General features: G+C 63.0%; 48 protein-coding genes, 3 tRNA genes and 1 riboswitch (1 of these 52 running past the window's edge). Of the genes, 35 read left to right on the plus strand and 16 right to left on the minus strand.

Annotation, left to right across the window (positions count from 1 at the left end; all coding sequences use genetic code 11):
• Window positions 1–76: transfer RNA gene (locus tag OKC41_RS03420), tRNA-Gly, on the plus strand.
• A 405-nt stretch (window positions 77–481) separates the two neighbouring features.
• Here the strand turns inward: OKC41_RS03420 and OKC41_RS03425 are convergent.
• From OKC41_RS03425 to OKC41_RS03435, 3 genes are all read right to left on the minus strand, one after another.
• Entirely contained in the window at window positions 482–691 is a 210-nt protein-coding gene (locus OKC41_RS03425) for a cold-shock protein (protein ID WP_005297820.1), read from the minus strand.
• 293 nt (window positions 692–984) lie between these two features.
• Window positions 985–1644 (minus strand): LysM-like peptidoglycan-binding domain-containing protein, encoded by a 660-nt coding sequence (locus tag OKC41_RS03430; protein WP_010675484.1) that lies wholly within the window; start codon window positions 1642–1644, stop codon window positions 985–987.
• Window positions 1645–1743: 99 nt separating this feature from the next.
• A complete protein-coding gene (locus tag OKC41_RS03435; RefSeq protein ID WP_270671754.1) occupies window positions 1744–3846 on the minus strand; it encodes a methyl-accepting chemotaxis protein in 2103 nt (700 codons plus the stop codon).
• 263 nt (window positions 3847–4109) lie between these two features.
• Between OKC41_RS03435 and gltX the strand changes: the two genes are divergently transcribed.
• The 5 genes from gltX (at window position 4110) to OKC41_RS03460 (ending at window position 6390) form a co-directional block, all read left to right on the plus strand.
• Window positions 4110–5525 carry a glutamate--tRNA ligase gene (gene gltX / locus OKC41_RS03440; RefSeq protein ID WP_201894396.1) on the plus strand — a complete coding sequence of 472 codons (1416 nt, stop codon included), beginning with the start codon at window positions 4110–4112 and terminating at the stop codon, window positions 5523–5525.
• A gap of 164 nt (window positions 5526–5689) precedes the next feature.
• Complete coding sequence (locus OKC41_RS03445; RefSeq protein WP_234922249.1) at window positions 5690–5821, plus strand: glutamyl-tRNA synthetase; 132 nt, start codon at window positions 5690–5692, stop codon at window positions 5819–5821.
• A 15-nt stretch (window positions 5822–5836) separates the two neighbouring features.
• Entirely contained in the window at window positions 5837–5968 is a 132-nt protein-coding gene (locus OKC41_RS03450; RefSeq protein WP_234922248.1) for a glutamyl-tRNA synthetase, read from the plus strand.
• Window positions 5969–6204: 236 nt separating this feature from the next.
• A tRNA-Ala gene (locus OKC41_RS03455) sits at window positions 6205–6280 on the plus strand.
• 34 nt (window positions 6281–6314) lie between these two features.
• Window positions 6315–6390 (plus strand) — tRNA-Ala (locus OKC41_RS03460).
• Between the two features lie 460 nt (window positions 6391–6850).
• Here OKC41_RS03460 and OKC41_RS03465 read toward each other — a convergent pair.
• The gene (locus OKC41_RS03465; protein ID WP_201894395.1) at window positions 6851–8992 is read right to left on the minus strand and encodes an ExeM/NucH family extracellular endonuclease; all 2142 of its coding nucleotides are present in this window, start codon (window positions 8990–8992) and stop codon (window positions 6851–6853) included.
• 293 nt (window positions 8993–9285) lie between these two features.
• Window positions 9286–9369: riboswitch (cyclic di-GMP riboswitch) on the plus strand.
• A gap of 145 nt (window positions 9370–9514) precedes the next feature.
• Between OKC41_RS03465 and OKC41_RS03470 the strand changes: the two genes are divergently transcribed.
• On the plus strand, window positions 9515–12520 hold the full coding sequence (locus OKC41_RS03470; RefSeq protein WP_270671767.1) for a glycosyl hydrolase family 18 protein: 3006 nt from the start codon (window positions 9515–9517) through the stop codon (window positions 12518–12520).
• A gap of 268 nt (window positions 12521–12788) precedes the next feature.
• On the opposite strand, the gene OKC41_RS03475 is transcribed toward OKC41_RS03470, so the two are convergent.
• The 7 genes from OKC41_RS03475 to OKC41_RS03505 all read right to left on the minus strand — a co-directional run bounded on the left by OKC41_RS03475 (window position 12789) and on the right by OKC41_RS03505 (window position 20544).
• Window positions 12789–14024, minus strand: coding sequence for a lipopolysaccharide assembly protein LapB (locus tag OKC41_RS03475; RefSeq protein ID WP_201894394.1), 1236 nt, complete (start codon window positions 14022–14024; stop codon window positions 12789–12791).
• A gap of 11 nt (window positions 14025–14035) precedes the next feature.
• Window positions 14036–14671, minus strand: coding sequence for an energy transducer TonB (locus tag OKC41_RS03480; RefSeq protein WP_039040356.1), 636 nt, complete (start codon window positions 14669–14671; stop codon window positions 14036–14038).
• A gap of 16 nt (window positions 14672–14687) precedes the next feature.
• Window positions 14688–15095 carry a biopolymer transporter ExbD gene (locus OKC41_RS03485; protein ID WP_005327075.1) on the minus strand — a complete coding sequence of 136 codons (408 nt, stop codon included), beginning with the start codon at window positions 15093–15095 and terminating at the stop codon, window positions 14688–14690.
• A gap of 67 nt (window positions 15096–15162) precedes the next feature.
• Window positions 15163–15690, minus strand: a complete 528-nt coding sequence (locus tag OKC41_RS03490; protein WP_041212455.1) for a MotA/TolQ/ExbB proton channel family protein — start codon at window positions 15688–15690, stop codon at window positions 15163–15165.
• Window positions 15691–15700: 10 nt separating this feature from the next.
• On the minus strand, window positions 15701–17074 hold the full coding sequence (locus tag OKC41_RS03495; protein ID WP_182935303.1) for a MotA/TolQ/ExbB proton channel family protein: 1374 nt from the start codon (window positions 17072–17074) through the stop codon (window positions 15701–15703).
• Window positions 17071–17835, minus strand: a complete 765-nt coding sequence (locus tag OKC41_RS03500; RefSeq protein WP_161470148.1) for a DUF3450 domain-containing protein — start codon at window positions 17833–17835, stop codon at window positions 17071–17073. Before OKC41_RS03500 ends, OKC41_RS03495 begins: the two co-directional genes overlap by 4 nt.
• A 102-nt stretch (window positions 17836–17937) precedes the next feature.
• On the minus strand, window positions 17938–20544 hold the full coding sequence (locus OKC41_RS03505) for a TonB-dependent receptor (RefSeq protein WP_270671755.1): 2607 nt from the start codon (window positions 20542–20544) through the stop codon (window positions 17938–17940).
• A gap of 740 nt (window positions 20545–21284) precedes the next feature.
• On the opposite strand from OKC41_RS03505, the gene OKC41_RS03510 reads away from it, so the two are divergent.
• From OKC41_RS03510 to OKC41_RS03530, 5 genes are all read left to right on the plus strand, one after another.
• Window positions 21285–22310, plus strand: coding sequence for an ABC transporter permease subunit (locus OKC41_RS03510; protein ID WP_010675471.1), 1026 nt, complete (start codon window positions 21285–21287; stop codon window positions 22308–22310).
• A gap of 2 nt (window positions 22311–22312) precedes the next feature.
• A complete protein-coding gene (locus tag OKC41_RS03515; RefSeq protein WP_041212459.1) occupies window positions 22313–23356 on the plus strand; it encodes an ABC transporter permease in 1044 nt (347 codons plus the stop codon).
• An 82-nt stretch (window positions 23357–23438) separates the two neighbouring features.
• A complete protein-coding gene (locus OKC41_RS03520; protein WP_104455359.1) occupies window positions 23439–25256 on the plus strand; it encodes an extracellular solute-binding protein in 1818 nt (605 codons plus the stop codon).
• A 25-nt stretch (window positions 25257–25281) separates the two neighbouring features.
• Window positions 25282–26319: an ABC transporter ATP-binding protein gene (locus OKC41_RS03525; RefSeq protein WP_104456064.1), complete on the plus strand. Its 1038-nt coding sequence runs from the start codon at window positions 25282–25284 to the stop codon at window positions 26317–26319.
• A 94-nt stretch (window positions 26320–26413) separates the two neighbouring features.
• Window positions 26414–27415, plus strand: coding sequence for an ABC transporter ATP-binding protein (locus tag OKC41_RS03530; protein ID WP_041212969.1), 1002 nt, complete (start codon window positions 26414–26416; stop codon window positions 27413–27415).
• 629 nt (window positions 27416–28044) lie between these two features.
• Here OKC41_RS03530 and OKC41_RS03535 read toward each other — a convergent pair.
• Window positions 28045–29496, minus strand: a complete 1452-nt coding sequence (locus OKC41_RS03535; protein WP_270671756.1) for an aminoacyl-histidine dipeptidase — start codon at window positions 29494–29496, stop codon at window positions 28045–28047.
• A 924-nt stretch (window positions 29497–30420) separates the two neighbouring features.
• Between OKC41_RS03535 and gpt the strand changes: the two genes are divergently transcribed.
• The 6 genes from gpt to OKC41_RS03565 all read left to right on the plus strand — a co-directional run bounded on the left by gpt (window position 30421) and on the right by OKC41_RS03565 (window position 36116).
• A complete protein-coding gene (gene gpt / locus OKC41_RS03540; RefSeq protein WP_039040347.1) occupies window positions 30421–30888 on the plus strand; it encodes a xanthine phosphoribosyltransferase in 468 nt (155 codons plus the stop codon).
• 174 nt (window positions 30889–31062) lie between these two features.
• Window positions 31063–32331: an esterase FrsA gene (gene frsA, locus OKC41_RS03545; RefSeq protein WP_010675462.1), complete on the plus strand. Its 1269-nt coding sequence runs from the start codon at window positions 31063–31065 to the stop codon at window positions 32329–32331.
• Between the two features lie 62 nt (window positions 32332–32393).
• Complete coding sequence (gene crl / locus OKC41_RS03550) at window positions 32394–32786, plus strand: sigma factor-binding protein Crl (protein ID WP_039040346.1); 393 nt, start codon at window positions 32394–32396, stop codon at window positions 32784–32786.
• A 145-nt stretch (window positions 32787–32931) separates the two neighbouring features.
• Window positions 32932–34035: a glutamate 5-kinase gene (proB, locus tag OKC41_RS03555; protein WP_010675460.1), complete on the plus strand. Its 1104-nt coding sequence runs from the start codon at window positions 32932–32934 to the stop codon at window positions 34033–34035.
• A 32-nt stretch (window positions 34036–34067) separates the two neighbouring features.
• On the plus strand, window positions 34068–35324 hold the full coding sequence (locus tag OKC41_RS03560; protein ID WP_327790097.1) for a glutamate-5-semialdehyde dehydrogenase: 1257 nt from the start codon (window positions 34068–34070) through the stop codon (window positions 35322–35324).
• Window positions 35325–35480: 156 nt separating this feature from the next.
• The gene (locus tag OKC41_RS03565; RefSeq protein WP_200164575.1) at window positions 35481–36116 is read left to right on the plus strand and encodes a murein L,D-transpeptidase catalytic domain family protein; all 636 of its coding nucleotides are present in this window, start codon (window positions 35481–35483) and stop codon (window positions 36114–36116) included.
• A 92-nt stretch (window positions 36117–36208) separates the two neighbouring features.
• On the opposite strand, the gene OKC41_RS03570 is transcribed toward OKC41_RS03565, so the two are convergent.
• Window positions 36209–36640, minus strand: a complete 432-nt coding sequence (locus OKC41_RS03570) for a universal stress protein (RefSeq protein ID WP_010675457.1) — start codon at window positions 36638–36640, stop codon at window positions 36209–36211.
• 194 nt (window positions 36641–36834) lie between these two features.
• Between OKC41_RS03570 and OKC41_RS03575 the strand changes: the two genes are divergently transcribed.
• Entirely contained in the window at window positions 36835–37578 is a 744-nt protein-coding gene (locus OKC41_RS03575; RefSeq protein ID WP_182935304.1) for a hypothetical protein, read from the plus strand.
• 105 nt (window positions 37579–37683) lie between these two features.
• Here the strand turns inward: OKC41_RS03575 and OKC41_RS03580 are convergent, their stop codons facing one another.
• The gene (locus OKC41_RS03580; protein WP_041212465.1) at window positions 37684–38187 is read right to left on the minus strand and encodes an RNA methyltransferase; all 504 of its coding nucleotides are present in this window, start codon (window positions 38185–38187) and stop codon (window positions 37684–37686) included.
• A gap of 284 nt (window positions 38188–38471) precedes the next feature.
• Here OKC41_RS03580 and OKC41_RS03585 point away from each other — a divergent pair, with 284 nt between their 5' ends.
• The 11 genes from OKC41_RS03585 (at window position 38472) to OKC41_RS03635 (ending at window position 51441) form a co-directional block, all read left to right on the plus strand.
• Entirely contained in the window at window positions 38472–41096 is a 2625-nt protein-coding gene (locus OKC41_RS03585; protein WP_201894391.1) for a nitrate reductase, read from the plus strand.
• Between the two features lie 28 nt (window positions 41097–41124).
• Complete coding sequence (gene cobA / locus OKC41_RS03590) at window positions 41125–41883, plus strand: uroporphyrinogen-III C-methyltransferase (protein WP_103259641.1); 759 nt, start codon at window positions 41125–41127, stop codon at window positions 41881–41883.
• A gap of 125 nt (window positions 41884–42008) precedes the next feature.
• Window positions 42009–42593, plus strand: coding sequence for an ANTAR domain-containing response regulator (locus OKC41_RS03595; protein WP_010675452.1), 585 nt, complete (start codon window positions 42009–42011; stop codon window positions 42591–42593).
• A gap of 345 nt (window positions 42594–42938) precedes the next feature.
• Window positions 42939–44294 carry a CmpA/NrtA family ABC transporter substrate-binding protein gene (locus tag OKC41_RS03600; RefSeq protein WP_234922246.1) on the plus strand — a complete coding sequence of 452 codons (1356 nt, stop codon included), beginning with the start codon at window positions 42939–42941 and terminating at the stop codon, window positions 44292–44294.
• 14 nt (window positions 44295–44308) lie between these two features.
• On the plus strand, window positions 44309–45268 hold the full coding sequence (locus OKC41_RS03605) for an ABC transporter permease (RefSeq protein WP_201894390.1): 960 nt from the start codon (window positions 44309–44311) through the stop codon (window positions 45266–45268).
• A 31-nt stretch (window positions 45269–45299) separates the two neighbouring features.
• The gene (locus OKC41_RS03610) at window positions 45300–46121 is read left to right on the plus strand and encodes an ABC transporter ATP-binding protein (RefSeq protein WP_010675449.1); all 822 of its coding nucleotides are present in this window, start codon (window positions 45300–45302) and stop codon (window positions 46119–46121) included.
• A gap of 26 nt (window positions 46122–46147) precedes the next feature.
• The gene (gene nirB / locus OKC41_RS03615) at window positions 46148–48730 is read left to right on the plus strand and encodes a nitrite reductase large subunit NirB (protein WP_201894389.1); all 2583 of its coding nucleotides are present in this window, start codon (window positions 46148–46150) and stop codon (window positions 48728–48730) included.
• Entirely contained in the window at window positions 48727–49086 is a 360-nt protein-coding gene (gene nirD / locus OKC41_RS03620; protein ID WP_010675447.1) for a nitrite reductase small subunit NirD, read from the plus strand. The genes nirB and nirD overlap by 4 nt, the downstream gene beginning before the upstream one ends.
• 144 nt (window positions 49087–49230) lie before the next feature.
• Complete coding sequence (locus OKC41_RS03625; RefSeq protein WP_201894388.1) at window positions 49231–50322, plus strand: PfkB family carbohydrate kinase; 1092 nt, start codon at window positions 49231–49233, stop codon at window positions 50320–50322.
• The gene (locus tag OKC41_RS03630; RefSeq protein ID WP_010675445.1) at window positions 50316–51224 is read left to right on the plus strand and encodes a pseudouridine-5'-phosphate glycosidase; all 909 of its coding nucleotides are present in this window, start codon (window positions 50316–50318) and stop codon (window positions 51222–51224) included. Before OKC41_RS03625 ends, OKC41_RS03630 begins: the two co-directional genes overlap by 7 nt.
• Before the next feature lie 121 nt (window positions 51225–51345).
• A complete protein-coding gene (locus OKC41_RS03635) occupies window positions 51346–51441 on the plus strand; it encodes a pseudouridine-5'-phosphate glycosidase (RefSeq protein ID WP_139739587.1) in 96 nt (31 codons plus the stop codon).
• A gap of 73 nt (window positions 51442–51514) precedes the next feature.
• Here OKC41_RS03635 and OKC41_RS03640 read toward each other — a convergent pair whose 3' ends face one another.
• The gene (locus OKC41_RS03640; protein WP_201894387.1) at window positions 51515–52240 is read right to left on the minus strand and encodes a carbonic anhydrase; all 726 of its coding nucleotides are present in this window, start codon (window positions 52238–52240) and stop codon (window positions 51515–51517) included.
• Window positions 52241–52884: 644 nt separating this feature from the next.
• Between OKC41_RS03640 and OKC41_RS03645 the strand changes: the two genes are divergently transcribed.
• Together OKC41_RS03645 and OKC41_RS03650 are read left to right on the plus strand one after the other, a co-directional pair.
• Window positions 52885–53640 (plus strand): DNA/RNA non-specific endonuclease, encoded by a 756-nt coding sequence (locus OKC41_RS03645; protein ID WP_201894386.1) that lies wholly within the window; start codon window positions 52885–52887, stop codon window positions 53638–53640.
• A gap of 208 nt (window positions 53641–53848) precedes the next feature.
• On the plus strand, window positions 53849–54196 hold the full coding sequence (locus OKC41_RS03650; protein WP_029314779.1) for a DUF2541 family protein: 348 nt from the start codon (window positions 53849–53851) through the stop codon (window positions 54194–54196).
• Between the two features lie 31 nt (window positions 54197–54227).
• Here the strand turns inward: OKC41_RS03650 and mog are convergent, their stop codons facing one another.
• Window positions 54228–54758 carry a molybdopterin adenylyltransferase gene (gene mog, locus OKC41_RS03655; RefSeq protein ID WP_201894385.1) on the minus strand — a complete coding sequence of 177 codons (531 nt, stop codon included), beginning with the start codon at window positions 54756–54758 and terminating at the stop codon, window positions 54228–54230.
• A gap of 407 nt (window positions 54759–55165) precedes the next feature.
• On the opposite strand from mog, the gene OKC41_RS03660 reads away from it, so the two are divergent.
• The 3 genes from OKC41_RS03660 to OKC41_RS03670 form a co-directional block, all read left to right on the plus strand.
• Window positions 55166–55504: a DUF3135 domain-containing protein gene (locus OKC41_RS03660; RefSeq protein WP_010675440.1), complete on the plus strand. Its 339-nt coding sequence runs from the start codon at window positions 55166–55168 to the stop codon at window positions 55502–55504.
• Between the two features lie 232 nt (window positions 55505–55736).
• A complete protein-coding gene (locus OKC41_RS03665; protein ID WP_113068892.1) occupies window positions 55737–56534 on the plus strand; it encodes a threonine/serine exporter ThrE family protein in 798 nt (265 codons plus the stop codon).
• Window positions 56531–56990 carry the 5' portion of a threonine/serine exporter family protein gene (locus OKC41_RS03670; RefSeq protein ID WP_010675437.1) on the plus strand. Its footprint extends 8 nt past the window's final position, so the window shows 460 of its 468 coding nt (coding positions 1–460); the start codon lies at window positions 56531–56533; its stop codon lies beyond the right edge, outside the window. The genes OKC41_RS03665 and OKC41_RS03670 overlap by 4 nt, the downstream gene beginning before the upstream one ends.

A 56990-nucleotide genomic window follows, 5' to 3' on the forward strand; every position in this document is an offset into this window, starting at 1 on the left:
GCGGGAATAGCTCAGTTGGTAGAGCACGACCTTGCCAAGGTCGGGGTCGCGAGTTCGAGTCTCGTTTCCCGCTCCAATCTCTCTTCGACGTCCTCATAATCCCTTTGAATTGCCCATCACATCGCGCCGCGATGATTTGTCGTATCCGGCGTTTGCCTGATTTCTCTCTTCCCCGCACATCCCAAGTCATAAGACCAAGATGTATTGCTTGCTAATAGCCTCCCGGAGATCGGGCACAACCCTTTGCGGTCGGCTAACAGGCTTGGCAGGGCCTGAATGACAGACAGTGGCTCGCTATAAGTTAAAACCGGGGCATTTACCCAAAACTCATCATTTTGATTTATAGCGGCTGTGGCGGCCATAAACGGCTTGCAGGTGGGGATGGCAAGCCCGGCAAGAGCTCTGCCGATCGGGGAGGGGAAATCGCGGGCAAAAAAATAGGAGGGGCGATGGCTCCTCCTACGGGTTCACTGGCGCTGGCTCAGATAACGGTGACGTTCTCGGCCTGAGGGCCTTTTTTGCCCTGGGTCACAGTGAACTGGACTTTTTGACCTTCAGCCAGGGTCTTGAAACCTGCGCTCTGGATGGAGGAGAAGTGAACGAAAACGTCCGGTCCCTGGGATTGCTCGATGAAGCCAAAACCCTTGGTTTCGTTGAACCATTTTACTTGGCCGGTGCGAATGTCAGACATGTGGTAAGTCCTATCTATAACAAAATGAAACTAAGCCTGGTTGGGCAGCATTTGCCTGGAAGTCAGGGGTTGAAGCATGACTGACCACGTCTCTTTGTCCCAGTAGCATGTAGCACAATCCCTGTCTAAAGCCTGACCGATTGTACTGGAGCCCGATCCCTTGTCAATTTGGCACTTTTCATTTTTTGAGCGAGCTAAAAGTATTGTGAAGTCAGCAGCTTGTTTCATGCTTCACATCAAAAAAAACGGGAGGCCATGGCCTCCCGTCTGCATAAGGGGGTGGTCGAGCCCCCTTATTCCTTGAGGGCGAACCCTTCCCCCTGGCGGTCGTAGCGGTAGCTGACCTGACCGAGAGAGCGGACCTCGACCCGCTGGATGCGGCGGCTGGTGTCCACCAGGATGAACACCGACTTGCCCGACTGCAGCCGGGTCAGCGGCCTGTCCGGCCCTTCGATGGCGATGAGCCGGCTGAGCTCGGCCCCCGGTAGCTCGAACTTGCGGAAGATGGAGTAGAGGGTTTCACCGGCCTGCACGTCGTGCTGCAACCAGGTGCCATCCACTTTCTCCTCGACGGGCTTGGCGGCCTGGGGCTCACCGGCGTTGCCGACGGTCAGGGCCTGGGCCGGCACGGCCAGGGGCACAGCCAGAGAGCCTGATGGCGCCGTGGTCGGGGCGGCGGGGGCGGGCTCCCAGGCCAGCACCAGCAGCCAGAGCGGGATCAGCACCAGCAACCCTATGGTGTGTTTGCGGGGCAGGGGGCTTGCCAGCTTGAACGAGGCCGCCTTCGGCTCCTTGTTGCGCTGACCCAGGCCACTCATGCCCTGGCCGAGACGCTGGCGCAGGGGCAGGGTAGCCGCGTTGATACGTTGGAGCAGGGTTCCTTGTGATTCGTCTTGGCGACGCTGCTGGGCTCGTCTGTTATGGCCACGTGGGCGACGGTCCGGGGTGGGCACGGCATTTACCTCTCACTACATTGCCTGCCATCAGGCAAATATGCCGCCTATGGTAAACGGACTCGTCCCCGAGGGGGAGAGTCCGGAGCATGAAAATTATCAGCTGAGACGAAACTGACCCAACAATTGCTGCAAACGTTCCGCCGCCTGACGCAAGGCCTGACTGGCGTTGGCCGTGCTGGTGGCGTCCCTGGCGATGTCGTTGGCCAGTGCGCTGGTTTTTGACAGATTGCCGGAGACAGTCTCGGAAACCGAGCTCTGCTCCTCGGCGGCGGAGGCGATTTGGTAGGTCATGTCGTTGATGGTGGCGATGGCCTGGAAGATGCTGCCGAGGGCCGCCTCCGCCTGATCCGCTTCCCCCACCGCCTGATGGGTCAGCTGCTGGCTCTGCTGGATGGCATTGACCGCGTTGGTGGAGCTGTGGCGGATCTTGTCGATCAGCTCCTGGGTATTCTGCACCGCCTGCTGGGTGTTGCCCGCCAGCTTGCGCACCTCGTCGGCCACCACCGCAAAACCGCGCCCCTGCTCGCCGGCCCGGGCCGCCTCGATGGCGGCGTTGAGCGCCAGCAGGTTGGTCTGATCGGCGATCCCCTGGATGACGGTGAGGATGCTGGTGATCTGCTCGCTGTCGTGCGCCAGCCCTTCCACCACCTCGGCGCCCTTGCCCGCCTCGGCGGCCACCTTGTGCATGGAGTGGATCACCCGCTGGAAGCGTACCTTGCCCTCGTCCGCCGCGCTCTGGGCCTGCTTGGCGGAGTCGGCGGTGTTGTTGGCGTGGGTGGCCACCTCCTGGCTGACATAGGACATCTCCTGTACCGCGGTCAGCATCTGCTCCATTTCCGCCTGGTGATGCTGCAGGTTGCTGTCGGTCTGGCCGGCGATGCGATCGGTATCCCCGGCGTGGCGATGGACCTCGCTCGCGGTCTTCTGCACATCCCCGAGCAGGGCCTGCAGCTTGTCGATGAAGCGATTGATGCCCCGGGCCAGGGCCCCTAGCTCGTCCCGGGAGCGGCTCTCCAGACGCTTGGTGAGATCTCCGTCGCCGTCGGCGATGTCATCCACCAGGCTGACCATCTGGCGGATGGGGCCCGTGATGCTGCGGGCAATGACCAGCATGGTGCCAAGGGCCAGCGCCAGTACGATGAGGGCACCGATGAGCTGCTGGGTCATGGCGGCGCGGTTCATGTCGGTGAGCTGGCGTGCCAGCTCGTCCGCTCCCGCCAGCACCACCTTGTAGGGCAGGGTGACGATGATGGCCCAGTTGCGGGCCATGCCGGGCACCGCGATGGGCACCGAGATGCGAAACGCATCGTCGAGCTCCTGGCGCTGCACGTCCGGTTTGAGGTACTGCTGCCAGCCGTTGCCGAGCACCTTGTCGGCGCGGCTGCCGAGCAGGCTGGCGTCGCCGCTGGTACCGGTGATGACGCCGGCGGCGCTGACGATCAGGGTCTCCCCCTTGCCGTCATAGATGTTGCTATTGAGAGACTGGGCCTGACGGCTGATGGAGTCCACCGCCAAATCCAGCGCGGCGATGCCCTTGAACCGGCCATCCACAAGGATGGGGGTGGTGATGGTGCTCACCAGCACCTGCTGGCCGTTGATGTCCACCTTGAAGGGGTCGATGAGGCAGGGGCGCCCCTCCCGTTTCGGGCAGGCGTAGTAGTCGTTGGCCGGGTTGCCGAACTCGTCCGGATCGCTCTTCTCGATGGAGAGCAGCAGATCGCTGCCGATCTGATCCTTGTCGCGATAGAAATAGGGAACGAAGCGCCCCTTGTCGTCACTGCCAAGGGCTGCCTGTCCCGCGAAGCTTTCGTCCTGGCCGTCGAAGCCGTTGGGCTCGAAGCCCGCGAAGGCGCCATAGAGCTGAGGCTCCAGGGCAAGCTGGGCCTTGAGCAGGTCGGTGGCTTGCTGGCGATCCAGCGGCAGCTTGCCCTCCTGCTGGCGGGCGAAGACGCTGGCCATCTGCTGGGTGTAGGAGAGCCCCTTTTGCAGCAGCTGGGTGATGGTGGCGGCCTCGGCACGGGCGTTGGCACTCACCTTCTGCCACGCCTCCTGTTGCAGGGCGGCGCGACTGGAGTCGATGGTGAGCTGCTGGGTCTGCCGGCCTGAATACTGGTTGAGCAGGATCAGGATGACCAGGGCCGTGGTCATGGCGACACCGGCCAGTACCAGGATACGATTCTGGATAGAACGAAACTGCATCGCGCGTTCCTTGTATCGTTGAGGGTTCGTTGACGGGGTGACTGAAGTATCGGCTGTGCGGGAGATCTCTCCAGCGACCTCGCCTAGCTAAGCGGGAAAAAAGGGAAAATTCTGAGACATCACTCTAAAACAGCGGTTTTTGCGGGAATAGACCCTATTTTCCCCTCTGCCTCGCCATGGTTTTCCCATCCGTCATTGTCGGTGCTAAAATGCGACGGTTTTTTTAACGAATTGGCCCAAGGCCCTCTACACAAGGCTTAAAGATGAAAGTCAAAACCCGTTTTGCTCCCAGCCCGACCGGCTTTTTGCATGTCGGCGGTGCCCGTACCGCACTCTATTCCTGGTTGTTTGCAAAGAACCAGGGCGGTGAGTTTGTGCTGCGTATCGAGGATACCGATCTGGAACGTTCCACTCAGGAGGCCATCGACGCCATCATTGAGGGCATGGAATGGCTGGAGCTGAACTGGGATGAGGGCCCCTACTACCAGACCAAGCGCTTCGATCGCTACAACGCACTGATCGACGAGATGCTGGCTGACGGCCGCGCCTACAAGTGCTACTGCTCCAAGGAGCGGCTGGAAGCGCTGCGCGAAGGCCAGATGGCCAACGGCGAGAAGCCCCGCTATGACGGCAAGTGCCGGGATGGCGCCCACGATCATCCGGCCGATGCACCGCACGTCATTCGCTTCCGCAACCCGACCGAAGGCTCCGTGGTGTTCGATGACCACGTCCGTGGCCGCATCGAGTTCGCCAACACCGAGCTGGACGATCTGATCATCCGCCGTACCGACGGCGCGCCGACCTACAACTTCTGCGTGGTGGTCGATGACTGGGACATGGAGATCACCCACGTGGTGCGTGGGGAAGACCACATCAACAACACCCCGCGCCAGATCAACATCTACAAGGCGCTGAACGCGCCGGTGCCGGAGTTTGCCCACGTCTCCATGATCCTGGGTGACGACGGCGCCAAGCTCTCCAAGCGCCACGGCGCCGTCTCCGTCATGCAGTACCGCGACGACGGTTACCTGCCGGAAGCGCTGCTGAACTATCTGGTGCGTCTGGGCTGGTCCCACGGGGATCAGGAGATCTTCACCCTCGACGAGATGATCAAGCTGTTCAGCCTGGATGCCATCTCCAAGTCCGCCTCTGCCTTCAACACCGACAAGCTCTTGTGGCTGAACAACCACTACATGCGCAGCCTGGATCCGACTTATGTTGCCAAGCATCTGGCATGGCACATGGGACACCAGAAGATCGACACCAGCAATGGCCCGGCGCTGGCCGACGTGGTCACCCTGCTGGCCGAGCGCTGCAACACCCTGGTGGAGGTGGCTGCCCAGAGCCGCTACCTGTTCGAAGAGTACGAGGCCATCGACGAAGCGGCAGCCAAGAAGCACCTGCGCGGTGTGGCTGCCGAGCCGCTGGCGCTGGCCAAGACCAAGCTGGCGGCCCTGGAGACCTGGACCACCGAGGCGCTGCACGAGCTGATTGAAGCGACCGCCGCCGAGCTGGGTCAGGGCATGGGCAAGGTCGGTATGCCGCTGCGTGTGGCCGTCACCGGTCTGGGCCAGTCTCCTGCCATCGATGCCGTGATGGCGCTGGTGGGCAAGGAGCGGGTCCTCGCCCGTATCGACCGCGCCCTGGCGTATATCGAAGCGCGCATGGCCGCCGAGTAAGCTTGCCGCCGCACATTGCCGTCACCGGTCTGGGGTAATCTCTTCCTCCTGCCATCGACGCCGTGATGGCGCTGGTGGGCAAGGAGCGGGTCCTCGCTCGTATCGACCGCGCCCTGGCGTATATCGAAGCGCGTATGGCCGCCGAGTAAGCTTGCCGCCGCACATTGCCGTCACCGGTCTGGGGTAATCTCTTCCCCGCCATCGACGCCGTGATGGCGCTGGTGGGCAAGGAGCGTGTCCTCGCCCGTATCGATCGCGCCCTGGCGTATATCGAAGCGCGCATGGCCGCCGAGTAAGCTTGCCGTCGCACATTGCCGTCACCGGTCTGGGGTAATCTCTCCCCCGCCATCGATGCCGTGATGGCGCTGGTGGGCAATGAGCGGGTACTGGCCCGCATCGACCGCGCTTTGGCGTATATCGAAGCGCGCATGGCCGCTGAATAAACATCGGCCATGGCATGAAAAGGGCTCCCTGACGGGGGCCCTTCGTATTTTGGCCTCAAGCGGATTTGCGACGTAAAACAGCGACATAGCGACGAGGTTGGCGGTAAAAACAGCTAACTGCCTGAATTTTGACTAAACGCTCCAGTGGGCGAGAATTTTGGGTTGACAGCAAAGCGGGTGATGCCTATCATGCGCCTCCGTTGCCAGAGATAACTTTGGTAGCGCCGAGGTGAGTTGGGGTTATAGCTCAGCTGGGAGAGCGCTTGCATGGCATGCAAGAGGTCCGCGGTTCGATCCCGCGTAGCTCCACCAAATTCAGAGTGATTCAGCGTCACTCACACACATCGGGGTTATAGCTCAGCTGGGAGAGCGCTTGCATGGCATGCAAGAGGTCCGCGGTTCGATCCCGCGTAGCTCCACCATCTTTCGCAAGAAAGCACCAAGGCCACCGTATCGCGGTGGCCTTTTTGTTTGCCTGTCATTTGGATTTCCCATGATCTCGCCCTTTGCATTTGTCTGGCAAATGGCGCTTCACCCTGTCCGCGAGGGCATCAGCGGTCCTGGCCGCCTCTGACGGGGGCGAGGGTGGGGATTGGCGCCGATGCCGCCATGGCCACGGCGCGGGCTGCGCGATGCCATCCTCTGCCGCGTGGCGGTTGGCTCGTTCGGCAGCCTGCGGGATACGCTATCCGGCCCCTGGTGTCAGCACCGGGTTTCCCCGTCGGCAGGGTGCCAGCCCCCCGGGAAAGGGGTGAGACGGGGCAACAGGGCATTTATTAATCCCATGATGTGGCCTTTTGCATTTGTTTTTCAAATGGCCTTGGCACAAAAAAAGCCCGCGATCATCGCGGGCTTTGCACCTGGCATCGAGGATGCCGCGTCTTAGCGACGACGCCGCCAGGCGAGCGGCAACAGGGCCAGCAGCAGGGCGCCCATGGCGCCGCCACCCCCCTTGCTCGCTTCCTTGAGCTTGAGGTCGACGATGACTGGGTCGTGGTCCGAGGCGCTGAAGGGGTTGTCCGACTTGATGAGATCGCCGGTGTAGGCGCTGCCATATTCGAACAGGTTGCTCTCGAAGGAGTTGATGTGCCAGTCGGCCACCGCCACCACCTTGTCAGCCAGCGCAGGGTTGGCGAGGGCGTAGTCCAGGGTGCCGAGCTCGGCCTCGTAGCTGTAGGAGATGGCCTGCTCCTGGTTGAACTTGACGTTCAGATCCACCAGGCCGTAACCCTTGGCCACCGTCTGGCCCATCTGCTCATAGGGCTTGTCGCCGATGTAGGTGTGGGAGGCGGAGCGGATCTGGCGCTCCCCCGCGACCGGCGCATAGTCGGTCAGCACCCGGATGGGATCCTCCTTGGCGTAGGAGTTGAAGTCCCCCACCAGCAGCACCTGGCCCGGTATCTTGCTCACCGCCTCCCCCAGCACCTTGGCGGCGCTCACCCGAAACTCGGTGCACTTGCCCTGCAGATCCGCAGGCTCCGTCTTGCCATCCCCGTTCTCATAGCAGCCCGACCCCTTGGACTTGAGGTGGTTGACCACCAGGGTCAGGGGGGCGTCGCTGCCCGCCACGGTGAAGCGCTGGACCAGGGAGTCCCGCTGACCGGCGCTCTTGGTGACGCCGCCCGTGGTGTAGCGCTGCTGGGGCAGGGGGATGACGTCGGCATCCCCGCTCGGGGTGAGCAGGGCGGGGCGGTAGATCATGGCCACCATGATGGCGTCGCCGCCAAAGAAGCGATCCTCCGTGAGCAGGGCCTTGGGCAGGGTGACGAAGGCGTAGTGCTTGCTCGCCTCCTTCTGCCTGGCGTTGAGGCTCTCCACCAGATCGTGGAGGGCGGCGTGCTCGTCAAAGCCGTTGTTCTCCATCTCCATCAGGCCGAGCAGGTCGGCGTCCATTTCGGTGATGGCGTTGACGATCTTGGCGCGCTGCAACTGGAACTCCTCCAGGCTCTTGGCGCCGCGGTTGCAGCCCTTGGCGCTGTCCGCATCCGCCTGATCCGCGCAGAGCACGTTGAGGGCGCCCCCCACGCTGGAGTGGCTGGTGAAGTAGTTGAGCACGTTGAAGCTGCCGATGCGAAGGTCAGTGCCATCCAGACGGGCTGGGGCGCTCTGGCGATCGTTGTCGCTGGTGCGCAGCAGATCCCCCGCGGTGATGGTCTGATCCCGGGGCACGATCAGGCGGTACTCGTTGTAGCTGTAGCCGACCATGGCCTCCAGATTGACCGGGGCATCGCCGATGCGCAGGTAACCCTGCTCCGGCTCCCAGGCGGGCAGCCAGGGGAGCTTGCCGTCCCCCGCCTTGAAGTCCGACTCGAGGAAGACGCGGTTGCTGGCGTTGGCCTCGGCCAGCGCCACGGCCTCGGGGCTGCTCGCCACATGGAGCTGGGTCGGCTTCATCAGCGGGGCGCCGTGAGCGAGCACCAGGTTGTTGCGCCGGGCGGCATAGTCGTAGCTGAAGTTGCGGCTGATCTTGAGGGCGCTGTCGGCGTCAAGGCGTACCCGCATCCCTTCGTGACGCTCCAGGGCCCGGGCCAGGGTTTCCCCCTCCAGTACCCGCAGCGCCGTGGCGGCCGGGGCGGCGCCCTGGGCCAGGGTTGTCAGGCGCGGCGTGCTGCCGTCAAACAGGGGCTTGAGCTGGGTGTGGCCGTAATACTCCTCGACCTTGGCCTCCAGACAGACCAGGGCGCCCGGCTGGATGTCCGGGTACTTGCTGGCGAAGTTCTTGTCATTGAGGTAGACGAAAATGCCGTCCGACGTCTCGGGGTTGCCGTCCCCCTGCACATCCAGCAGGTAGAAGCCCTTGTTGAGGCTTTCCCCCAGACCCGAGACTACCGCCTTGACCGAGACGCTCCGGGCGCTTTCGAACTGATCGTCCGGGACGAGGGGGCTCTTGTCGCCACTGCCCTGGATGGCGGGGATGGGGGTGAGGGCACTGTCGGCCGGGCAACTGAAGCCGGCGGCGTAGAGAGACGGGGACGCGAGCGCGAGCCCCACGGCCAGCGACAGCAGGGTAGGTGTTCCTTTCATGGGTATTCCTTTTTTTATTTTTGCCAGTGTTTCCATAGCCTTGGCATCGTGGCCAAGGGCGCGCATTGTCACATTTCTGGCAGCTCTGACCAGTGAACCAACGCACATTATGAGGAGACAAAGGAGCCCATCTGCCATTTTTTGACGTGGCTAACAGTTTGATATTGATGATCTATTTGTCATCAGGTGGGAGCGAAAAGTGTGAGGCGGCCAGCATTCACATATTTTCCTTCGAGAATAAAGATTGAGCAGTGGTCACTTGCTTCCTATACTCGAGCCGTTCCTCACGGAACCCAGGCAAAGGGCAAACCGGCAGTGATGCCGGGACGCAAAGCCTCCGATCTGTCCCATCCGGGCCAGACAGCGGGGTTACCCAGGGTGACTTGAGGGTTTGTGGCCCGTCCATGGCCTGTTGTCGCTCCCTTGTTCCCTGTTGCGATTGCGCTTTTCCCGGCATTGAAGCCAAGACAAAACAAGGAAGATAACAATATGCAACAGATCTTGAGGCCCAGCAGGCTTGCCATGCTGGTCGCCCTTGCGGCCGTCCCTGCCTGGGCGCAGGCCGCTTACCCCGCCTATCAGGCCGGCACCGCCTACAAGGCTGGCGACATCGTCAGCAACGCAGGCGCCCTCTATGAATGCAAGGAATTCCCTTACTCCGGCTGGTGCGGTGCGTCCCCCTATCACTACGCCCCCGGGGTGGGGGTGGTCTGGGCCGATGCCTGGAAGCTGTATGGTGGCGAGGTGCCGCCACCGTCCCTGGTCGTCGCCATCGGCTCCCCCGCCGTGGGTGCCAGCGTCAGCGAGGGGGCCAGTGTGGCCCTGGCGGTGACGCTGAGCGGCCCGGTCACGGCGCTCGCCCGGGTGGAATACCTCATCGACGGCACCCTGGTCGCCACCGCCACGGCTTCTCCCTGGAGTGCCAGCTGGTCTGCCGCCGGTGCGGGCAATCACGCCCTCAAGGCCCGGGCGCTGGATAAAGACGGCAAGGTGCTGAGCGAGGCGGATTCGAGCTTCAAGGTCGCCGCCGTGGTGGCGCCAGAGGCGCCCGGGGTGAGCATCGCAAGCCCCGCCGCCGGTGCCAGGGTGACCCTGGGCCGCGCCCTCACCGTGAGCGGCAATGTCACCGACGCCAATGACGACGTCGCCAAGGTCGAGCTCTTCGTGAATGGCCAGAAGGTGGGCGAGGACACCAGCGCCCCCTGGCAGCTGAGCTGGACGCCCCAGAACAAGGGGCTGACCGGCCTCAAGCTGGTGGCGACCGACAAGAGCAACCTCTCTGGCGAGTCGGCCCAGGTGGACGTGCAGGTGGAAGAGGCGGCCCTGCCCCCTACCGGCGGCAACCTCTCCTGCGACGTGCGCCAGATCTACCGCGCCGACGGCAGCGAGTGCATGGGGGATGACCACGGCCGCCGCGTCATCGGGTATTTCACCTCCTGGCGCACCGGCAAGAACGGCCTGCCCGCCTACCTGGTGAGCGACATTCCCTGGGACAAGATCACCCACATCAACTACGCCTTCGCGGCGGTGGACGAGCAGAGTCACACCATCAAGGTGGATGACGCCGCCACCAAGCTGACCTGGAACGGGGTGCCGGGCGCCGAGATGGATCCGGAGTTTGCCTACAAGGGCCACTTCAACCTGCTGTCGAAGTACAAGAAGCAGTATCCGGACGTGAAGACCCTGATCTCGGTGGGGGGCTGGGCCGATACCCGCGGCTTCTACGCCGCCACCACCAAGGGTGACTGCTCGGTCAACACCGCCGGCATCAACGCCTTTGCCGACTCGGCCGTGGGCTTCATCCGCCAGTACGGCTTCGATGGGGTGGATATCGACTACGAGTACCCCACCTCTATGAAGGATGCGGGCAACCCCAACGATTTCCCGCTCTCCAACCAGTGTCGCGGCAAGCTCTTTGCGAACTATGAAGTGCTGATGAAGACCCTGCGCAACAAGCTCGACAGCGCCGGCACCGAGGACGGTCGCAAGTACATGCTGACCATCGCCTCGCCGGCCTCGGCCTACCTGCTGCGCGGCATGGAGAACTTCCAAGTCACCCAGTACCTCGACTACGTCAACCTGATGACCTATGACTTCCACGGTGCCTGGAACCACTTCGTCGGTCACAACGCCGCCCTGTTCGACAACAAGGCGGATCCCGAGTTGTCCCAGTGGGGTGTCTACACCCAGGCCCAGTTTGGCGGCATCGGCTATCTCAACTCCGCCTGGGCGGCCCACTACTTCCGTGGTGCCCTGGCGGCGGGCAAGATCAACATAGGGGTGCCCTATTACACCCGTGGCTGGCAGGGGGTCACCGGTGGCACCCACGGTCTGGGTGGCAAGGCGGCGCTGCCGAGCCAGAGCGATTGCCAGCCGGGCACCGGTGGCAGCACCATTCCGTGCGGCAACGGGGCGGTGGGCATCGACAACATCTGGCATGACCTTGACAAGAACGGCAAGGAGATTGGCGGTGGCGCCGTGCCCATGTGGCATGCCAAGAACCTGGAGCACGCGGCCAGCCTCGGCATCACCACCCTGCCGAGCTACGGCCAGGCCTGGGGTCTGGATCCCAACAACCCGGCCCACGTGATGCAAGGCCAGTATGTGCGTTACTACGACGACAAGGCCCATGCGCCCTGGCTCTGGAACGAGCAGAAGAAGGTGTTCCTCTCCACCGAAGATGAAGAGTCCATGGGTCACAAGCTCGACTACATCGTCAAGCGGGGCCTGGGGGGCGTCATGTTCTGGGAGATGGCGGGGGACTATGACTTCGACGCCGCGAAGAACGAGTACGTGATGGGCAGCACCCTCACCAGCCTCGCCTACGAGAAGTTCAGCAAGGCCGACAAGGCTGCCCTGAAGCAGAATGATCTGCCGGCTCCGGCCGCCCAGCTCGACATCGGCGTGAGCCTCTCCGGCTTCAAGGAAGGGGACTCCAACTACCCGATCAACCCGACCCTCAAGCTCACCAACAAATCGACCCAGACCATTCCGGGCGGCACCCGCATCGAGTTCCTGGTCCCCACCTCCATCTCAGACACCATCACCGACCAGAGCGGCATGGGACTGAAAGTGGTGGAGAGCGGTGGCAACCAGAACTCGGACGGTATCGCCAATGAGAAGGACTTCCACAAGGTGGCTCTGACGCTGCCAGCCTGGAAAGCCTGGACGCCGGGCACCGACGTGGAAGTGGCCATGACCTACTACCTGCCGGCCGCCGGCGTGCCGAGTGGCATGCGCCTGATTGCCGGCAGCCAGACCATAGGCCTGAAGTCCGACTTCCCGGCCCTGGCCGAGGCGGTGCTGGGCAGCAGTGGCGGTGGTGACGGCGGCAGCGGTGGCACCACCTGTGCCAGCCAGAACGTCAACCCGGCGGACTACAATGCCTATCCGACCTGGCCGCGCGGGGATCACGCCAATGGCAACGACCGCATGACCAACGGCAAGGCGGTGTGGCAGGCCAACTGGTGGACCAGCAGTGAGCCCAAGGCGGGCGACGGCAGCTGGAAGCTGGTGTGCAGCTACTGATGACCGTTTGATCGGCAGGCCGGCACTTTGCATGGCCTGTTCTCTCGCAAGGCAATGACCCAATCCGGAGCCCAGGCTCCGGATTTTTTTGTGCCTTGCATCAGGAGAAGGAGGGGGAAAAGGGCAGGGGCGGTGCCATAAAAAAGACCGCTCCGAAGAGCGGCCAATTGCCACCAAGGCAATCTGCGGGGTGACCCCCTTGTCGATGTGTCGCGGCCCGGATGCCGAGTCGGGGAGATCCCCGTCCCGCCAGCCGGGCCGCGCAGCTTTATTGGGTGACGGCGCCGCCCTGCTGCTCTTTCAAGAAGCTGATCCAGGGGGAAGCGCGACCACTGACATTGCCATTCTGGGCGGCCTGAGTGAAGGCGGAGAGCGCCTCCTTGGGCTTTTGCTGCTCAAAATAGGCGACCCCGGTCAGGAACTTCAGGTCCGCCCGCTGCTCGCCGCTGGCGTTGGCGGCAGGTTTGGCGGCGAAGGCCACCAGATCCTGGTAGCGCTTGCTCTGGATCATCATGCGCGCCATCTTGAGCTGCAGCTCGGCATTGGGGGCCAGCTTGTAGGACTTGGCCAGGGTGTCGATGGCCGGGTCCAGCTCCTTGGCCTGATGCCAGTAGTTGGCGAGCGTCTTGTAGTTGGCCGCGGTGCTCTCGATCTGCCCCTCCTTCATGGCTTTCTCCATCACGCGGGCGGCGCGGTGGGGAATGCCGGCGAAGGCGAGGTAGTTGGCGAGCCGCTGCAACTCGTTGGCTTCGGTCAGCATGCCGAGGTTGTAGGCCCCTTCCAGTGCCGCCAGGGCCTTGGCATCGTTGCCCGCCTGCATGTGCATGGCCGAGAGCTGGGTCCAGTACTTCTTCTTCTCCGGGTAGCGGTCCACCAGGGCGGTCAGCACCTCGGTGGCCGGCTTGTACTGTTTCAGCTCGTAGTGGGCAGCCATCTTCAGCAGGTACCAGGACTCCGGCGCCTTGCCCGCGGAGAGCTTGATCGCGTTGTCCACCGCCGGAATGGCTTCCCGGTACTGCTTGAGCTGCACATGGGCGTTGGCCAGGGTGATGTAGGCGTGCGGGGTCGGCTTCTCGTCCTTGCCGAGGTTTGCGAACCACTCCTTCATGGTGTTGATGGAACCCTTGAAGTTCCCCTCCGCCATGTAGAGCTGGGCCAGGTTGTAGCGCACCTGCTGGGCCACCGGGGGCGGCAGGCCGCCGGTGGCGATGGCGTCGGCGAAGTACTTGGTCGCCTGACCGTACTTCTCCTGCTGCGCCGCCACGAAGCCCAGGGTCTGCAAAATGACCCCCTTGTCGTAGACCCGCTCGCCGACGCCGGACAGCGCCTCCTGCAGCTTGGCATTGGCCTCGCCGTATTTCTTCTCGGTGATCAACGCCTGGGCCTTGTTGACCGCGCGGTAGGCGCGGTCAGACAGGGCGGGTTGTTCGGCGGCCCAGGTGGCGGTGCTGAGCAGCACCGCCATGGCCACCGGGGCGAGGATCAGGGTATGTAACTTTTTCATCGCCACCCTCCTTAGTTGGTCGCAAACTCGATCTCTTGCTGCATGCGACTGGCCTGCGGCTTGCCGTCCACCATGGCCGGTTTGAAGGTCCACTTGGCGATGGTCTGGCGCGCCGCCTTGCCGAGGTCATAGCTGCGGGGCTCTTCCTTGACGATGCGGATGTTGCTCACGGTACCGCGCTCGGTGACGGTGAACTCCACCAGCACCTTGCCGGACGCAAGACCGGCCAGGGCCGCCTTGCGGGGCATCATGGGCTCGAAGGTCGCCATCGGGATGGCGCCGTTGTTGCCACCCATGCCGCCGCCACCTCCGCCGGTGCTGTAGGCACCCAGGGCGTTGCCGCCACCGATGTTGACCGGGATGTCGAGTTTGGGCATGTCCATGGGGGAGCTCTCCATCTGCGGCCTGTCCGTGCTCGCCACCTCCATCTCGGGCGGGGGCGGCGGGCGGTTCGGGGGCGGCGGTTTGGGCAGTTCCCGTTGTTTCTCTTGCAGGGTCTCCTGAGGCTTGAGGCGGATGAAGTCGGTCATGGTGACGTCCTCCCGCTCCGTCAGCTCCCGGTGATCCGGCGTGATGAGCTTGTTCATTCCCAGAAACAAGAAGAACACCACCACGCAGGAGACCGCCAACGATATCAGATATCTCATAGGGCTCGCTCCGGCATCAGCTGCTCTTGCTCGCCGCGATGGAGATGTTCTGGACACCGGCCATGCGGATCTGGTCCATGACCTGCACCACCAGCCCGGAACGGGACTCGGTATCGGCCTGAATCACCACGGCGCTCTCCGGGTTCTCCGCCCGCAGCCGCTCGATGTTGGCGCGCACGGCACCCACTTCGACGACCCGTTTGTCGACCCAGACCTGACCGTTCTCGCGGACCGCGACCATGATGTTCCCCTTCTTCACCGTCTCGGCCGTGCTGGCGCTCGGGCGGTTGATCTCCACGCCGGACTCCTTGACGAACGAGGTGGTGACGATGAAGAAGATCAGCATGATGAACACGATGTCCAGCATGGGGGTCAAATCGATGGCCGCCTCGTCAGCACCGCTGTCGCTGTGACGTTTTCTCATGGCAAAAAACTCCTTGCTTGTTCTGTGCCCCGGCGGGCATGGCCCGGCCGGAGATGTGCATCCTGCATCAGCCGTGTTTCAGGTTGTCTTCCAGCTTCTGCACCGCCAACTTGGCCTTGTGATCGAGCTGGTTGACAAAAAACAGGCCGGAAAGGGCGGCAATCATGCCCGCCATGGTCGGTACCGTCGCCTTGGAGATCCCCGAGGCCATCGCCCTGGGGGAGCCGGTGCCGGTGATGGCCAGGGTATCGAACACCTGCACCATGCCCACCACGGTCCCGAGCAGCCCCATCAGCGGGCAGAGGGCGATCAGCACCTTGATGACCGGCATCCCCTTGTCCACCGCCATGGCGACCCGGGAGACCAGCTCGCGGCGGATCTGCCTGGCAGACCAGGAGAGGTGATCGGTGCGGGCCAGCCAAGTAGCCTTGGTTTGCTTCACCTGTTTGGGGTAGACCGCCATGAAGTAGAACCAGCGCTCCAGCAGCAGGGCCCACATCATCAGGGTCAGGAAGAACAGGGCGACCAGTACGTCGCCCCCCAATCCCAGAAACCGGCGGACCGACTCGACTTCTTCAATCAACCAGAACCACATGGGTGACTCCTTAGGCTGCGGCTTTGGCGGCGTGCAGACGTTCCTGGTAGCGGGCGACGAAACCGGCGCTCTGCTCTTCCAGCACCTGGATCAGACGACGGCTCTGGGTCTGCACGATGGTGTAGAGGAACAGCATGGGCACGGCGACCACCAGACCCTGCATGGTGGTGACCAGGGCTTCGGAGATACCCCCCGCCATCAGCTTGGGATCGCCGGTACCGAACAGGGTGATGGCCTGGAAGGTGGCGATCATCCCGACCACGGTACCCAGCAGACCCAGCAGCGGGGCGACCGAGGCGATCAGCTTGATGATGCTGATGCCCTTCTCGAACTTGGGCACGTTGCGCAGGATGATCTCGTCGAGCTTGGATTCCAGATCCTCGATGTTGTCACCCCGGTGATCCTGGTAGGCCCCCAGCATCTCGCCGATGGGATTGCCCTTGATGATCTGATCGGATTTGAGCTGCTTGCGCATGGATCCGCCGATGAGGGAGAGGCGAGCGCCGCAGAACAGGGCCAACAGGGTACCGAGCACGCCGAGCACCATGATGACATAGCCCACTTCACCACCCTGGTCGATCCGCTCCTTCAGGGTCGGCGACTGCACCAGCAGGGAGAGGATCACGCCGCGGGACGGGTCGATGAAGATGGGTTCGACGCTGCCGCCACCCTGTTCAAACTTGGCGACCGGTTCCAGCACCGCGTTCTCGGGCTGGCGGGAGAGTTGCTCGAACTTGCCGGTCTCCGGCACGAAGGTGAGGTACTTGCCTTCGGAGACGGTGTTGAACTCACCGATCTGGGTGACGGTCTTCTCGGCCTGGTTGCCTTCGCCATAGACCACGGTGGCCGGGATCTGGCTCACCTTGCCACCGTCGACCATGCGGCTGAGGGTGGTGGTCCAGAAGGCGGTCAGGTCATCGCTGGAGGGCAGCTCCTTGCTTTCGGCCAGGCGGGTCAGCAGGGCGGTCTGCTCCGGATGCTCGACCCGGCGGGCAGAGGCGTTGAAGATCCCCTTGAACTCGCCGGCGAACTGGCGCAGCACGCCAAACATCTCGCCCATGTTGCCGGAGCGCTGGCGCAGGGTCTCGGTCAGCTCGGTGAGCTGCTTGTCGTTGGCATCGAAGGTGGCCTTGAGCTTTTCGCCCCTGGCGACTTCGGCGGCGAGATCCGCCTTGGCCTTGGCGAGCAGGGCCCCTTGTTCGTTCTTGTCAGCCAGGAAGCGGGCTTCCCGCTCCTTGTTGAGCTGGGATTCGCTGGTGCTGGCAGCCTTGACCTGATTGAGCAGGGCGTTCAGATCCACCGGTTTCTCGGCGGCGGTCACCGGCAGGGTGACCAGGGTAGCGCCCGCGATCAGCGAGGCGATGGCAAGTTTGATTCCTTTCATGATGCTTTCTCCGCAGTTTGAACCGGCAGCTTGATGAGGGCGGGAGGCGCCTGCTTCTTGGCGATGCGAAGGCCCTGTTCCACTGCACTGCGATACTCCTGGGGCAACTCTTCCCACTGGCGGGTCTGCTTGTTCCACATGCCGGTCTCGTTGCCATCCGGGGATTGGTAGAGCAGGGCGATGCGGCCGACGCGCAGGAACTCGTAGGTCTTCTCGTCCCCATCCTTGTCCAGGCTCGCCTTGTAGGCTTCGATGGTGCGGCTGAAGCCCTCCTCGATCTGGTAGGCCTCGAGGATCTTGCGGTACTTCTCGGAGATGGTGACGTCGGCCCGGTTCATGAGATCGGTCAGGGCCGCCACGCGGTCCTCACGCTCCACCTTCTGGAACGGCAGATCCAGGGAGACGAACTGCTCGAGGGAGTCGATCATCTTGAGCATCAAGGGCACCACTTCGGTGCTGGTCTGGTCGATCTGGGCGATCTGCTTTTGCATGGAGGCGAGTTCGGCGCTCTGGGAGTCGACCATCTTGCCCACTTGCTCGTTGTAGGCGCGCAGGCTGTCCACCTGGCGCAGGGCGGCCTTGTACTGGGCCAGGGCAGACTCGGCAGACTCGGCGTAGCTGTCGATCTTCTGCTGGGAAACTTTGGATGCATTGTCGGTGGCGGCTTGAGCGTCCACGGCCTGACCGGCGGTGGCGGCACTCAGATTGAAGCTGGTCAGCAAGGCAGCCGAAATCAGGCTGCCGAGGAGCGCTTTCTTCATTGTAATTGTCCTTGTCTTCATAGGATTACCCTATCTCCGTAACTTCCTTGGGACCTTGGGCAAAGCCGGCCCGAACGGGCCGGCTTGTCATCTGCAGGTGAATTAGAACTTCTGGCTGTAGTCGAGGTAGTAGATGCGACCGTCGATGCTGTAGAGATCTTCGTTATAGGTGAAGCCATCGCTCTCGAGGGACGGGCCCGAGTTGAACATGTTCTTCACCCCGACCTGGATCTTGCCATCCCAGGGAGCATCCACGCCGACGTTCAGGTTCCAGGTGGTCTGGGACGCGATGTGGCCCACTTCCTCACCGGTATCGGCGATATAGTCCTGGCTCTGGGAGTCGATGTAGTTCGCGCTCAGGTAGGTATCCATGTTCCACCATTGGGGAACATTGACGCCGACACCGGAGCTGAAGCGCAGCTGCGGCAGACCGTTCTGGCCGATCTTGTCGATGACGGGGCCACCGGCGTACAGACCTTCCTCGTACTCGAGGATGTAGGTACCGCCCAGGTCGTAGCGGATGGTGGCGTAGTTCAGGTCGTACTTGTAGTCCACCTTCAGATCAAGACCCGAGGTCTTGAGGGTGCCCAGGTTGACCATGGGCGCGATGGCGCCGCTGATCTTGCCCTGGCTGTTGCGGGTGATGCTGCTGGAGCTGCCGCTGTTCAGTTCGTCATAGATGAGAGACTGCAGGGAGTTCAGCTGGATCACGTCCTCGATCTTGATGGTGTAGTAGTCCAGGGAGAGGTTCAGGTCATCCACCGGGCTGTAGGCCACCCCGAAGTTCCAGGTGTCCGCGGTCTCTTCCTTCAGATCCTCGTTGGAGGTACGGGTGGTGTCGTACTGGCCGTTCGGGCAGTCAGCCGCGGAGATGCCGTTGGCCTCGCAGTAGACGTAATCCTTCGCCGAGTCGGCAGAGAAGGAGTCAGCCGAGTAGAGATCGCTCAGGCTGGGGGCGCGGAACGAACGGGACCAGGAGGTGCGCAGCATCAGGTTGTCCAGCGGCTGGTAACGCAGGCTCGCCTTGGGGGAGAAGGCGCTGCCGAAGTCGCTGTACTTGTCGAAGCGACCGGCCACGTTCAGCTCGATCTGCTCGGTGATGGGCACCAGGGACTCGATGTAGGCGGCAGTCACGTCACGCACGCCACCGGAGGAGTTGCCTGCGGAGCCGATGATGTTGCCGGCTTCGGACTGGGCGTCGTATTTGTCGGCATAGACCCAGTCGTTGTACTCGGCACCGGCATACCAGCTGACCGGACCGGCCGGCAGTTCACCCATGTCCCACTGGACACCGGCGTACCACTGGTAGAAGTCCATGGTGGAGCGGCGGCTGGTGTCGGCGGCCATGGAGGCTGTGGTGGAGGCGTCGAACTCGCCACCGACGAACTTGCCGTCGGCGACCGCCTGCTGGGCGGCGGACTTCAGTACGTAACCGGTGCCGTTCTCCTTGTTGTCGGTCTTGGAGTACATGTAGCCGGCGTTCCACTGCATGTCGCCGACGCTTTCGGTGGCGATGGTGCCTTCGAAGCCGAGGTTCATGCTGCCGGTGGTGTCGGTGACATAGTTGTCACGGGGGCCGACGTTGTTGAAGCGGTAGTAGGCGTAGGCAGCCTCACCCAGACCCTGGGTGGCGGCGGCATCCAGGCCGTTGTCGGCGAAGAACTGGGCGTTCTTCGGGTTGGCCGGGTCAATGGTGAAGGCACCGGCGGCCGGGGCGTAGCGGCCGAAACTCTCGACCCGGGAGCCGATGATCTGCGGCACGAAGTCCACGTTGTCGTTGATGTGATAGCGACCGTTCACGTACAGGGTGTCACGGCTGCGGGAGGCCGTGGTGGCCTTGACCTGGCCGTAGTTGAAGTTACAGCCGCCCTCGAACCCGACGAAGGGCTCCTTGCATGAGCCGTCGGCATTGGTGGCGCCGGCCAGCGGGCCGTATTTCCAGATGCCATCCCCGTTGGCATCGAGGCCGGTGACCCCTTCCACGTTGCGGCCATAGGCGTTGGGGGAGTCGTTGCCCTGTTTGGCAAGATAGTCACGATCACGGGCGTAGATGACGTCCTTCTTGTCGTGCTCGTAGACCGCCATCAGGGAGCCCTTCTCGCCGGCCACCCCTGCCACGATGGAGCCGCTCTTCTCGTCGCCGCCCTCTTCGGTCGGGGAGCCAATGCGGCCCTGGAAGTCCAGCCCTTCGTAGCCCTCTTTGAGCACCACGTTGATCACGCCACCAATGGCGTCGGAACCGTAGATGGCGGAGCCGCCGTCCAGGTTGACCTCGACCCGCTCAACGGCGGCCATGGGGATGGTGTTCAGGTTGATGGAGGTGCCGCCCATGGTGGGGGAACCCGCTACCCGCTTGCCGTTCAGCAGAACCAGGGTACGCTCGGAACCCAGGCCGCGCAGGCCGACGGTGGATTGGGACTGGAAGGAGCTGCCGGAGGCAGGGGAGACGCCGCCAAAGGAGTTGTAGGAGGCTTGCTTGAGGTAATCGGCGACGGTCTGCTGACCGGATTGCTCGATTTTCGCCTTGGTCACGGAGACGACCGGGGTGGCGCCTTCCACATCGACCCGGGAGATCCGCGAGCCGGTGACCTTGATTTTTTGCAGTTTTTCTACGTTCTGGCCCTCTTCGGCCAGGACAGGGGTGGCCACAACTGCCGCGCTCGCCAAGGCAAACGCGACGGCAGCAGAGAGTCTGCTTTTCCTAAGCATCGCTAGTATCCTTCCTGATTGTTTTTTGTTTGCTTCCATTACCGCCCTCGTTGGAGCGGTGCGTAAGGCTTATCAAGGTTTGGTGATGGACGTCAAATGGAGCGGCGGGGATGGGGGCAGTAGAGGGAATTAGATGGGAATATGCACTTGATGGAATATTTTTGGCGTTTTATTCCGTAAATGCCGCGTCAACTTATGTAAAGATGTTGTTAGGTTCGATTTTTACAATTTTATTGATTATTTTTGAACTTATCGATAAGTCGCTTGTCACTCCAGTGTCGATATCGAGAAAGCGGTTTTTTGTAGTATTTTCATCTGCTTTTGTGGCGAGAGCGTTTTCCGGGGAACGGAGGGTGGGGGCGGCTATCCCTCTTCTTTTATAGGTAAATAAGAAAGCAGTCCGGCTTGTCATTAACTTGTTGATTTTGCTTTGCTTTGCATGGATTAAAACACCTGTGTAATTAATTTTTTAATAATTAAAATCGAGTTGGACGGGTAGGCGTAGCAGTTTTTTATATTGAAGTTGGGTTTTTTGGAAAAAATCATCCGCGGGATATGCTGGGGGGGGGACATTCCTGGTCGCAGACAGGGTTCTACTTGATTTTTGTTGCAGAGCTTTTACAGTGACCGAGCCGGATTGTCTGCCAATGCCAGTCAATTCAGTGAGTAATGCCAGGTAAGGATAGGCCCGTCACCGGATGTGACTGGCCATAAAAGAACAACAAGGACGAGGTTCCACCATGCTGTCGTATTTCCTACGTCGGATGCTTTTGATCATCCCGACGTTTCTCGGTATCACCCTGCTCGTCTTCACCATCACCCGCTTCGTGCCGGGCGGCCCGGTCGAGCGCATGCTGCTGCAGGCGCAGGTCTCGCAAAACGAGTCAGGCCGCTCCAGTGGCAGCAAGGGGGCGCAGGCACTCTCCGACGAACAGATTGAAGAGCTCAAGGCGTTCTACGGCCTCGACAAGCCCATGCTGGTCGCCTACTGGGACTGGTTGCAGAAGCTGGCGGTGCTGGATCTCGGGGAGTCGACCCGTTATTACGAGCCGGTGTGGGATCTCATCAAGGAGAGGTTGCCGGTGACCGCCTTCTTCGGGCTCGCCACCTTTCTGCTGAGTTATGCCGTCTCCATCCCGCTCGGGGTGGCCAAGGCGCTCAGGCACAACAGCCGCTTCGATTCCCTGAGCTCCATGCTCATCTACATGGCCTATGCGCTGCCCGCCTACGTGGTGGGGATCTTCCTCATCACCGTCTTTGCGTTCCATCTGGAGTGGCTGCCCATGGGGGGCTTCCCGGGGGACGAGTTTGACGGGATGGAGAGCAGCTGGGATCAGATCCGCACCGTCTTCGCCCACGCGCTGCTGCCGCTCATCGCCTACGCCATCGGGGATTTCGCCATCCTCACCATGACCATGAAGAACAGCCTGATGGAGAACCTGTCGGCGGATTATGTGCGCACCGCCGTGGCCAAGGGGTTGCCGTTTCGCAAGGCGGTGACCGATCACGCCATGCGCAACAGCCTGATCCCCATCGCGAGTCACTTAGGGTCGGTGCTCACCGTCTTCTTCGGGGGCTCCTTCCTCATCGAGACCATCTTCAACATCGACGGCATCGGCCTGCTCGGTTATGAGGCCATTGTCGAGCGGGATTACCCCACCGTCATGGGCATTCTGGCCATCACCTCCATGCTGATGCTGGTGGGCAACATTGTCTCCGACATCTGCGTTGCCCTGGTCGATCCCCGCGTGCGGTTTGGAGAGTGAGCATGAACCTGAATCCGGTAACGCTGAAAAAACTCAAGCGCTTCAAGTCGATAAAGCGCGGCTACTACTCCTTTGTCATCTTTTCGGTCCTGGTGGTCATCTCTCTGCTGGCGGAACTGCTGGTCAACAGCCGGGCCCTGGCGGTGAGTTATCAGGGGGAGCTCTATTTCCCCACCTATGGGGACGTGATCCCGGGCCAGCACTTCGGGCTCGACTACGAGTACGAGACCAACTACCGCCAGCTCAAGAGCCAATTTGCGAAGGAAGATAAGGGGGATTGGGTGTTGCTGCCCCTGGTCCCCTGGAACCCCTATGAGCAGGACTTCAAGGAGGAAGCCTATCCGCCCTATGCCCCGAGCCTGGCGGAGCGCCACTTCCTCGGCACCGACACCAGCGGTCGCGATGTATTGGCACGGCTGGTCTACGGCTTTCGCATCGCCATCGGCTTTGCCTTCATCGCGCTGGTGGCGAGCTATGTCATCGGGGTCAGCATCGGCTGCATGATGGGGTTCCTCGGCGGTCGGTTCGATCTCCTGATGCAGCGTTTCATCGAGATCTGGTCCCAGGTGCCCTTCCTCTACGTCATCATGATCCTGGTCTCCCTGGCCAAGCCGAACTTCGGCCTGTTCGTCGGCATCAACGTGCTGTTCGGCTGGATGGGGATCACCTGGTACATGCGCACCCTCACCTACAAGGAGCGGGCGCGGGACTACGTGATGGCGGCGCGGGCCCAGGGGGCGAGCACCAGGCGTATCATCTTCAACCACATTCTGCCCAATACCCTGATGATGATCGTCACCCTGGCCCCGTTTGCCGTGGTGGGCAACATCTCCACCCTGACGGCGCTGGACTACCTGGGTTTTGGCCTGGCGCCGCCGACCCCGAGCTGGGGGGAGTTGCTCTCCCAGGGGATCAACAACCTCGACGCCATCTGGATCGTGAGTTCGGTGGTGGCGGCGGTGAGCCTGGTGCTCATCATGGTCTCCTTCATCGGGGAGGCCATCCGGGAGGCGTTCGATCCGCGCAAATTTACCCGTTATCAGTGAGCGATGGTGCCTTGCCAGGGCACATCGACAGGACCCTTAATGAAGACGCCCCCAGTGCAGGGGCATGACCAGGAAGTCAAACATGAACAATAAAATCAAATGGACAGGTGCTCTCTTTCTGCTGGTGAACGGATCCTGGGTGTGGGCGGCCAGCCTGCCCGCGGATCTGACGTGGGAGACCAACGACACCGACCCCGTGTTCGCCTCTCCCAAGGCGCTGCCCGGCGGCAACCTCAATCTCTTCGTCGACAGCTTCCCGCTGACGTTTCGCACAGTGGGGCCGGATTCCAACGGCTCGTTCCGTTCCTTCATCCTCGACAACCAGATGAGGCTCATCAGCTTCCATCCCAACACGGGCAACCCCATTCCGGCCCTGGCGAATGCCTGGGCCATCGCGCCGGACAGCCAGACCGTCTATTTCAAACTCGACCCGCGCGCCAAGTGGTCCGACGGCAAGCCGGTCACCGCCGATGACTACACCTTCGGCTACGAGATGATGCGCTCCAAGGACATCAAGGGCCCCTGGTTCAACAACTACTACACCACCGAGGTGGTGGCGGTGGAGAAGATTGACGACCACACCATTCTGGTCAAGGCGGGCAGCCGCAAGGCCAAGCTCGATCTCCTCAACACCACCGAACTGTGGCCCCAGCCAAAGCACTACTACAAGATGGGCCCGAACTGGGTGAAGCAGTACAACTGGGCCGTGGTACCCACCACGGGCCCCTACGTGATGAGCGACGTAAAAAAGGGCAAGTCCGTCACCTTCAGCAAGCAGAAGGAGTGGTGGGCAAAAGACGATCGCTACAACCAGCACAGGTTCAACCTCGACACCATCAAGGTGCAGGTGATCCGCGACCACAACATCGCGTTCCGCCACTTCCTCAAGGGGGAGCTGGACACCTTCGAGATGATCCTGCCCAACTGGTGGCATGAGAAAGCGGTCACACCGGAGTACAAGCAGGGATACGTGCAGAAGGTGATGGCCATGACCGACACCAAGCAGGGGGGGCAGGGGGTTCACCTCAACGTGGCCAATCCCAAGCTGGCGGATCTCAACGTGCGGCTCGGCATCCAGCACGCCTTCAACATCGACAAGATGATAGAGACGGTGCTGCATGGAGACTATGACCGCGCTACCACCTTCGGGTCTGGCTTCGGGGCCTTCACCGACATCGCGCTGCCAGAGCGGGCCTACGACATCGCCAAGGCACGGGAGTACTTCGCCAAGGGCGGCTACGGCAAGCAGGGACCGGACGGCATCCTGCAAAACGACAAGGGAGAGCGGCTCACCCTGGCCCTCACCTACACCAGCCAGGAGCACTCCAAGCGGCTGACCGTGCTCAAGGAAGAGGCCAAGAAGGCGGGCCTGGATCTGGAGCTCAATCTGGTGGATGGCGCCACCGGCTTCAAGGTGATGCTGGAGAAGAAACACGAGGCGGCCTGGCTTGGCTGGGGGGGCGGCGGTCTCTATCCGCAATACTGGGAGTCCTTCCACTCCGACAACGCCAACAAGCCCCAGACCAACAACCTGTTCAACGTGGCTGACAAAGCGCTCGACAGCCTGATCGACGCCTACAACGTCGAGTTCGACATGGACAAGCGGGCCGCGCTTTCCCACCAGATCCAGCAGCGGATCTATGATCTCGCCATCTTCGTGCCCGGGGTTCAGCTCAACTACGTGCGAGCCAGCAGCTGGCGCTATGTGATGCTGCCGGAGGTGCCCGCCACCCGCAACACCCCGGATCTGCTCTACTGGCCCATGGATGGCTATCCCCACAGCAGTGGCGGCCTGCTCTGGATCGATCCCAAGGTGAAGGAGGAGACCCAGAAGGCCAAGGCTGACGGCAAGGCGCTGGCCCCCATCACCCTGATCGACAAGACCTATGCACATCATTGATGTGGCCCAGAAGGGAGCAGCAGTCATGCCCAACACACAGGTCACCGCCCCCGGCACCAGCGATCATGAGGGGCAGTCTCTGTCCCCCATCCTCGAGGTGCGGGATCTCGAGGTGGAGTTCGCCGTCGACGACGGCAAGATCAAGGTGCTCGACGGGGTCAGCTTCCAGGTCGCCCCGGGCAAGACCCTGGGGATAGTCGGCGAGTCCGGCTGCGGCAAGAGCGTCACCTCGCTGGCCATCATGGGGTTGCTGCCAAGGCCCCACGGTCAGGTGGTGGCGGGCTCCATCCGCTTTCAGGGGGAGGAGCTGCTCAATCTGCCGCCGGAGCAGATGTACAAGGTGCGTGGCAACCGTATCTCCATGATCTTTCAGGAGCCCATGACGGCCCTCAACCCGGTGCAGACGGTCGGCGATCAGCTGATGGAGGTGTTTCGCCTCCACCGCCCCGATTACAGCAAGGCCCAGCGCCGTGACGCCGCCATCGCCATGTTGAAGAAGGTGGGGATCCCCGAGCCTGCCCAGCGTTTCGCTGCTTATCCCCACAATCTTTCCGGCGGCATGCGCCAGCGGGTGATGATCGCCATGGCGCTGGCCTGCGAACCTGCCCTGCTCATCTGCGACGAGCCGACCACGGCGCTCGATGTGACCATCCAGGCCCAGATCCTGGATCTGATGAAGGAGCTGCAAGCCCAGACCGGCATGGCCATCATCTTCATCACCCACGATCTCGGGGTGGTGGCGGAGCTGTGCGACGAGGTGGTGGTGATGTATGCCGGGCGTGCGGTGGAGCGGGCCGATATCTATGAACTGTTTGACCACCCGCGCCATCCCTATACTCATGGTCTGATGGCCTCGATCCCGCGTCTGGAAGATGTGCCAAAGAGCCTGCTCAAGACCATCAAGGGTCAGGTGCCCGCCCTGCACGAGATGCCGGCGGGGTGCCGTTTCTCCAACCGCTGCCCCCATGCCACGCCCCTTTGCGTGGAGACCATACCGATGACCGAGCAGTTGAGCGAACGCCACGGGGTGGCCTGCCACCACTGGAAGGAGGTGAGCCTATGAACGGCCTGGTGTGGGTACGGGGTGTCGCAGGGCAGCCAGGCGGCGGGAAGGCGACCAGGTCGTCTGCTGCCATGAATCGTCGGGGATGAAAGTCATGACCAGCTTGTTGTCGGTAAGCAATTTAAAGCAGCATTTCAAGATGGGTGGCGGTTTCTTGCGCAAGCAATACACCGTCTACGCGGTGGATGGCATCAGCTTTGATCTCAGGCAGGGGGAGACCCTTGGCCTGGTGGGAGAGTCGGGATGCGGCAAATCCACCTTGGGGCGTTCGTTGCTCAAGCTGTTCGAGCCGAGCGCCGGCTCCATCACCTTCGAGGGGCGTGACATCACCCACCTCTCGCCCAAGGAGATGCGATCCCTGCGTCAGGAGATGCAGATCGTGTTCCAGGATCCCGCAGAATCCCTCAACAGCCGCCACACGGTTGGGCAGATCCTGGAGGAGCCTTTCATCATCCACGGCAAGGGCAACGCCGAACAGCGCCGGACATGGGTGCAGGAGCTGCTGGAGAAAGTCGGTTTGCCCGGCAGCGCGGTGGATCGCTATCCCCATGAGTTCTCTGGCGGCCAGCGACAGCGCATCGGCATCGCCCGCGCCATCGCCCTCAAGCCCAAGCTGCTGGTGTGTGACGAGGCGGTGTCGGCGCTCGACGTGTCGGTGCAGTCCCAGATCGTGAACCTGCTGCTCAATCTGCAGCGGGAGATGAACCTCGCCATCATTTTCATCGCCCATGACCTGTCGGTGGTCAAGCACATCTCGGACAGGATTGCGGTGATGTATCTGGGCCGGATCGTCGAGCTGGCCGAGGCCCAGGCACTCTACCTGGCACCGCGCCATCCCTATACCCAGGCCCTCATCTCCGCCATTCCGGTGCCGGATCCACGGCGGCGCAGCCAGCGCATCCTGCTTACGGGGGATGTGCCGTCCCCCATCTCGCCGCCGAGTGGCTGCCACTTTCACCAGCGCTGTCCCCATGCAACGGATCTGTGCCGCACCCGCTCGCCCGCCCTTGAGGCGTGCGGCGGGCAGGGGCATCAGGTGGCCTGCCATTTCCCCTTGCCCGTGCAGGAGGCGGTCCCGTTGGGAAAGGCGATATGATGCCGGCGCCCGCCGCGTCGCGACCGGCATCGCTGCAAGGTGGCACCGAGGAGGCGCAATAAAGGCGGAAACGGGATAAAAAAATGGGGCCTGCGGGCCCCATCTTCATGGTTGGAGTTCAGGTTTGGCCGTGGAAATTCTGGCCCGGGCAGGACAGCGCCCCGATGGGGGTGGCTGCTGTGTGGATTGCTGAGTTGTTTTGTGGTTTTATTACGTTGCTAATTTCAACTTCCGGACAGGCGATATCAGGCGCCATAACGGAAGTAGTAATTGCGGGTTGCAGGCGCATAAGTGTCTTTCTCTTCAGCACCTTTCTTGCTGGTTGCACCCTTCAGGTGGAACAGCACTGCCAGATTCTCGAACATATGATGACCTCGTTTCTCTGTGGTTCATGGGTTGTGTGACCTTGGTCACGTTCTGATCCTAGGGGCATATGTGAGCTGGATCAACTTTTTGTGTTGTAAATTTACATAAATCATGGAAAGGGTTTTCAAATGCAGACCTGTTCATGGATACGGTTTCATGCCAGTGCCACGTATGGAGTCGGGGATATGAGAGAGGTGGCCGAGGAGGGAGGACAAAAAAGATGCCCCGCACGGGGCGGGGCATCGGTATGGTCGTGAGTTGGCTTACTTGGCCGGGATATGTTCCAGCACGTGAACCAGCAGTTGCCAGAAACGCTCGACCGCCGGGATGTGTACCTTCTCCCCCGGTGCGTGGGCGCCACGGATGGTCGGGCCGAAGGAGACCATGTCCCAGTCCGGGTAGGCGCTCTTGAACAGACCGCACTCGAGGCCTGCGTGGATCACCATGACGTTCGGCATCTCGCCAAACAGGGTCTGGTAGCTGCTTCGCACCAGTGCCATGACCGGTGAGTCAACGTTCGGGGCCCAACCCGGGTAGGCGCCGGTGAACTCGCAGCTGGCGCCGGCCAGGGTGAACAGGGAGCGGGTCATCTGCTCGATGTTCTCGCGACCGGAATCGATGAGGGAGCGGATCAGGCACTGCACATAGACTTCCCCCTCGAGTGTCTTGATGACACCCAGGTTGGTGGAGGTCTCGGTCACGCCCGGGATGGCGTCGCTCATGCGCATCACCCCGTTCGGGCAGGCCATCAGGGCATCCAGCAGGCGGCTTTGCAGGGACTCGCTCATGAGCTGGGCCGGTTTCTCCCGGGCGGTGAGCAGCACGGTGAGGTTGGCCTCGGTGGCGGCCAGCTCGCTCTGATAGATGCCGGCGTAGCGGTCCACCAGGGCCTTGAAGTCAGCCACGCTGGCGGCGGGCACCAGCAGGCTGGCACGGGCCTCGCGGGGGATGGCGTTGCGCAGGGTGCCGCCACTGAGATCGCCAAGGCGCACCCCCAGCGGTTCGGCGGCCTTGAGCAGACGCACCAGCAGCTTGTTGGCGTTGCCGCGGCCGCGATGGATGTCGACCCCGGAGTGGCCGCCGCGCAGGCCCTTGACCTGCAGCTCGAAACCTTCACCCTCGGTGGCAGCGACCAGCTCCAGGGGGAAGCGGATATTGGCATCGACCCCGCCGGCGCAGCCCATGTAGACCTCGCCATCCTCTTCGGAGTCGGTGTTGAGCAGGATCTCGCCCTCCAGCCAGCCCGCTTCCAGACCGAAGGCGCCGGTCATGCCGGTCTCCTCGTCGGTGGTCAGCAGCACTTCCAGCGGGCCGTGCTTGATGGTCTTGTCGGCCAGCACGGCCAGGCAACCCGCCATGCCCATGCCGTTGTCGGCACCCAGGGTGGTACCGCGGGCAGTGACCCATTCACCGTCGATGTAGGCATCGATGGGATCGGTGGTGAAGTCGTGCTGGGTGTCGGCGTTGGCCTGGGGCACCATGTCGATGTGGGCTTGCAGCACCACGGCCTTGCGGTTTTCCATCCCCGGCGTGGCCGGTTTCTTGATGATGATGTTGCCGACGGCATCTTGCTTGACCGCCAGGCCTTCTCCCTGGGCCCACGTCACGATCCAGGCGCTCAGCTGGGCTTCGTGCTTGGAGGGGTGGGGGATGGAGCAGATCTGCTCGAAGAATTGCCAAATCAACTTGGGAGACAGAGAACTGAGCTGTGCCACGTCGGGACTCCTTACCAGCATGGAAAATGTCGGGCCCCACTCTGCGGGCCGGGGAAGAGGATAACGATAATACAGTCAATCACGCAAAAATGTGAGCGATCAGCGCAAATGACGCTCTGCTTGTGCTGGGAAAGGGAGCATGGATGGCGAACTTCACTACCTGCTTTATTCGTGTCAGCACAACATCAATTTTGTGATGCCAATCACAAAAATATTGTCTTTTGGGCGCCGGGTGGTAAATTAGCCGCCGTGGCCAGCCCACTTGTCAGGATGACAATCAATGCCTCCAGGGAACCGAAGCAAAGCAAGTGCGCCTCCATGGAACCGAGTGTCAGTTCAAGGATGTGAACCCGCATTAAGGTACGTAACTTGTTAAGCAATCAGGAGTTTATGATGTCAGGCAGCAATTCAACCTATTGGTTTGCCCAATCTCTCTATACCCAGGGCTTCAACTACCCGAATCCCTACGCTACCCGCCGTTAAGGCTCGCAGGCGTCACAGGTAACAGCAGCAGGTGCGTGAGGATCCTCTCCTCCCCCTGCTATTTTTTTTGCCCGAATGTCATGGGGGTGTTGAACGGCTACCATTTCGGTGTCACCGGAGCCCTCCCAAAAGGGCGACAGAGCGGAAGATGGCGGACATTTCCTGTTTTTCGCATACGTTTGCCGCTCAATTTATCCATAAAGAGTGCTATCATACCGGCCCAACAGCCGGCCCGAGCTCGGGAGTCCATCCGACATGGCCGCCAGCTACACCCCATCCCTGTTCGCATTGCATCCGTTTTTGCCGCCGAGGCGTCAGCCCCGAGGCCGAAAAAGTGCAAGCAAAATTCGGGAAACGGGGTGCCAGAATTGACCTGAACCCGTCTCTTTGCCGGGTTTCGCCTCATAAGTGATTGCTTTATAACTCGTTGAGATCGATAGCATGCCAAAAAAGTTCTATGTATCGTGGGATAACCTGCAACGCGAAGCGCGCCGTCTGGCCCGTCGTCAACTGCCTGTCAGCCAGTGGAAAGGGATCATCGCCGTCAGCCGCGGTGGTCTGGTGCCTGCGGCCCTGATGGCCCGCGAACTTGGCATTCGCAATGTCGAAACCCTCTGCATCTCCAGCTATGACCACGACAACCAGCGCGAGCTGGTGGTGGTGAAGGCTGCCACCACCGCAGGTGACGGCGAAGGCTGGCTGGTGGTGGACGATCTGGTGGACACCGGCGGCACCGCCAAGGCGATCCGCGAGCTCTACCCCAGAGCCAAGTTCATCACCATCTTCGCCAAGCCCATGGGCGAACCCCTGGTGGATGACTTCGAAGTCGCCATTCCGCAGGATACCTGGATTGAACAGCCCTGGGACATGGCGCTGGAGTTCGCCAAGCCGATCTGCGACGAAGCGTAATCGCCGCACCGGTCGCGACCAGTGACTCCCCGGCATTCGGGAGCGGACTGATCCGTCGTGATGCAAGGTTGACCACATTGAGCCCCTTTTGGGGCTCAATGCGTTTCTGGTGTGGCTGCTCGATGTGAAAAGTGGTTAAGATGGGACATTGTTTGAGACAGAAGAGCCACCATTTTGGAACCAAACGACGATACCAATCTGACGGAAAAGCTGTTTACCCGGGTCAAAAAGGTATTGGAAACTTCCGAAGTCTCCAACTCGAGCCCCGTCGACGAGCAAGACAGCGCACTGTCTGACAGCTTCATCGATGGCGCCCTGTCGCCCCGCTGGTATCGCCTGCTGCGCAGACCGACCTGGGCCTGGCAGGGGGCCGATCCCGTCGAGGTGGAGCAGACCCTGGCGCACATCGCCATGGGGCAGGGGGAGCGCAGTCACGAACGCTATCTGGACACCATCAAGGGCTATGTGCCCGGCAACTGGGTCTATGAGTGGAGTCAGCTCGCCGGCCGTTATTTCAATACGGGGAGGACGCTGCTGGGGGAAGGGGATCGCGCCGCGGCGCTGAAGAGCCTGCTCAAGGCAGTGCGCTACTACTCCATCGCAAGCTACCCCCACCTCAAGCACGACGAGCTGGCGGATCAGGCCCAGTTGCTCGGCAACATGGCCTATCGCGAGGCCGGACGCCTGTTCAAGGTGCCCCTCAAGGAGTTGCAGGTCCCGTTTCGGGGCAAGACCATCCAGGGCTACCTGCATCTGCCCACCACCGAGAAACCTGTGCCCCTGGTCATCGTCAGCGGTGGCATCGATTCGCTTCAGGTGGACTTCCTCAACTTCTATTTCAAGTGTCTCGAGCCCCACGGCATCGGGATGCTCTCCCTGGACATGCCGGGCACCGGCTATGCCGAGCACTGGCCCCTGGTGCAGGACACCAGCCGCCTGCACCAGGCGGTGCTCAACTACCTCTCGGAGGTGGCCTGGGTCGATCACCAGCGCATCGCCATGGTGGGGTTCCGCCTCGCCGGCAATGTGGCGGCCCGTCTCGCCTTCGTCGAGCCATTCAAGCTTAGGACCGTGGTCTGCATCGGTGCCGGCATCAACCAGGTGTTCACCAATCAGGAGATGTTCGCCCGCTGCCCGCGCATGATGCGCGACGGGCTGGCGAACCGGCTGGGGGCGGACGCGGCCCAGTGGGATCTGCTGCGCACCAAGTGCCAGGTCTTCTCCCTCAAGACCCAGGGATTGCTGGGGAGTCGCACTTCCGTGCCGATATTGAGTATCGGGCACAAGAAAGATTTTATTTGTCCCGAGCAGGATGTCCGGGCATTGGCCGCTGCGAGTCGCAACGGCAAGGCGGTGGTATTTGACAAGCAGCCACTGCTCGAGGTCTATGACGAGGCACTGAAAGAGACGGTAGATTGGCTCAAAAAGCACTTATGTACATGATATAAAACTAAAAATGTAACATCACCATGTGATGGTATGGCTTGTTCAACAGGGAGGTTAGCATGTCAGAAAGAGTGACTTACAAGCGATTGCTTCGGCAGTTCGCGGCCATTGGCCCCTATTTGCGTGAAGACCTGTGCGAGGAGGGCCGATACCGCTTTGACTGCCTGTCCGTCTGCGTCAGCGCCAAGCCTGCCCCGGACAAGCGGGAGTTCTGGGGCTGGTGGCTGGTGCTGGAGCAGGCGGATCACAGCTTCAGCTACCACTATCAGACGGGGTTCTACAACGCGGACGGGGAGTGGATCGACAAGGCACTGCCCAAGAAGCATCAGGCGGAAGTGGAACGCACCCTGCAACATTTCTACAAGCTCATCAGCGGCAAGTTGACCCAGCTGGAGTGTACTCTCTCCCCCGCGAAGCAAGTGACTGCCGAACTGAGCGTGACGGCAGCCTGATCCCCAAGCCCCGCATCTTCCCGGTGCGGGGTACCCCGATGCTTTGTCACCGAGCCCGCAACTGCCTGGCGAGGCTTAATTGCCTTGCAGGGCAGGGGGGCCGTGGGTATAAAGGGATTCCTTACTTTTCTAACCCTTCGTTCCCATGGAAAACAGAACCATAGTCGTCAAACTGGGCACCAGCGTGCTCACCGGGGGATCTGCCCGCCTCAACCGTGCCCACATGGTCGAGCTGGTCAGACAATGTGCCGCCTTGCATCGACACGGGCACCGTGTCGTGCTGGTCACGTCGGGGGCCATCGCCGCCGGTCGTGAGCATCTGGGCCACCCTCCGCTGGCGCCTACCCTGCCGAACAAACAGATGCTGGCGGCGGTGGGTCAGACCCAGCTCATCCGGGTATGGCAGGACCTGTTCAACCTCTACGGGCTGCACATCGGCCAGATGCTGCTGACCCGCGCCGACCTGGAAGACAGGGAGCGCTACCTCAATGCCCGCGACACCCTGCGCACTCTGCTCGATCACCGCATCATCCCCGTCATCAACGAGAACGACGCCGTGGCCACCGCCGAGATCAAGGTGGGGGACAACGACAACCTCTCCGCCCGTGCGGCCATCCTGGCGGATGCGGACTTGCTGATCCTGCTCACGGATCAGAAGGGGCTCTTCACCGCCGACCCGCGCACCAACCCGGATGCCCAGCTCATCGAAGAGGTGCAGACCATAGATGACACCCTGCGCTCCCTTGCCGGTGACAGCGTGAGCGGCCTTGGCACCGGTGGCATGGCCACCAAGCTGCAGGCGGCCGACGTGGCGCGCCGCGCCGGGGTGGACGTGGTGATCGCCACCGGCCAGATCCCGGAAGTGATCGGCCGCCTCGCCGCCGGGGAGCGGGTGGGGACCCTGTTCCCGGCCCTGGCATCCCCCCTGGAAGGGCGCAAGAGCTGGATCCTGGCAGGGCCCCCTCCTCACGGCGAAGTGCAGGTGGATCAGGGGGCCGTGGCCGCCATGCAGGAGAAGGGCTCCAGCCTGCTGCCCAAGGGCATCGTCGCGGTGAAGGGAGATTTCGTGCGTGGCGACGTGGTGCGTATCCTGGATCCCAAGGGGAGCGAGCTGGCTCGCGGTATCTGCCGTTACGACCATCTGGAGCTGGATCGGCTGCGCGGTGTCCACTCGGATCAGATTGAACAGGTATTGGGTTACGGCTATGGGGCCGTGGCCATCCACCGTGATGATATGGTGCTGCTCTGAACAGGGCGGCACCGCATGAACAAAAGGGAACTGTGATGAGTCTGGAGAAAATGGGGCAGGCGGCCCGTGAAGCCGCCTATCAACTGGCCACCGTCAGCACGGCACAGAAGAACCGGGCGCTGGCGGCCATCGCCGATGAACTGGAAGCACGCAGTGCCCAGATCCTGGCGGCCAACGAGAAAGACATTGCCGCCGGGCGCGAGGCGGGGCTCACGGAAGCCATGCTGGATCGCCTGCTGCTCAACCCGGCGCGCCTTGCCGGCATCGTGGCGGATGTGCGCAAGGTGATCACCCTGGACGATCCGGTCGGGGCCGAAATCGACAGCCGGGTGCTGGAGAATGGCCTGCGCCTCTCCCGTCGCCGGGTGCCCATCGGTGTCATCGGCGTCATCTACGAGGCGCGCCCCAATGTCACCATCGACATCGCCAGCCTCTGCCTCAAGACCGGCAACGCCAGCATTCTGCGCGGCGGTCGCGAGACCTTCCACTCCAACCTGGAGCTGGTGCGGGTGATCCAGCATGCCCTGGCAGCGTCCGGCCTGCCCGAGGCGGCGGTGCAGTACATCGACAATCCGGACAGGGCGCTGGTGGCCGAGTTGCTGCGCCTCGACCGCTACGTGGACATGATCATCCCCCGCGGCGGTGCGGGTCTTCACAAGATGTGCAAGGAGAACAGCTCCATCCCCGTCATCATCGGCGGGTTCGGTATCAGCCACATCTTCGTGGACGAGAGCGCCGATCTGGCGCGTTCCCTGGCGGTCATCGAGAACGCCAAGGTGCAGCGCCCCTCCGCCTGCAATGCCATCGATACCCTGCTGGTACACGAGAAGGTGGCGGCCACCTTGCTGCCGCAACTGGTGGCTCTGATGAACGAGCGCAAGGTGACCCTGGTGGGGGCGCCCAATGCCATGGCGCTGCTGGCTGGCAGCGACAACCTGTGCGACGCGGGGCCGGAAGATTTCGACACCGAGTGGCTGGGGTTGACCCTGGGGGTCAAGGTGGTGGCGGACGTCAACGAGGCGCTCGCCCATATGCGCGAGCACAACGCCGGCCACTCCGATGCCATCCTGACCAACTCCCTCGCCAATGCCGAGCGTTTCGTCAACGGGGCCGGTTCGGCGGCGGTCTATGTCAACGCCTCCACCCGCTTCACCGACGGCGGCCAGTTTGGCCTCGGGGCCGAGGTGGCGGTCTCGACCCAGATGCTTCACGCCCGTGGCCCCATGGGGCTGACCGAACTCACCAGCTACAAGTGGGTGGGGCAGGCGGATTATCTCAGCCGTGCCTGATCCAGGCGCGCTCAGCAAGCAGGACAATGCCGACTCAGGTCGGCATTTTTGTGCTTTTTTATTGCCCGCAATCAATGGCTTGCATATAACTATCCAGCAGGATGCGGTGTCACCCGGGGCATCAGGCCAGCGACAGCAAGGGGAGCAACTTCAAGGATGAAGGGACAGGATAGGAGTGCGTGGTGGGGCAGCCTCTGGCTGAGCCTGCCACTGCTGCTGGGGGCGCTCTGTTTCAGCGGCGCCAGCTACGCCAGCTGGGACCAGGATCTCTATCGTCAGCTCGGGCTGGCGGGCAAACTCGACAGCCGCGTGTTTCGCAAGGCCCTGGACGGTTACCAGAGCGTGCGCCACAAGCGAAAACCCATTCTCACCATCATCGACTACAGCAAGCCCTCGACCATGCGCCGGCTGTTCGTCATCGACGTCAAGCGCCACAAGCTGCTCTACCACACCTGGGTCAGCCACGGCCGCAATTCGGGGGAGCTGGCCGCCCGCCAGTTCTCCAATCAGATGAATTCCCGGCAAAGTTCCCTCGGGGTCTACCGCACCGCCGAGACCTATCAGGGCAAGCACGGTTACTCCCTGCGTCTCGACGGCCTCAGTCCCGGCAAGAACAGCAATGCCCGCAAGCGCGCCATCGTGGTGCACGGGGCGGACTACGCCAGCCCCAGGCATCTGCAGAAATTTGACAAGCTGGGGCGCAGCTGGGGATGCCCGGCCCTGCCAAGGGAGCAGTCCAGGGCGATCATCGACACCATCAAGGGAGGGAGCGTCATCTATGCCCATGGCTGAGACCCTGCCCGCGAGTCTGCTGCGATGAGCATCTCATGGCAATCAACAGCAAAAAGGCCAGCATATGCTGGCCTTGGCGCATCAGGCGGGGATTATTTGCGGACCACCAGCACAGGGCAGGGGGCGTGGCGCACCACGGATTCTGCCACGCTGCCCACCAGCAGGTGGCTGATACCGGAGCGGCCATGGCTGCCCATGACCACGAGATCCACCTTGTCTTCCTTCGCCTGGAGGACGATTTCATCGGCGGCGCGGCCAAAGCGGACCTCGAACTTGGCCGGAATGGGCAGGCAGGCGACCAGTTCCTTGAGCTGACTCTTGGCCTGGCGTTCCATCTCGTGGGTGATCTCGATGGCCGTCATGTGCAGGATCTTGTAGCTGTCGAAGCCGTGCAGCTGATCCACCACGTGGACCAGTTTGAGCTCGGCCTGGTGGGTGTTGGCCATGAAGACGGCGTAGTCGAGCACCGCTCTGGACATCTCGGAGAAATCGACGGGGCAGAGCAGGGATTTGATGGTTGGCATGAGAATCTCCCCTCAAGTTGGGCTACTAATGAATCTTGTTTGCCATGATACGCTGTGGGGCGACAATAACCCTCGACCCGCTCGCAAAATGGGGAAAATGTCGGCCGGGACTCTGTTTTTCTATGCTATCTGTATGCCTGAACGGGCCGTCCGGCGGTGAGCATCTGCCGAGTGCCATATCACTGAGGATATTCATGGTTCGTCTTTTTCTGTTCTGTTGCCTGCTGATCACCTCGTTCGTGCGGGCAGACACCATACACGTCTATTGCGACGACTGGCCCGGCTTCTGTCACCGGGACGGCAAGGGGGTCTATCTGGATGTGGTTCGAGCCATCTATGAACCCCTGGGGCACGAGGTGAAGCTTCACATGGTGCCTTACAAACGGGCACTGGCGGTGGTGTCGAAAAAGGAGGGGGACATGGCGATGGGGGTCTATCGGGGAGAGGTGCCCGGGGTCCATCAGCCCGACTACCCAGACTCGGCTGACTACGTGAGCGTGGTGATGCAAAAGCGCTGGCTGCCGCACTGGGCAGGGGAGCACAGCCTCAAGGAGCAGGAGGTGCTCTGGCTGAGGGGGTGGGCCTTTGACAAGTTCATCCCGGAGCCGATGCGCTGGTTCGAGATAGACAGCCACGAGATGGCGCTGCAATTGCTGATCAAGGGGCGTTACCGCTACTACCTGACCGACGGCGCCCTCTACCCCGAAGGCTCCCTTCCCCCCGAGCTGGTACAGGTATTCCTGCGCTGGATCCCGACCTACCCCATCTTCGCCGATACCCCGAAGGGCAGGGAGTTACACGGGCTCTGGGATCCCGGCATGCGCACCCTGATAAGGCAGGGCAAGCTGGCGGAGATCTATCGGCAGAACAAGCTGTACGACTACTACCAGGACTTTCTCAGGGAGCAGGTGGTGCGGGCGAACAAGCCACAGCCCTAGCTGTCGGGCCTGATGCCGTCATCGGGCCCCTCTTGCCCTGCCTCAGCCTTTGGGGCTCTGAGCGTCTTGGCCAGCCGGTCGTAATAGATAACGTCTTGTCCTGCATCAGCCTTTGGCTCTGAGCGTCTTGGCCAACCGGTCATAGAGGATGACGTTGACCGAGGCGGCCAGGTTCATGCAACCCTGAGTCGGCACATAGATGACCTCCTTCACCGCCGCGAAGCGGGCGGGTTCCAGGGTGCCATCCTCCGGGCCGAAGATGTAGAAGGCTCTCTCGGGGTGCACGTAATCCGGCAGGGGCGTGGCCCCCTCGATCAAATCCACCAGCACTGGGGTGCAGCCCTCGGGCACGAAGTCCAGCAGCTCCTCGACCCCGAGCAGGGGGATCTTCTCCACCATCTGCTTGGTGTCGGTGACAAAACGGCGTGCCAGCTCGAAGCGCTGCCCCGTGTAGTAGACCTCGTCCGCCCCGTAGCAGCCGGCGGCCCGCATCACGGCGCCCACGTTCTCCGGGGATTTGGGATTGACCAGCCCGATGGCGCAATAGTCCCCTCTCTCTCGGGTATCTGCCCGGTGCTGCCCGGCGGCGCCTTCATCTGACACTTTCATCTCTCTCTCCTGTGTGGTGGCGCATTATACCCCCGGTGGGTCCCTTGCCCAGCGTGCGGGGCGGATTCCCGCAAGGCGGGCCCAACAAGGGGGCGGCTGCACCGTGGCGGCGCAGCCCGACACCCTGATGCACAATGGCGGCGCCCCTTGCATCCTGGCGCGGGGTTTGCAGTCACTTCCCCATACAAGACGATGAGGCATCCGGACAAAGGCGTCCGTCCCCGCAGGGGGGCGGACGCTTTTTTTATGGGCCCCTCGTCAGACACATGACAAGGAGCAAGGGAATGAAGACCACCTGTGCCTATTGCGGAGTGGGGTGCGGCATCCGGCTGAGCCGGGAGGGAGACAACTGGCAGTTGCAGGGGGATGAGCAGCATCCGGCCAACGGCGGCGCCCTGTGCGTCAAGGGGGCCAGCCTGCTGGAGAGCCTGGCCTTTCCCGACCGCCTGCTCTATCCGCGCTGGATGGGGCAGCGCATCGGCTGGGAGGAGGCCCTGGACACCCTGGCTGCGCGTTTTGCCGCCATCCTGGCCGAGTCCGGGCCGGATGCCATCGGCATCTATCTGTCGGGCCAGCTCACCACCGAGGATTACTACGTCGCCAACAAGCTGATGAAGGGGTATCTGGGCAGTGCCAACGTGGACACCAACTCCCGGCTCTGCATGTCGTCGGCGGTGGTGGCCCACCAGCGCGCCTTCGGGGAGGATCTGGTGCCCGCCTGTTACGAGGATCTCGAGCTCGCCGATCTGGTGGTGCTCACCGGTGCCAACACCGCCTGGACCCATCCCGTGCTGTTTCGCCGCCTGCAGCAGGCCAGGGCGCGGCGCCCCGAGCTCAAGCTGGTGGTGCTGGATCCCCGCCGCACCATGACGGCGGAGCAGGGGGATCTGCACCTGGCGCTCAAACCCGGCAGCGACGTGACGCTCTGGAACGGCCTGTGCCGTTACCTGCTCGATGTCGATGGCTGGGACAAGGCCTATGTGGCGCAGCACGTGAGCGGCTTCGAAGCGTTGGCGGCGGCGCTGGACGATCCGGCCTGGCAGTTGGACGAGGTGGCCCGCAGCTGCGGCCTCTCCCGCAGCGATCTGATCGGTTTCTACCAGCTCTTTGCCCGTACCCCCAAGACCGTCACCCTGTTCTGCCAGGGGATCAACCAGTCCAACCAGGGGGTGGACAAGGCCAACGCCATCATCAACGCCCACCTGATGTGCGGTCGCATCGGCAAGCCGGGGGCGGCTCCCTTCTCCATGACGGGGCAACCCAACGCCATGGGAGGGCGTGAGGTGGGGGGGCTTGCAACCCAGCTCGCCGCCCACATGGGCTTTGGCGAGGCCGAGTGCGATCGGGTACAGCGCTTCTGGGGAAGCCCGACCATGGTGCGCGGGCCGGGGCACAAGGCCGTCGAGCTGTTCGAGGCGGTGCACCGGGGGGAGATCCGCGCGCTCTGGGTGCTCGGCACCAACCCGGCCGTCTCCCTGCCGGACGGCAACCGGGTGCGCGAGGCCCTGAGCCGCTGCGAGCTGCTGGTGGTCTCCGAGGTGACCGCCAACACCGACACGGCGCGCCTCGCCCACCTGCTGTTGCCTGCCGCCGCCTGGGGGGAGAAGAGCGGCACCGTCACCAACTCCGAGCGCACCATCAGCCGCCAGCGCGCCTTCCTGCCCCTGCCGGGGGAGGCCAGGCCAGACTGGTGGGCCCTGACCCGGCTCGCCCGTCGCCTCGGCTTTGGTGAGGGGTTCGCCTATGAGCACGAGCACGAGATCTTCTGCGAGCATGCCGCCCTCTCCGGGTTTGAGAACGACGGATCCCGCCAGTTCGACATCTCCGGGCTGGCGGGTCTCACCCGTGCCGAATTCGAGGCCCTTTCTCCCCTGCGCTGGCCCGTCAACGCCGACTGGCCCCGTGGGCGGGATCGCCTGTTCGAGGACGGGCGCTTTGCCACCCCGGATGGCCGGGCCCGCCTGCTGCCCCTGGCCCAGCGCTTCCCCGAGCAGCCAGAAACGCCCCCGCTTGCAGGGGCTGTCTCCCTGCTCCTCAACAGTGGCCGCCTGCGGGATCAGTGGCACACCATGACCCGCACCGGCCATGTGCCCCGGTTGCAGGAGGCCGAGCCCTGGCCCAGGGTGCGGATGGGGGCCGCCAGCCTGCTGGCGATTGGCGTGAAGGAGGGGGACCTGGTGCGCCTTTGCAACGGGCTTGGGGAGGCGCTGCTGCTGGTGGGACTGGATGAGGGGCTCAGGGAGGGGGAGGCCTTCCTGCCCATGCACTGGACCGACAGCCAGTGCAGCCAGGGGGCGGTCAACCGCCTCATCGCCCCCGTGGTGGATCCCCTTTCCGGCCAGCCGATGTTCAAACAGGGGCGGGTGCAGGCCAGGGCGCAGCTCACCCGCTGGCAAGGGCTCTGGTGTGGCCGTGGTGAGTGGCGCGAGCCGGTGGACTGGTGGGCCAGGCGTCCCCTGCCCGAGGGGAACTGCACCCTGCTGGCCTCCTGGTCAGAGAGCACAGAGAGCCTGTGGCAACGGCTGGGGGCCGAGGGGCACTGGCTCAGGCTGCCCATGAAGGGGGGGTGGCTGGCCGTGGCCCTGGCCGGAGATCGTATCGAGGGGATCCTGCTGGTGGGGGCGCGGCGCCCGGACATCAAGGTCGACCTGCTGGCCAGTCTGCTCGGCACGCCGCTCCAGGCGGGGGCCCTGAGCCAGACCCTGAGCCAGGCCCTGGCCGGGGAGAGCCGGCTGGTCTGCTCCTGCCTGCGGGTCTCGGAGCAGCGTATCGTCGATGCCATCACCCGGCAGGGGGTGAGCGAGTTGGCGGGGCTGCAGGCCCTGCTCGGCTGTGGCAGCAACTGCGGCACCTGTCTGCCCGAAATCGACAAGCTGTTGATCAAACATGTTTTCCTGGCATCCGCTTAGTGCGGTGCCAGGACACAAGGAGCCTGAGATGAGCCAAATCAGTCTGGTGGGAGCGGGCCCCGGGCCCCTCGAATTGTTGACCCTGCGCGCCCTGCTCCGTCTGGAGGCGGCAGAGGTCGTGGTCTATGACCGCCTGGTGGGGAGCGAGATCCTGGCCCGCATTCCCCACGGGGCGGCCCGCTTCGACGTGGGCAAGCGCTGTGGTGAGCCGAGCCCGACCCAGGAGGAGATCAACGCCCTGCTGCTGGCCCTGGCCCGCACGGGCAAGCGGGTGGTGCGCCTCAAGGGAGGGGATCCCCTGGTGTTCGGGCGCGGTGGCGAGGAGGCGCTGCACCTGGCCCGGCACGGCATTGAGGCCGAGCTGGTGCCGGGGATCACGGCGGCCCTGGGATGCGCCGCCAGCAGCTTCATTCCCCTGACCCACAGGGGGCTGGCCCGCTCCCTGACCCTGGTGACGGGGCACCTGATGGACGAGCGCGACTATCAGGGCTGGCAGGGGTTGACCCGGGCGGGCCACACCCTGGTGTTCTACATGGGGCTGGAGCGGGCGGCCCGCATTCGGGAAGGGATGTTGAGGGCGGGGGCCCCGGGCGCGCTGCCGGTGGCCCTGGTGGTGGCTGGCTGCAGCCCCCGCCAGCAAGTGCACGAGGCCACGCTCGATGGCCTGGAGCAGGCCGCCCGTGCCCTGCTGGGCCAGAGCCCGGTGCTGATCATCATGGGGGAGGTGGTGCGGCTGCGCGCCGAGCTGCAGGGACTGCTGACGGAGGCCCTGGAACGGGTCGCCTGAGGGGCGATTTTCCCTCTACCCCCACTACCTCCTGATAGATAAAAAGGAGGTAGATTCAAAGAGTTGGCCTTCATGTTGCGGCATTTTCGCCAGACAGAACGCGATCGTCGCCGGCAAGGAGCGCCATGACCACTTTTTCCACCCGGGGCCAGGACGGCCCCGCTTCCCGGCTGTTGATCCACGCCGATGACCCGGGCCAGGCGAACCGCCTGGCCCTGCTGGTCAGTCACTACGGCCATCAGCCCGGGATCCTCGATACCCGCCAGTTGCTGACGCCGACGCAGAGGGGGGATGCCCTGCTCGTCAGTTGCCGCCAGTTCAGCGCCGAGGTACGCCTTGGCCTCTCCCTTTGGCCCGACATGCCGCGCCTCTTGTTCTGCGAGCGGCTGGGGGGTGATACCCAGCTCGCCCTATTGCAGCAGGGGGTGTTGCTGGTGCCCCACCCTTGCGGCGAGCGTGAGCCGGTGGAGCAGTGGCTGCGCCTGGCCCGCAGTCAGCTCGCCATGGTGCAGGCCCTGATGCAGACTGAGAGCGAGCTGCGCCAGAAGCTGGAGGATAGGCGGCTCATCGAGCAAGCCAAGGGACGCTTGATGCGCCATCAGGGGCTGGACGAGGATGAGGCCTATCGCCTGATGCGCAGCACCGCCATGAGTCGTCACCTGAGCCTGGGGGAGCTGGCGCGGCAACTGCTGCAGGCTTTGCCCGCCTGAGCGCTCCCGTGGCCAACCGTTTTGGTGCAACTGCGCCTAATTGAGGCAAATTTGAGGGAGGATCAGGGCACCACAGGCCGCAAAGGGCCGCCTGATGCGCCCTGGACGAGCTGGCACGGAAAGTGAATAACAAAAACACGATAGCAATGAAGTAACGATGCGCAGTGAGGGGCCGGTCAGGTCACTCACCCGCAACAGGGCAAAGAAGCCCCGCCGATCCCGGATCGGCGGGGCTTTTTTTTTGGTCGCGACGCACCTTGGGTCGCAGCGCTGCAACGAGGTGGCACTGCGATTCCAGGCAGCCTGGCGCCATGGCCCTGACCCGGAACCGAGGGAGGAGATGCAATGAACGGACGACAAGGATGTGCGGGGCTGCTGCTGGCGGCGCTGTCGCTGCCGGTGCTGGCACTGGGAGCCCCGGAGCAGGAGGAGCTCAGACTCGGCTTCATCAAGCTGACCGACATGGCGCCGCTGGCGGTGGCCTACGAGCGTGGCTATTTCGAGGATGAGGGACTCTACGTCACCCTCGAAGCCCAGGCGAACTGGAAGATCCTGCTGGATCGGGTGATAGACGGCGAGCTGGACGGTGCCCAGATGCTGGCGGGCCAGCCCCTGGCGGCCCACATCGGTATCGGCACCCAGGCCGAGCTGGTGACGGCGTTTGCCATGGATCTCAACGGCAACGCCATCACGGTGGCCAACAGCGTCTGGGCTGCCATGGCGCCCCAGTTGCCCAGGCCGCAGGCGGGCCAGGTGCCGCCCCCGGTGAGCGCCGCCGCCCTCAAGCCCGTGGTGGCGGAGTATCGCCAGGGGGGTAAGCCCTTCAACATGGGGATGGTCTTCCCCGTCTCCCCCCACAACTACGAGCTGAGGTACTGGCTGGCGGCAGGTGGCCTGCACCCCGGTTTCTATGCACCCCGACTCGGCGACAACTCGGGACAGCGCCAGGCGGACGTGCTGCTGTCGGTGACGCCGCCCCCCCAGATGCCCGCCACCCTGGAGGCGGGGACCATCGCCGGCTACAGCGTGGGGGAGCCCTGGAACCAGCAGGCGGTCGCCAGGGGCATAGGGGTGCCCGTCATCACGGATAACGAGATCTGGCGCAACAACCCGGAGAAGGTGTTCGGCGTCACCCGGCAGTGGGCCGAACGTCACCCCAACACCCATGTGCGGCTGGTGAAGGCGCTGCTGCGGGCGGCCTGGTGGCTGGATGCAGACGACAACGGCAACCGGCGCGCGGCGGCCAAGCTGCTGGCCAAACCCGAGTACGTGGGGGCGGACGAGCAGGTGATCGCCAGCTCCATGACCGGCACCTTCGAGTACGCCAGGGGGGACAAGCGCCAGGTGCCGGACTTCAACGTCTTCTTCCGCCACCACGCCACCTATCCCTACTACTCCGACGCCATCTGGTACCTGACCCAGATGCGGCGCTGGGGCCAGATCCCCGAGGCCAGACCGGACGCCTGGTTCGAGCAGGTGGCCAAGGCCGTCTATCAACCGGATGTCTACCGCCAGGCCGCCGAGGCCCTCATCGCCGAGGGCAAGCTCAAGGCCACCGACTTCCCCGACTTTGCCAGCGAGCAGGGCTATCGCGGCCCCCAGGATGGCTTCATCGACGGCCTCATCTATGACGGCCGTCACCCCAACGCCTACCTGCAACAGTTCGCGATCGGCCTCAAGGGCGATGAGCGGGTGCAATGAGCAAGGAGATCCCGATGAAACGACACACATGGCCCCTCATCCATTTAAAAGCCATCAATTTGAAAACCCTGGTGCAGCCCCTGCTCGGCGTGCTGCTGTTCCTCGGCCTCTGGCAGTGGGGGGCGAGCCAGGTGCAGACCAGTCTGGGCACCCTGCCGGGGCCGCTCGCCACCGCCAGCCAGCTCTGGTCCCTCGGGCAGGAGCATCTGCAGGAGCGGGAGAAGGCGGCGGCCTTCCTCGAACGCCAGCAGGTGCGCAATGCGGCAAGGCTGGCGGCGGATCCGGCGGCCGAGGTGAAGCTGCGTCCCTACACAGGACGTCCCACCTTCTTCGATCAGATAGCCACCAGCCTGCTCACCGTGCTGTGCGGCTTCGCGCTGGCGACCCTGATCGCCATTCCGTGCGGGGTGCTGCTCGGCATGAACCAGGGGCTCTATCGCGCCGCCAACCCGGTGATCCAGCTGCTCAAGCCGGTGTCGCCGCTGGCCTGGCTGCCCCTCATCACCCTGGTGGTGAGCGCTCTGTATGCAAACCCCACCCCCTGGCTTGCCAAGTCCTTCCTCACCTCTGCCCTGACGGTGACCCTCTGCTCCCTCTGGCCGACCCTGATCAACACGGCGGTGGGGGTGGCGGGGCTGGATGGGGATCTGCACAACGTCAGCCGGGTGCTGCGCCTCTCCTTTGTGACCCATGTGCGGCGCATCGTGCTGCCCGGGGCCCTGCCCATGATCTTCACCGGACTGCGGCTCTCCCTTGGGGTGGCCTGGATGGTGCTGATCGCGGCGGAGATGCTGGCCCAGAACCCGGGGCTCGGCAAGTTCGTCTGGGACGAGTTCCAGAGCGGCGGCTCTGCGTCTCTGTCCCGCATCATGGTGGCGGTGATCACCATAGGCCTCATCGGCTGCGCCCTGGACAGGGGCATGCTGGCCCTGCAGCAGTGGTTGTCCTGGGACAAGCGTCAGGTGCTGCGTTAATCACATTCCTATTCAGGCAGGAGAAGAGCCAATGAAGAGTTATCTGGAGATAAGCGACGTCGGCATCTCGTTCGAGACGGAGCAGGGCAGCTTCGAGGCCTTGAGCCGGGTCAACCTGCGCATCGAGAAGGGGGAGTTCGTCTCCCTCATCGGTCACTCGGGCTGCGGCAAGAGCACCGTCCTCAACCTGGTGGCCGGGCTGCTGGAGCCGACCCTGGGGGGCATCATTCTCGATGGTCGCGAGGTGGCGGGCCCGGGGCCCGAGCGGGCCATGGTGTTCCAGAACCACGCCCTGCTGCCCTGGCTCAGCGTCCAGCAGAACGTGGCGCTGGCGGTGGCCCAGGTGGAGTCTGACAAGCGGGCGGTGGCGGAGCGGGTGGACTACTACCTCTCCCTGGTGCAGATGGATCACGCCAGCCAGAAGATGCCCCACGAGCTGTCGGGGGGGATGAAGCAGCGGGTCGGCATCGCCCGCGCCCTCTCGCTCTCCCCCAAGGTGCTGCTGATGGACGAGCCGTTCGGCGCCCTCGATGCCCTGACCCGGGCCCATCTGCAGGATGCCCTGATGGCGATCCAGGCGGAGCTTGGCAACACCGTCATCATGATCACCCACGACGTGGACGAGGCGGTGCTGCTTTCCGATCGCATCGTCATGATGACCAATGGCCCCAGCGCCACGGTCGGTGAGATCCTGACCGTCGACCTGCCAAGGCCCAGAGACAGGGTCGCCCTGGCGGACGATCCCCACTACCACAAGCTGCGCCAGCAGGTGCTGCGCTTCCTCTACGAGAAGCAACGCAAGGTGACCCCCCTCAAGGCAGCCGGGCAGGTGCGCAGCAAGCTGCGCGCCTGAGCCCGCCGGATTCAAGGAAGAGAGACATGACAGACAAAGAGCAACAGTGGGTGGCAGAGGACGGCATGGACCTGCTCGGTCGCCAGAACAGTGGTTCCGCCGACACGGCCGACAAGCAACGGCTGCTGGTGGTGGGTAACGGCATGGTGGGTCATCACTTCGTCGAACAGCTGGTGGCGGCCGGTGGCCTGAGCCGGTTCGAGGTGACGGTATTTGGCGCCGAGCCGGACCCCGCCTACGACAGGGTGCATCTGTCCGAGGTATTCGGCGGCAAGGCGCCCCAGGCCCTGCGCATGGCGGATCCCGCCTGGTATGAAGAGAGCGGCATAACGCTGCGACTGGGGGCCGAGGTGGAGGTGCTCGACCGGGCGGCCCGCACCCTGACGCTGGCCAACGGCGAGCGGTTCCCTTACGACCGTCTGGTGCTGGCGACCGGCTCTGTCCCCTTCGTGCCCCCCATCCCCGGCCATCAGCGGGAGGGCTGCTTCGTCTACCGCACCCTGGGAGATCTCGCCGCCATCCGCGATGCCTGCGCCCAGGCCCGCAGCGGCGTGGTCATCGGTGGCGGCCTGCTGGGGCTGGAGGCGGCCAACGCCCTGCGCCTGCTCGGCCTCAAGACCCAGGTGGTGGAGTTCGCCCCCAGGCTGATGCCGGTACAGCTCGACGAGAGCGGCGGCGCCGTGCTGCGGGACAAGATCCAGGCCCTCGGGGTCGAGGTGCTGGTGGAGAAGGCCACCGAGTGCATCGAGCAGGGGGAGCAGGCCCGTCATCGCCTGCGTTTCAAGGACGGTTCCCACATTGAGACCGACGTGCTGCTGTTCTCCGCCGGTATTCGACCCGCCGACACCCTGGCCCGGCAATCCGGGCTGGTGGTCGGGGAGCGCGGTGGCATCTGCATCGACGACGGCTGCCACAGCTCGGATCCCGCCATCCTCGCCATCGGCGAGTGCGCGCTCTGGCAGGGCCGCATCTTCGGCCTGGTGGCCCCCGGCTACCAGATGGCCCGGGCCGCCGTGGCCAGTCTGTGCGGTGGCGAGACCCGCTTTATCGGGGCCGACATGTCCACCAAGCTCAAGCTGATGGGGGTGGACGTGGGCTCCATCGGCGATGCCCACGCCAGCACCGCAGGCGCCCAGGAGTTGTTGCTGCTGGACAGGGTCAACGGCATCTACAAGAAGCTGGTGACCGACGGCGAGGGCAATCGCCTGCTCGGCGCCATCCTGGTGGGGGACGGGGCCGATTACGAGCGGCTGCTGCAGTACTACCAGAACGGGGTGGGGCTGCCCCAGCCGCCGCTCTCCCTGCTGGTGGGGGAGGTCGGGGCCGCTCCCGCGCCCCTGGTGCTGCCGGACAGCGCCATCCTCTGCTCCTGCCACAACGTGAGCAAAGGGGACGTGGTGGCCGCCGTTCGGGCGGGCAATCACGAGCTGGCTGCGGTGAAGAGCTGTACCAAGGCCGGCACGGGTTGCGGCGGTTGCAGCAACCTGCTCAAGCAGGTGGTGGATCAGACCCTGGCGGACCTTGGCGTCGAGGCGGACAAGGGGTTGTGCGAGCACTTCGCCTACGGCCGTCAGGAGCTCTATCACCTGGCCCGGGTGGGCGAGCTGAAGAGCTTCGAGGCGCTGCGGGACAAGCACGGCCAGGGGCTGGGGTGCGACATCTGCAAGCCGACGGTGGCCTCCATCCTGGCGTCCCTCTGGAACGAGCACGTGCTGGAGAAACCCCACCGCGCCCTGCAGGATACCAACGACGCCTTCCTTGCGAACCTGCAAAAGGACGGCACCTATTCGGTGGTGCCGCGCATCCCGGGGGGGGAGATCACCCCGGAGGGGCTCATCACCATCGGCGAAGTGGCGCGCAAGTTCGGCCTCTACACCAAGATCACGGGCGGCCAGCGCATCGACCTGTTCGGTGCCCGGGTCGACCAGCTGCCCGCCATCTGGGGCGAGCTGGTGGCGGCGGGCTTCGAGACCGGTCAGGCCTACGGCAAGTCGGTGCGCACCGTGAAGTCCTGTGTGGGCTCCACCTGGTGTCGTTACGGGGTGCAGGACTCCATGACCCTGACCCAGACCCTGGAGCACCGCTACAAGGGGCTGCGGGCGCCACACAAGCTGAAGTTTGCGGTCTCCGGCTGCACCCGGGAGTGCGCCGAGGCCCAGAGCAAGGACATCGGCGTCATCGCCACCGAGCGGGGCTGGAACCTCTATGTGTGTGGCAACGGCGGCATGAGGCCGCGCCACGCCGACCTGTTTGCCACGGATCTCGACGAGCAGACCCTGATCCGTTACATCGACCGGCTGCTGATGTTCTACGTGCGCACCGGGGACAGGCTGCAACGCACCTCGGTCTGGATGGAGAACATGGAAGGGGGGCTCGACTACCTAAAGTCGGTGATCATCGAGGACAGGCTCGGCATCGGTGCCGAGCTGGAGGCCATGATGGAGGGGATAGTCGGCACCTGGCAGTGCGAGTGGAAGAGCACATTGGCGGATCCGGACAAGCTCAAGCTGTTCGAGGCCTTCGTCAACCGGCCCGAGGACGAGACGCCGCCGCGCCGTGAGGAGCGGGGGCAATGGGTGCCGGATATCGCTATCAAGGAGGTGGTATGAGCGACATAAAAGAAGAGACCTTACAGTCAGAACCTGGAGCCTGGCATAGGGTATGCGAGCTGGCGGCGCTGCCGGAGCAGGCCGGGCGCAGCGCCTGGCTGGAGGGGCGGGTACTGGCGCTGTTTCGCCTCGGGGAGCATGTCTATGCCCTGGACGGGGTGGACCCCCTGGCCGGCGTCGCCGTGCTGGGGCGTGGCCTGGTGGGGGATGCCGGTGGGGAGCCCGTGGTGGCCTCGCCGCTGTACAAGCAGCGCTACGCCCTGATGGACGGTCGCTGTCTGGACGATCCTGCCCTGAGCGTCGCCTGCTGGCCGGTGCGGCTGGAGGGGAGCGAGGTCTGGGTACAGCTAGGGTGAGTGGCCCATCTGAAAACCATGTTGTGATCGCCGGGCACTGCCCGGTGATTTTTTGTGCGCGAACCGACATTTCTTGTACGAGAGGATGGCGGGAAAACGTTTTTCGGAAATAATAGACAAACGTTTGCAACTGGATGTTTGTCTATGACGGAACGTGAGCAAGAGATCCTCGCCCTGCTGCGCCAGGATCCCATGATTGCCCAGCAGGAGCTGGCGGACAGGCTCGGCATCAGCCGCTCCGCGCTGGCGAGCCACATCTCCAGCCTGATGCGCCAGGGCTATGTGCAGGGGCGCGGCTATGTGCTGCGCGAAGGCCCCTACGCCGTGGTGATCGGCGGCGCCAACATGGATATCTGTGGCTGCAGCCACGACAACCTGCGCATCGGGGATTCCAACCCGGGCCGGGTACGCACCTCCGCCGGTGGGGTAGGGCGCAACATCGCCGAGAACCTGGCGCGCCTTGGTACCGACACCCGGCTGTTGACTGCGGTGGGCAACGATCAATACGGCCATCACCTGCTGGAGGTGACCCAGCGCGCTGGCGTCGACGTGCGCCAGGTGCTGATGCTGGATGGCCAGGCAACCTCCTGTTACTTGAGCCTGCACGATGGCAGCGGCGAGATGAGCTGCGCCGTCAACGACATGGGGATCATCGAGCAGCTCACCCCGGCCCGGCTCACCCCCCTGAGCGGTTTTCTCGGTGCGGCCCGGCTCTGGGTGCTCGACACCAACCTCGCCACCCACACCCTGGACTGGCTGTTCGAGCGCCAGGGGGAGCACATCATCTTCGTGGACACCGTGTCGGTGGCCAAGGTGGAGAAGATCCGCCCCTGGCTGCACCGCATCCACACCCTCAAACCCAATCGCACCGAGGCGGAGCAGCTGTGCGGCTTCACCATCGGCGGGCCCGACACCTGGCCCATGGCGGCGGCCTGGTTCCACCGCGCCGGGGTGCAGCGGCTCTTCCTGAGCCTCGGCGATCAGGGGATCTTCTATAGCGACGGGGCCTGCCAGGGCCATCTGCCCGTGCTCGGCAGCCCGGTCGTCAACGTGACCGGCGGCGGCGATGCCTTCATGGCAGGGCTGGCCCACGCCTGGTTGCAGGAGCAGGGCATCATGGAGACAACCCGGTTCGCCCTCGGTTGCGCCGCCCTCACCGTCAATTGTTCCGATACCGTCTTTTCCGGCCTATCCAAGGCCGCCGTTGAACGCATGCTGGAGGAGTACCCATGTTGAACGCTTACCTCGATATCCAACCTGAAGTTGCCGCCGCGCTGGCCGCCGGCAAGCCGGTGGTGGCCCTGGAGTCCACCATCATCTCCCACGGCATGCCCTATCCGCAGAACGTGGAGACGGCGCGCCAGGTGGAGCAGGTGGTGCGGGACAACGGCGCCGTGCCGGCCACCATCGCCATCATCGATGGCCGCCTCAAGGTGGGTCTGGATGCGGGGGCCCTGGAGGCGCTGGGCCGGGCCGGCCACGCCGCCACCAAGTGCAGCCGCCGCGACATCCCCTTCGTGCTGGCCAACAAGGGGTTGGGGGCGACCACGGTGGCCTCCACCATGATCATTGCCGCCATGGCCGGGATCCGGGTGTTCGCCACCGGCGGCATCGGCGGCGTGCATCGCGGCGCCCAGGAGACCTTTGACATCTCGGCGGATCTGCAGGAATTTGCCCAGACCCCGGTGGCCGTGGTCTGCGCCGGTGCCAAGTCGATCCTCGACATCGGTCTGACCCTGGAGTACCTGGAGACCCAGGGGGTGCCGGTGATCGGCTACCAGACCGAGGAGCTGCCCGCCTTCTACACCCGGGAGAGCGGCTTCAAGGTGGATTATCGCCTGGAGAGCCCGGCGGCCATCGCCGAGGCACTGCGTCTGAAGTGGGAGCTGGGGCTGGCGGGGGGCGCCGTGGTGGCCAACCCGATCCCGACCCAGTTTGCCATGCCCAAGGCCGACATCGACGCCGCCATTGCCCAGGCACTGCGAGAGGCGGACGAGCAGGGGGTGAAGGGCAAGGCGTCCACCCCCTTCCTGCTGGCCCGGGTGTGCGAGCTGACCGGTGGCAACTCCCTGGCGGCCAATATCCAGTTGGTGCTGAACAACGCCGCGCTGGGGGCGCGCATCGCTGCCAGCCTGTGATCGGTTGTCAGGGTGTGCGAGCTCACCGGTGGGCAACTCCCTGGCAGTTAATGTCCAGCGGGTGCTGAACAACGCCGCGCTGGGGGGGCGCATCGCTGCCAGCCTGTGATCGGTTGTCAGAGTGTGCGAGCTGACCGGTGGCAACTCCCTGGCAGTTAATGTCCAGCGGGTGCTGAACAACGCCGCGCTGGGGGCGCGCATCGCTGCCAGCCTGTAAACACCTTTGCGAAAGATGCAAAAGAGGGCCGGCAGGCCCTCTTTTTATTGCGCGAATCGGTGAGATAACCCCCTTATTCCAGCACCAGTCGCCCGTTGAGAGGTTGGACGGGGCGGTTGTTGGGGTGGTGCATCACCGCCTTGAAGGCATCGATCTGGGCCTGGCTGGCCTGGACCGGCTCCTTCATCACCAGCCAGCGCACTCCTTCCGAGCAGGGTGGGGTGGTCAGGGACCCGCTGAAGCGGTAGTAGTCGTGCTGGGCGGGCAGCAGTTGCTCTGCCGAGACGGGTTCCTTGAAGGCATGGATCTCCCCCGCCTTGGCTGGCAACACCTGCCAGGCCTGGCTCAGGGCCCCATTGGCCTGGCCCGGCTCGAACATCACGGCGACCACCGCCAGCTCCCCCTTGTCATTGGCATGGACCAGGTGACCCTCCAGGGGGTAGGACCTGCCTTCGATGAGGTTTTCGCTGGGGGCGTGGAAGTGGAACTGCTTGAGCTCGAAGTGCATGCCGTCGAGCTCAAGGGTGCTGCCGGGGGCATAGTTGACCTGCACCGTGTGGCCGTTGTTGACCAGCGTCTTGCCACCCGCCTGATAGTGGAACTGCAGGGGGGCCAGATCGGCCTTCACCAGACCCGAGAGGTTGACCGGCGACTGGTTGCTGCCGGCACACTGGCCATATTCCGGGGTCAGGCTGGCCCATTTCGCCGGGCCGGCCTCGCCGCTGTATTCCCAGTGTGTGGTGGCGGCAAAGGCGGCAGGGCAGAGCAGCAGGGCGCCAGCCAGCAGGGACTTTTTCATCATGCATCCTTATCCTGATTGAAAAGCACGGCCATTCCTGGCCTTCCGGCAGGAAGGCCTCATCAATGGCATCGTTGGAAACGCAGGGTACGCGGTGCCAGACCGGATTAATTGTTATGAAAGGTCTGTCGTCATCGTTATTTGAAGCGTGGCATGAGGCGGCGCCATGATGTATTCCGGCAACGGGGCCCGCTTATTCATGGAGGTGAAATCCTGTGGGCATTTTCGCAATGAACGGCCCCCTTTCATGGCGCCCCAAATAGATGACGGGCTGATTCTAGAGGGCTTTTCATGGCTCCGTTTGATCTCGAGCAAACAAGCGCGGACTAATTATCGGGCTTGAGGATCCCTTATTTCGTTGGGATTTTTTCGATATTCCCTGACCCTGTCAGGGGCGTGCGTGGCGGGAGCCGGGTGCTGCGCTGACAGAGTGCCTCGGTGTTGACCCCTTATCTCTCTGATAGTGCTGGAGAAATTCCCCCTCAGCACAGTGATGGCGGGATGACAATCCCCCGGTTGGCGGCGCCTTGTTTGCGGTTTTGCCGTCCTCTTCACATTTCCGGGTTGCTCGCTATTTGTGCGATTGCCTTACTCATCCGACCTGGTGTCAAATCACTCCGCCTAATAAAAGGAGTGGCATAATAATGAATAATATCAATAAATTAGTTCTGGCTATCGGATTCACTCTCACCACTTTCCCGAGCCTGGCGGCGGGATTCCAGTGCGGGGAGCACGTCACACTGGGGGTACCCGGTCAATCCAGTCAGCTGTTGTGCCGGGAGGGCTATGCCGCCGGGTACAACTACGACACCAAGGTCTCTGACTGGGTCTCTTACCGGATGACGGCCGCCAGCGCCCAGGGCCAGGTGCCGCGCAAGGATGCCTTCGCCGAGGACAAGGAGGTGCCGGTGCAGTTTCGCGCCACCCTGTCGGACTACAAGGGCTCGGGCTATGACCGCGGCCACCAGGCGCCGGCGGCGGACATGCGCTCCACCGCCAACACCATGAAGCAGAGCTTCCTGCTCACCAACATGACCCCGCAACTGCCGGCGCTCAACCAGGGGGCCTGGCGCATCCTGGAGGAGAAGACCCGGCAGTGGGCCATCACCTACAAGAGCGTGCAGGTGATCACCGGCCCCATCTTCACCCACTCCGATGGCGCCATTGGCAACGGCGTGACCGTGCCCCACGCCTACTACCGGGTGGTGATGGATCTGGCGGGCAAGCGGGCCATCGCCTTCATCCTGCCGCAAGAGAACGTCTCGGCCAGTCGGCTGGCGGACTATGTGGTGACGGTGGATGAGGTGGAGGAGCAGACCGGGCTCGACTTCTTCACCGAGCTGCCTGACGAGGAGGAAGAGGCCATGGAGTCGCGGCTGTCGGCCATGTGGGGCGGTTAGCGCGTCCGGCAGGGGTAACGGGGGCCCAGGCCCCCGTTACCCACACGGGCTTCCGGCCATTGTCATGGCCCCTGGTACAGGGCCAGTACAGCTTGGGTCTGGCATCGGGTCCTTATCATGACTCCTTTTTTCAGGAGGCATCATGTCAGCGCTGTTTTCCCTTCACTCCTCGTCCACTCTTGCCCGCGCGTTGCGCATCTGCGTACCCATGGCGCTGCTGGGGGCTGCTGTTCCCCCCGCCATGGCCGACGAGGATATCCGCTTGGGGCAGACCATTCTGCTCGGGGTCGGCGATCATCCCGCCATCATTCCCATGCTCGCCTGCCGGCCGACCAAATCCATCATGGTCAAGGCTGGGCGGGAGTTGACCCTGGAGCGGGTCAAGGTGTTCTACGGCAACGATCGCAGCAAGACCCTCTATTTCGACAAGGTGTTGAGAGAGGATCAGGAGTCGGGGTGGCAATCCCTCGGCAGCCGGCTCTGCATCAAGCGCATCGAGGTGTACGGCAATTCGGAAGGGAGCAGGGCGGGGGTCAAGGTGTACGGGCGCAAATGAGCAAAGGGCGGGGGAAATCCCCGCCCAGTGCTTATTTCTTCGGGCGGAACGGTTTGATGATGGCCTCGTCGCACTCGAGATAGGGCCCTTCCATCAGGTCGATGCAGTAGGGGATGGCGGGGAAGACCGCATCCAGGCACTCGCGGATCGATTTGGGCTTGCCCGGCAGGTTGACGATGAGCGAGCTGCCGCGCAGGCCGGCGGTCTGGCGCGACAGGATGGCGGTCGGCACGAACTTGAGGGACTCGGCCCGCATCAGCTCGCTAAAGCCCGGCATCATGCGATCGCACACCGCCTCGGTGGCCTCCGGGGTCACATCCCGCCTGGCCGGCCCGGTGCCCCCCGTGGTAACGACAAGGCAGCACTGCTCATCGTCCACCAGCCGAACCAGGGTCGCCTCAATCTGATCCTGCTCGTCGGGGATGACCTGATAGACGGGCTCCCATTCCGAGGTCAGGTAGGCGTTCAGGGTGTCGATGATGGCCTTGCCGGAGAGATCTTCGTAGATGCCTGCACTGGCGCGATCGCTGACGGTGACGATACCGATTCTTGCCTTGCTCATGGTCTGCCCTTGGTTGCCGCAATAAAGTGGTAAATAAAATAACATAATCAGTGAGATATGTTAAACCGCCGGATGAGGCAAGGGGAGGGCATCGAGCCTGGGAGAGAGTCGAATGAAAAACAATTTTGAGAAAAGTCCGTTAATAAGGAATAAGGCCGAGAAAAATGACGCTGAAATTTTATAAAAAAACTGACGCAGGCCGGATTCGGTTAATTTCATGAATCATAAGGAATAAATGATTTTTTCCGCCAACAATGCGCAATCCGTGCCAAAAACCGGACTCCTGTGGCTCGGCGGTGAATGACCCAAAATCGCCACCATCCTATATAACCTTCCCTAGGGACAGTGAAATAGTGATGTGCCCGGCGTCGTTCCATTCCATGGGCGAGGTCCGGCCAGGAGGGTATATGGAGCTGCCTGATTTCGATACCCTGAAGTACTGGGCGCTGGCCGAGCCGGAGCGACTCGACGCGCTGCTGCACCAGCAGATAGAGACCCTGATCGCCCAGGTGGGGCCAGAGCGGCAACGTCGGTTGCGAGGTCTGCAATTTCGCATCGACTGCCAGCGCCGCCTGGCAAGAAACAACCTCGACAGCTGCATCCGGATAGCCAACATGATGCATGACTCCGTCTACGCCATGCGCCAGCACATTCTGGATCTGCAGAACGAATCTTGTCAGGAAATGGCAGAGCCCCCGCTGCCGGATAATGTGATAGCGTTTTCCAGTTATCTGAAACGGAAATAATTAAAGGCCCTGTTCAAGATATAAAAAAACAGGGTGTTTATTAATTTGTCTCACCCCTTCTCAAACAAGTTGTTAAGCAAGTTGGGTGAATTGTTTTTTATTTGCTGCAAATATTCCCCTGGCGGCTGAATAATAGTGACCAGTGCCCGCAGTCCGATAGAGATGGATGAAGGTGTATTTATTTTGGGGTAATATCCAGACACATTTCATCTTGCTATGACTCAAAGGGATCATGAGAAGCATCACACCAGGAAGGGTGCTGTCGCGAGAGCAGCAGACGGAGATCACCCGGATCATCGTCAAGGCGGGCCAGATGCTGGCCCAGTTTGGGGCGGAGAGCCGCATCATCGAGCAGACCACGGTCCGCCTGGGCATGGCGCTCGGGCTGGAGAGCGTCGAGATGGCCATCTCTTCCAGCGCCATCGTCCTCACCAGTCTCTACCAGGGCAGTTGCGTCACCACCACCCGCCGGGTGCGGGAGCACGGCATCAACATGCAGGTGGTGTGCGAAATCCAGCGCATCTGCATCATGACGGAAAAGTCGCTTATCGGTGCGCGCGAGGTACGTCAGCGCCTCGAGGCCATCACGCCGTTCCACTATCACCCCTGGCTGGTGGTGCCCATGGTGGGGCTCTCCTGCGGTGCCTTCAGCCTGCTGTTTGGCGGTGACTGGCCCATCTTCCTGGTGACCTGCTGCTCGGCCTCGGTCGCCATGCGGGTGCGCCAGCTCATTGCCCGCCATCACCACAGTCCCCTCATCAACTTTGCCGCCACCGGGTTTATCGCCACCCTGCTCGCCTCCAGCGCCACCTTCTTCGGCTTGGGCGAACAACCCTATCTCGCCATGGCCGCCAGCGTGTTGCTGCTGGTGCCGGGGTTCCCGCTCATCAATGCGGTCTCCGACATGGTGAAGGGTTACTTCAACATGGGGCTGGCCCGCTGGGGCACGGCGACACTGCTGACCATCAGCGCAGCCATCGGGATCATTCTCGCCATGTCGGTGACGGGTATCTGGGGGTGGAAGGTATGATGGAACTGCTCTGGCTGCTGGCCAAGGATGCCTTCTGGTCGGCCATTCCGGCGGTGGGCTTTGCCATGCTGTTCAACGTGCCGCCACGGATGCTCAAATATTGCGCCATGGGGGGCGCGTTGGCCCATAGCCTGCGTACCCTGCTCATCCACTACGGCATGCCCATCGAGTGGGCCACCCTGGCAGCGGCGACCACGGTCGGCTTTGTCTGTGTCTACTGGTCGCGCCGCCTGCTGGCACCACGCCCGGTGTTCAGCGTCGCCTCCATCATCCCCATGATCCCGGGCAGCTACGCGTTCAAGACCATGATCGCCATCGTCGAGCTCAATATCTCCGGGGTGACCATGGAGCTGCTTCAGAGCGCGGTGGAGAACGGCCTCAAGGCGCTGTTTATCGTGGGGGCCCTGAGTTTCGGTTTGGCGATCCCCTCTCTGGTCGTGTACCGTAACCGCCCCA

It is taken from the genome of Aeromonas sp. QDB17, from assembly GCF_027705305.1.
In the GTDB taxonomy this organism is placed as follows: Bacteria; Pseudomonadota; Gammaproteobacteria; order Enterobacterales; family Aeromonadaceae; genus Aeromonas; species Aeromonas caviae.

Excerpts from the sequence above, each read along its gene's own strand:
- OKC41_RS03425 (WP_005297820.1), bottom strand. The coding sequence starts at position 691 with ATGTCTGACATTCGCACCGGCCAAGTAAAATGGTTCAACGAAACCAAG.
- OKC41_RS03435 (WP_270671754.1), bottom strand. The coding sequence starts at position 3,846 with ATGCAGTTTCGTTCTATCCAGAATCGTATCCTGGTACTGGCCGGTGTC.
- gltX (WP_201894396.1), top strand. The coding sequence starts at position 4,110 with ATGAAAGTCAAAACCCGTTTTGCTCCCAGCCCGACCGGCTTTTTGCAT.
- OKC41_RS03465 (WP_201894395.1), bottom strand. The coding sequence starts at position 8,992 with ATGAAAGGAACACCTACCCTGCTGTCGCTGGCCGTGGGGCTCGCGCTC.
- OKC41_RS03470 (WP_270671767.1), top strand. The coding sequence starts at position 9,515 with ATGCTGGTCGCCCTTGCGGCCGTCCCTGCCTGGGCGCAGGCCGCTTAC.
- OKC41_RS03475 (WP_201894394.1), bottom strand. The coding sequence starts at position 14,024 with ATGAAAAAGTTACATACCCTGATCCTCGCCCCGGTGGCCATGGCGGTG.
- OKC41_RS03480 (WP_039040356.1), bottom strand. The coding sequence starts at position 14,671 with ATGAGATATCTGATATCGTTGGCGGTCTCCTGCGTGGTGGTGTTCTTC.
- OKC41_RS03485 (WP_005327075.1), bottom strand. The coding sequence starts at position 15,095 with ATGAGAAAACGTCACAGCGACAGCGGTGCTGACGAGGCGGCCATCGAT.
- OKC41_RS03490 (WP_041212455.1), bottom strand. The coding sequence starts at position 15,690 with ATGTGGTTCTGGTTGATTGAAGAAGTCGAGTCGGTCCGCCGGTTTCTG.
- OKC41_RS03495 (WP_182935303.1), bottom strand. The coding sequence starts at position 17,074 with ATGAAAGGAATCAAACTTGCCATCGCCTCGCTGATCGCGGGCGCTACC.
- OKC41_RS03500 (WP_161470148.1), bottom strand. The coding sequence starts at position 17,835 with ATGAAGAAAGCGCTCCTCGGCAGCCTGATTTCGGCTGCCTTGCTGACC.
- OKC41_RS03505 (WP_270671755.1), bottom strand. The coding sequence starts at position 20,544 with ATGCTTAGGAAAAGCAGACTCTCTGCTGCCGTCGCGTTTGCCTTGGCG.
- OKC41_RS03510 (WP_010675471.1), top strand. The coding sequence starts at position 21,285 with ATGCTGTCGTATTTCCTACGTCGGATGCTTTTGATCATCCCGACGTTT.
- OKC41_RS03515 (WP_041212459.1), top strand. The coding sequence starts at position 22,313 with ATGAACCTGAATCCGGTAACGCTGAAAAAACTCAAGCGCTTCAAGTCG.
- OKC41_RS03520 (WP_104455359.1), top strand. The coding sequence starts at position 23,439 with ATGAACAATAAAATCAAATGGACAGGTGCTCTCTTTCTGCTGGTGAAC.
- OKC41_RS03525 (WP_104456064.1), top strand. The coding sequence starts at position 25,282 with ATGCCCAACACACAGGTCACCGCCCCCGGCACCAGCGATCATGAGGGG.
- OKC41_RS03530 (WP_041212969.1), top strand. The coding sequence starts at position 26,414 with ATGACCAGCTTGTTGTCGGTAAGCAATTTAAAGCAGCATTTCAAGATG.
- gpt (WP_039040347.1), top strand. The coding sequence starts at position 30,421 with ATGCCAAAAAAGTTCTATGTATCGTGGGATAACCTGCAACGCGAAGCG.
- crl (WP_039040346.1), top strand. The coding sequence starts at position 32,394 with ATGTCAGAAAGAGTGACTTACAAGCGATTGCTTCGGCAGTTCGCGGCC.
- proB (WP_010675460.1), top strand. The coding sequence starts at position 32,932 with ATGGAAAACAGAACCATAGTCGTCAAACTGGGCACCAGCGTGCTCACC.
- OKC41_RS03565 (WP_200164575.1), top strand. The coding sequence starts at position 35,481 with ATGAAGGGACAGGATAGGAGTGCGTGGTGGGGCAGCCTCTGGCTGAGC.
- OKC41_RS03570 (WP_010675457.1), bottom strand. The coding sequence starts at position 36,640 with ATGCCAACCATCAAATCCCTGCTCTGCCCCGTCGATTTCTCCGAGATG.
- OKC41_RS03575 (WP_182935304.1), top strand. The coding sequence starts at position 36,835 with ATGGTTCGTCTTTTTCTGTTCTGTTGCCTGCTGATCACCTCGTTCGTG.
- OKC41_RS03580 (WP_041212465.1), bottom strand. The coding sequence starts at position 38,187 with ATGAAAGTGTCAGATGAAGGCGCCGCCGGGCAGCACCGGGCAGATACC.
- OKC41_RS03585 (WP_201894391.1), top strand. The coding sequence starts at position 38,472 with ATGAAGACCACCTGTGCCTATTGCGGAGTGGGGTGCGGCATCCGGCTG.
- cobA (WP_103259641.1), top strand. The coding sequence starts at position 41,125 with ATGAGCCAAATCAGTCTGGTGGGAGCGGGCCCCGGGCCCCTCGAATTG.
- OKC41_RS03595 (WP_010675452.1), top strand. The coding sequence starts at position 42,009 with ATGACCACTTTTTCCACCCGGGGCCAGGACGGCCCCGCTTCCCGGCTG.
- OKC41_RS03600 (WP_234922246.1), top strand. The coding sequence starts at position 42,939 with ATGAACGGACGACAAGGATGTGCGGGGCTGCTGCTGGCGGCGCTGTCG.
- OKC41_RS03605 (WP_201894390.1), top strand. The coding sequence starts at position 44,309 with ATGAAACGACACACATGGCCCCTCATCCATTTAAAAGCCATCAATTTG.
- OKC41_RS03610 (WP_010675449.1), top strand. The coding sequence starts at position 45,300 with ATGAAGAGTTATCTGGAGATAAGCGACGTCGGCATCTCGTTCGAGACG.
- nirB (WP_201894389.1), top strand. The coding sequence starts at position 46,148 with ATGACAGACAAAGAGCAACAGTGGGTGGCAGAGGACGGCATGGACCTG.
- nirD (WP_010675447.1), top strand. The coding sequence starts at position 48,727 with ATGAGCGACATAAAAGAAGAGACCTTACAGTCAGAACCTGGAGCCTGG.
- OKC41_RS03625 (WP_201894388.1), top strand. The coding sequence starts at position 49,231 with ATGACGGAACGTGAGCAAGAGATCCTCGCCCTGCTGCGCCAGGATCCC.
- OKC41_RS03630 (WP_010675445.1), top strand. The coding sequence starts at position 50,316 with ATGTTGAACGCTTACCTCGATATCCAACCTGAAGTTGCCGCCGCGCTG.
- OKC41_RS03640 (WP_201894387.1), bottom strand. The coding sequence starts at position 52,240 with ATGAAAAAGTCCCTGCTGGCTGGCGCCCTGCTGCTCTGCCCTGCCGCC.
- OKC41_RS03645 (WP_201894386.1), top strand. The coding sequence starts at position 52,885 with ATGAATAATATCAATAAATTAGTTCTGGCTATCGGATTCACTCTCACC.
- OKC41_RS03650 (WP_029314779.1), top strand. The coding sequence starts at position 53,849 with ATGGCGCTGCTGGGGGCTGCTGTTCCCCCCGCCATGGCCGACGAGGAT.
- mog (WP_201894385.1), bottom strand. The coding sequence starts at position 54,758 with ATGAGCAAGGCAAGAATCGGTATCGTCACCGTCAGCGATCGCGCCAGT.
- OKC41_RS03660 (WP_010675440.1), top strand. The coding sequence starts at position 55,166 with ATGGAGCTGCCTGATTTCGATACCCTGAAGTACTGGGCGCTGGCCGAG.
- OKC41_RS03665 (WP_113068892.1), top strand. The coding sequence starts at position 55,737 with ATGAGAAGCATCACACCAGGAAGGGTGCTGTCGCGAGAGCAGCAGACG.